Source organism: Nocardia jiangxiensis NBRC 101359 (genome assembly GCF_000308615.1).
In the GTDB taxonomy this organism is placed as follows: domain Bacteria; phylum Actinomycetota; class Actinomycetes; order Mycobacteriales; family Mycobacteriaceae; genus Nocardia; species Nocardia jiangxiensis.
In genome coordinates this window covers 1-57,671 of the sequence record NZ_BAGB01000168.1, presented here as the reverse complement: position 1 = coordinate 57,671, position 57,671 = coordinate 1, and the positions used below count along the sequence as shown (strand labels likewise).

Here is a 57,671-nt window from a genome sequence, read left to right as displayed (position 1 = left end):
AGTGCGGTACCCGCTCAGCTCCACGTTCGCGGCTTTGACCATCGCGTCGGCGGCTTCGATGGCCGCGACCAGTCCTCGTGTTTCGATCAATCCTATTGCGCCGGAACTCATTTCCTACCTCCTATGGTCTGATCCGGTGGGCGGTGCCCGCGCGGTCGCCGATGCGGCCCGTGCGCGGTCACGACAGGACCAGCCGCATCGCGGCAAGCAGCTCGGGGTCCGTCCCGGATCGCCGGGCAGCCACAGGCGCGGTACCGGGCGTGGTCGCCGACGGGACAGGTGCCTGCACAGGGGCGACCCCCGCGCGCGACGGGGCCGCCGGCGGCGCGCTCACCGGGCTGATCTCGCCACCGGACCCGGCGGCCATGAGCTGGTGCGCGCCGCTGATGCGACGCAACACACGTGGGATCGGTGCGGTTTCTGTCACGGGCCCGGCCACAGCCCCGGCGACCGTGCAGCCGCACGCTGCGGGTGCGTGCGGCACGCCGGTGAACAGGTGCGCGAGGATCTCCTGGGGCCAGATGGCGACGAACTCGGCGCCGGCGGCGGTGAGCTGTTCGGTGGTGTGCATACCCCAGGCCACACCCACCGCCCGGATGCCCGCGCGAACCGCGGCTTCCACGTCACCGACCGTGTCGGTGACGATCACGGTGGAGGCAGGGTCTACGACGCGGGGGTTGCCCGATTCGTCGAAGTTGGCCAGACACAAGCGCCCGGTGCCCTGCGCGGCGTCGGCGAGGAACCGTTCGATGCCCTTGGCCTTGTCGGGTTCGACATCGCCGCCGAAGACGTGCCCGAAGCAGTATTCGAGCTTGTTGGCCTGCAGGATCCGGCGGATCACGGTGGTGGAGTTGGACGAGAGCACCGCCAGGGTCGCGTGCGGTACCAGCGCCTTCACCACATCGGCCATACCCGGGATCATCATCGGGTCGTAGTCGGCGATCAGACCGTCCATGAATTCGCGTTCGACCTGTGCGGCGTGCTCGGCATCGCGGCACAGCCTGCCGATCGCGACGAACAGATTGTCGGTGAGCAGGTCGAAGTACTGTGCGGGTTCGGTCACTCCGAGGCCGTGGCGGGCGCTGATCTTCTCGAACACCCGCCACGACGCCTCGCGGGTCTGCACCAGCGTGCCGTCGAGGTCGAACAGCACCGCCTGCGGCGGTGTGGGTGCGCACATGGGCTCAGGCCTTACCCGCGGCGTGGTCACTGTAGATCCGGGTCAGCTGACGTGGGCCGATGAAGTCCTGGATCTCGCCCCAGCCGCGCTGGTCGCCGTATCGCCACTCGGCCAGCACGTTGTAGCCGACCGTGCCGGGGCCGGCCTGCCACGGGAAGCTGGTGCGCCCGATGCCTTGGAGTTCGTATTCGCGTCCGTCACCGTCTACTAGTTCGAGTTCGACTGCGGTGGCGAAGAATCCGTTCCGGATCGTGCGCCCGCGCCCACTGGCCAGACCGCGCAGGGTGCCCTTGTCCAGGACGTAGCCGTGCTCGAGGCGCAGCTCGGTCGGGGCGTCGGGCCCGCCGGTGGGGTCGAAGTCGAAGATGCCGTGGAAGGCCAGGTCCTTGGAGAAGTGCGCGTGCAGCCAGCTCATGGTGTGGCCCTGGTGCTCCGAGCGCAGCCCCCAGCTGTGGTCCATGGTGGAGACGCAGTCGATCGGATATGTCTTGCCGCGCAGGGTGATCTCACCTTCGAAATGACCTGTCTGGTCGAAGTGCCCGGCATAGGCCTCGCCCCAGGCGAACACGCCGTCCTCGGCGCGGGCGGCCACGACAGGGTCCTGCTTGGGGTCGTGAATGTCGAACGGCACCGACAGCGCGGTGTACCGGAATCCCAGCGACAGATCCTCGCCGTTATCGAATTCCACGTCCCAGATGCGGTTCGGCTCGGGCGAAGACACCCGCAGGCCGTTGGCGAGCTGATAGTCGCGCAGATTACGGGGGTCGGGAATCGGCAGGTGATGCTGGGCGTCCCAGTAGTCGGCCTGCCACGGCGCCTGCACGAATCGCGAATTCGCCGCGATGGTGGAGATCGCGACACCGACATTGGGCCGGAACAGGGCGTACACGCCGACGTTCAATGTCGCTTCGGGAACGTAGAAACCGAAGAAGTTGGTTTCGGTCCAGGTCGGGTCGTTACTGGTCGGGGTGTGGAAATCCGCATCGATGTCGTCGATCATCGGTCGTCGATCCTCCTGACGTGCAGTGCTCGCGGGGAGCGGGCCGCGCGGGGTTGTGCTGCGCAGGGCCGTATCGGGTGTCGAGGCATACATTGCCCGCCCGAACGGGACCCATGCCACATCCTCCGCAGATAACCAGAGGGGGCGGAATTATCCGAGATGGATAAAGCATGAAGCTGATCTACAGCCGTACGGTCCATTCCGACGGATCGGACACCGCATCCGTCGATCACCACACCCGTTACTCGACGCAGAAAAGACGGTACGCGACATGAGACTCGCCCGAGTCGTAGGTCAGGTGGTCTCCACCGCCAAAGTGTCCGAACTCGCAGGCACCACGATTCTGCTACTGGAACCCCTCGAGAACACCGGATCGGACGATTCGATCTGTGCCGCAGTCGATCTCATCGGCGCAGGCATCGACGAGGTGGTGCTGGTGACCACCGGAAGCGCCGCTCGTGTCAGCGACGAGGCCGCGGAGTTTCCCATCGACGCCGCCATCGTCGCGATCGCCGACACGGTGGTCGTACACGGCACGGTCACCTACTCGAAATAACCCCCCCTTTTTTGCCGGTCACCGGACCGGCGGCGCTACGGCGCATCCACACACACAACGGAGGAATCATGGCCACCACTGCAAGCACGCTGCCCGCCCGCGGCGCCGGCGCTCTCGGACTCATCGAGACCAAGGGCCTGGTCGGCGCCATCGAGGCGGCCGACGCGATGGTCAAGGCCGCCAACGTGCAGCTGCTGGGGCACCGCGAGATCGGCGGAGGACTGGTGACCGTGATGGTGCGTGGCGATGTCGGCGCGGTCAAGGCCGCCACCGACGCCGGTGCCGTCGCTGCGGGCAAGGCCGGTGAGGTCGTGTCGGTCCACGTGATCCCGCGCCCGCACGACGAGACCGAGACCATCCTGTCCGCCCTGACTCGTCCCAAGGGCGCCTGAGTGCTGATGCAGCGCAATCGGTTCCACAGCGACGCATCGTTGGGAGGTAGCAGACTGTGACCACGAGTTTGGATGCCGATATCGCGGCGTTGGTCGACGTGCGCGCGAAGGTGGACGCGACCAAGCGCGCCTTCGACGCCATCGAGGGCGCCGACCAAGCGTGGCTCGATGAGATCGTGCGAGCGATGGCCAAGGCCGGGTACGCGGCCTCGGAAGAACTCGCCCGGATGGCCGTGGACGAGACAGGCTACGGCGTCTACGAGAACAAGATCATCAAGAATCGGTTCAACACCGGGTTCGTCGCGGACTGGATGCTCGAGCGTCGCGCGGTCGGGGTGCTGTGGGCGGACGAGAAGAACAAGGTCACCGCCATCGGCTCGCCGATGGGGCTGATCGCGGCGATCATCCCGGTCACCAACCCAACCGCGACGGTGCTGTTCAAGAGCTTGGCCGCGGTCAAGGCCGGCAATGCCATCGTGCACGCCCCGCACCCGCGGGCCGCACGGTGCTCGCTCAAGGCCGCCGAGATCATGGCCGAGGCAGCCCTCGCGGCCGGGGCACCCGAACATCTGGTGTCGTGCCTGCAGTACCCGACCCTGGATGCCACCCGGGAACTGATGCGGCACAAGGATGTTCGCCTGGTACTGGCCACCGGTGGTCCCGGCATGGTGGCCGCGGCCTACTCGAGCGGGAAGCCGACGATCGCGGTCGGCGCGGGCAACGTGCCAGCCTATGTCGATCGCAGTGTGCCCGACCTCGCCGAGACCGCGGTGATGATCGTGACGTCCAAGGCGTTCGACAACGGCACCGCCTGTGTGGCCGAACAGTCGGTCGTCATCGACGCACCGATCGCCGACCGGTTCGTCAGCGAACTAACCACCGCCGGCGCGGCATGGCTGAACGAGTCGCAGCAGGCAGCGCTCACTGCCGTGCTGTTCGACGAGCGCGGCGGGTTGCGGCCCAATGCGGTCGGCCAGTCCGCGCAGCGGCTAGCCCAGCTGGCCGGGTTCGCGGTCCCGGACGGGACCAAGGTGCTGGCCGCCGAACTCACCGAGGTCGGTGATCATGTGCTGCTGTCGCGGGAGATCCTGGGGCCGGTCCTGACGATCTACCGCGAGCCCGATCATGCGGCCGGGTGGCGGCGCTGCCGCGAGGTCCTGGCCCTGGGCGGTGAAGGACACACCGTGGCTGTGCACGCGAGCGACCCGGCGGTGATCGCCCGGTTCGGGCAGCTGCCCGCGGGCCGGATCGTGGTCAACACCCCGGCGCTGTTCGGTGGGATGGGGTACTCGACCAACGTCGACCCCTCGTTCCAGATCGGGACCGGCACCTGGAGCGGGTCGATCTGCTCGGACAACGTGACCCCGCTGCATCTGGTGAACATCAAACGCGTTGCGCACCAGGCGCGGCCGTGGCGGGGAGTGTTCGGCTGATGACCACGTCCACCGTCGCGCAGGTCCTGCACGAGGCCCACGACCGGATCGGATCGGTGCGCGCTGAGCGCACCGGCCGACTTCGCACCGGTGTCGACCTGGGCACAGCCACCTGCGTCATCACCGTGGTCGACGACGCGGGCACCCCGGTGTGGCTCGATTTCCACCGCACAGCGGCCGTGCGCGACGGTGTCGTGGTCGATTTCGCGGCCGCGGTCACCGCGGTGCGCGAACTCAAAGCCCGCGCGGAAAACGAACTGGGCGTCACCCTGGATTCCGCGGCCACCGCCTTTCCACCATGCGTCGGTGAGGCCGACAGCCGGGCGTGCCGGTTCGTCGTCGAAGGCGCCGGGTTCGACGAGGTGACACTGGTGGACGAGGTTTCCGCGGCCAACGCCACCCTGGCCGTCACCGACGGCGTGGTCATCGATGTCGGCGGCGGCTCCACCGGTGTCGGAGTGTTCGAGCACGGGAACCTCGTCGCCCTGGACGACCGCCCCGGTGGCGGCCATCATCTGGACCTGATCCTGGCCGGGGCCCTAGGTGTCGACCTGGCCGACGCCGAACGTCGCAAACGCGCGGCCGACGAGGATTACCTGCCGATCCTGCGGCCCGGTATCGAACGGATCGCCGCGGCGATCGGTCAGCTCACTCGCGGCGCGGAACATCTGGATCTGCATCTGGCCGGTGGCGCCTTGATGGTGCCCGGCGCGGACGCGGTCATCGGTAAATACCTGAATCGAGCGGTGCGGTGCTATCCCCACGCCCTGCTCATCACTCCATTGGGGATCGCGAGGTACGCGTCATGACAGGCAATGCAACGCTCCGCACATACGCATTCATCGACCGGATGCAGCCACAGTGCGCAGCGCACATCGCAGCCACGAGCCCGGGTGACCCGCCGCTGGCGGGCATGGCCGAGCTGTTCGTGGAGATGGCCCCGGGCAACGAGGTGTTCCGCGCCGCGGACATCGCGCTCAAAGCCGCCGGCGTACGCCCGGCGCTGCAGATCATCGAACGCGAATTCGGGCTGCTGGAAATCCATTCCGAACATCAGGCCGAGGTCCTCGCCGCCGGGGAAGCACTGCTGGCCGAACTCGGCATGAAAGAAACCGACCGGATCAAACCGGTCATCGCCTCCACCCAGTTCATCACCAACGTGCACGGCTACCAGGCACAGCTGCTGAACAAATGGCGCAAGGGCAGCCTGCTGATGCCCGGGGCGAGCCTGTTCGTCATGGAAGTCGCACCGGCGGCGTATGTGTCGCTGGCCGCCAACGAGGCCGAGAAGGCCGCCGACATCGACGTGATCGAGATCCGCGCGGTCGGCCGCTTCGGGCGACTGTTCCTGGCCGGCAGCGAAAGCGAAGTCGCCACCGCCCGCGATGCCGCGGTCGCCGCGCTCGAAGCACTCGACGGGACACAGGAGGCACGCCGATGACGGTCTTCGGAGTCGACGACGTCAACGCAGCCGCCACGTCCACCCCGGCCACACTCGTCGTGGGCCCGCGCGACATCCTCACCCCCCTGGCCCGCGAACTCGCCCGCGAACTCGACGTCACCATCGAAGTCGCCGCCCGCACCCCCGCCGCGTCCGCCCAAGCCCACGCAGACTCAACCCGCACCGCACCGGCACCCATGACCGGTAGCAGGCATCCCGCGCCCTGGACACGAGCCGCAGCCCGCGCGAACGCCGCCGCGGCACCGACCGTGGCGCGTTCGGACTGGTCGCTGCAGGCACCACCGGGATATCTGGACCCGCCCTCCCCCGCACTACATCGGCGCGGCGCACCGCTGAACCCGGCTGTGGCGCCCGAACGCCTCACCGGCGCCGGGACCTCGATTACCGGTCCCACCGGCAAACTCGTGCACCGTGTCGTCGTCGTCGGTGCCGGACACGTCGGAATGATCACCGCGATGAAACTCGCCGAAGCCGACCTCATCGAGGAGGTCGTGCTGGTCGACATCGCCGACGGCCTGGCCGCGGGAATAGCGCTGGATCTGACGCATTCGGCCGCGCTGGCCGGGTTCAGCACCACCATCCGCGGCGTCACCTCGCTGGACGAGGCCGGGGTCGCCGACTATGTGGTCATCACCGCCGGGCGAGCCCGCCAGCCCGGAATGAGCCGCACCGACCTGGTCACGGTCAACGCCGGCATCGTCGGCCCGCTGGCCCGCCGCGCCGCACAGATCTCACCGCAAACGGTCCTGCTGATCGTGACCAACCCGCTCGACGAGATGACCCACCACGCCTGGCAGGCTTCCGGACTACCGCCCGAACGCGTCCTGGGCATGGCCGGTGTCCTGGACAGCGCACGCTTCCAGGCTCTGACCGCATTGACCGCGGGCACCGCCCCGGCGACGGTGGCCGCGATGGCACTGGGCAGCCACGGCGAGGAAATGGTGATCCCGCTCTCGCAAGCCACGATCGGTGCCACGCCGATGTCCGAGCAGGTCGAACCGGCCGCACTGGCGGCGTTGGTGGACCGTGCCCGCAACTCCGGCGCGGAGGTCGTGGGCCTGCTCAAGTCCGGAAGCGCGTTCTTCGCGCCGGGCGCCTCGGCCGCGCGCATGGTGCTCGCGATGGCCACCGATTCCCCCGACCTGATCACCGCGACGGTCCGGCCCTGGGGCCAGTACGGCATCGACGGCACCTACGTCGGATTGCCTGTTCGCTTGGGCCGCGGCGGCGTGCGTGAGGTCGTCGAACTCGCGCTCACCGACACCGAACTCGCCGCGCTACGCACAGCAGCGGCCCGGATCAGTGCCCGCGTCGCCGAGCTGGACACAGCGACGGTGAACGCATGAGAGCCGTCGTGTTCACCGATCGCAACAGCGTGCAGGTCACCGAAGTGCCCGACCCGCGGCTGATCGACCCGACCGACGCCCTGGTGCGCGTGCGGCGCGCCGCGATCTGCGGCACCGACCTGCACACCATCGCGCACCCCGATCACCTGCCACCCGGCACTGTCCTGGGCCACGAATACACCGGCGACATCGTGGCCCTCGGCTCCGCGGTGCAGCGCTTCGCAGTAGGTGAGCGCGTCAGCGGCGCAGACTTCACCGCGTGTGGCACCTGCTGGTGGTGCCGCTCGGCCCAGCACTGGCAGTGCACGGCCCGCAAATTCTTCGGCACCGGAACCACATTCGGTCCCGCACTGGCAGGAGCACAGGCCGAACTGGTCCGCGTGCCGTTCGCCGACACCGTGCTCGCCCCGATCCCGGACGACCTCACCTACGACGCAGCACTGTTCTTCGGAGACGTGCTCGCCACCGGCTTCGCCGCCTTCCAACGGGCCGCCACACGTCCCGGTGACACCGTCGTCGTCATCGGCGGCGGCCCCGTGGGCCAGCTGGCCAGCCTGTGCGCTCAAGCGTGCGGTGCCGGTCCGGTGGTGCTGGTCGAACCGGTCCAGCAGCGACGCGACATCGCCGAAGCACACGGCGCGGTCACCGCCACCCCGGACACCGCACGGTCGGTCGTGCACGCGCTGAGCGACGGCCACGGCGCAGACGCCGTCCTGGAAGCCGTCGGTGGCCCTGTCGGTCTGGACACCGCGTTCGGTCTGGTCCGGGCCGGCGGCACGATCGTCTCGGTCGGAGTCCACGCCCAGCCCAGCTATCCGCTTCCGGTCGCCCGTGCGTTCACCAACGAGCTCACGGTGCGGTTCGCGGTCGGTGACGCCATGCGTGACCGGGACCGGCTCACCGGCCTCGTGCGTTCCGGTGCGATCGATCCGACGGTCATCATCGATCGCCGTGCGCCCCTGGAGGATGCGCCCGCCGCCTACGCCGACATGCGGGAGCGACGTAGCCTGAAGGCCGTACTCGACATCGGTTGACAGATCATGAGCATGCGATAACCGAATAGTTCGCCGGTGAGCACCCCCGGGAAGGCACGACACAACCATGGCAACGACGCCGAACGCGGCAGCACGCATCCAAGCGGTACTGCAGCGTATCCCCGACAACCCGGTCGAGGGCGCGCACGCGTTGGTCGATGCCGCCGCCGGCGACTACGCGCTCACCGTGCTGCGGCTGGCGGATCTGGAATGGACGGCGATTGCCGGCGACCCCGCCCAAGCCGACCAGTCTCGCCTCGCGGCCCTGGAATGCGGCGCCGGCCCCCTCGTCGATCACGGCGTCACCTGCGGTCACACCGCAATCGTCTGTGCCCCAAGCACATCCGAAGCCCCGCTCGATGTGCTCCGCCAAGCCGCGGTATGGCTCGAACTGCTCACCCACACCTCCGCCACCAGCGACGACCTCCATGCCCTGTCCGACGAGGCCGACGTGCTGCGGATGGTCGCCAAACAGATCCTCACCGCCCAGCACCTGGACCAGGTGCTGCTCTCGATCAGCAATCAAACTCTGCGCATGCTCGAGTCGGACATCTGCGGAGTGTTCCTGCTCGAAGGTGACGAGTTGCGCATGCGCAGTTGCACCGGCCATCGCGTGGTGACCACCTCCCGGCTACGGATGCGCCGAGGCCAAGGCGTCGCCGGTCTGGTCCTGGAAACCGGCGAGGTCGCCAAAGTTGACAGCTACCTGCATGATTCGACCATCAGCAGCGACTTCATGTCACTGGCCAAACAGGAATCCACCCGCTCGGCACTGGCCGTCCCGCTGTTCGGGCACGGCACGATCATCGGCGTACTCGAGGTCTGGCGACGGCGGTACTCCCTGTTCAGCGACCGAGACGTCAGCCGACTGGTCGCCCTGGCCGACCTCGCGTCCATCGCCATCGAGAACGGCCGCCTCTACGACTCCCAACGCACCACCGTCGAGGAACTCGACGCCACCCGCGTCTCCCTGGAATGGCAACTCGGCCTGCTCAACCGCTCCGCCCAACTACAGCAGCAACTCCTGGACATCGTGCTGGCCAACTCCGCGGTCGCCGGCGCCGTCGCCCGGATCCTGGGCACCGAGCTGGGATGCGAGGTCGCCATCGCCGCCGCCGACGGCGACATCGAGGCCGCCTACCCCCGCACCCTCGACGCGACCTCCCTCATCGACCGCGCACTCGGCGAAGCCGGAAACCTCCCCCAGCGCGCCACCCGCATCCGCCTCGACACCGACCGCTCGATCTGGGCGCACCCCGTCATCGCCGCGGACAACCAATATGGCGCGGTATTCCTGCGCGGAGACGACAGCTCCGCCGAACTCATGAGCATCGCCTGCGGCCAAGCCGCGATGGTCTGCTCCCTGGGCCACATGCAGCAACGGGCCGCCAGCGCCGCCCGCGCCGAGGCCCTCGACCAACTCCTGTGGGACCTGCTCGACGGCACCAACGAACAACGCGCCGCCGCCCGCACCCGCTGCCACCAAATGGGTGTGCGCCTGCGCGGCGCCCACCGTGTCGTCTACGGCGTCCTGGACAACCTCGACGCCCTGGCCGCCCGCGAAGGCTGGAACACCTCCTCCATCGACGCCCTACGCCGACAGGTACTCGACGGCATCCGCAACTGCATCTCCCCCGCCACCCCCACACTGTCGGGGCTGCGCGGCAACTGGATCGTGGCCCTGGCCCCCATCAGCGACCGGGACCGCGCCCGCACCCTGCTGGACACCTTCGGCGACATCGTCCACAAGGCCCACCCCGACCTGTCCGCCTCCTGGGGAATCAGCACGCCGTGCACCGACCCCGCTACGTACACCACCGCATTCACCGAAGCCAAAACCGCCAACGCCGCCGCACGCCGCCTGGGAACCGTCTCCCTCTACGACGAACTCGGCATCGTGCGGCTCCTGCTCGGCAGTGGCAACAGCCCCGACTTCCAAGCGTTCATCAACGAAATCACCCGTCCCCTCAGCGATTACGACGCCACGCACGATGGTGCCCTCCTGCAAACCCTGCGCGCATTCTTCGACGCGAACTGCTCACAAAAAGACGCCGCACACCGCCTGTACGTCCACCCCAAAACCCTCGCCTACCGCCTGGACCTCATCCGTAAACTCACCGGCCTCGACCTGAGCCAGCACGCCGACCGCATGCGCGCAGACCTGGCCCTGCGCCTGCTCGAAGTCTCCGAAACCATCAGCCAGCCGCCGCGCCCCGGTCCGTGAAGCAGACGCCACGGCGGGCGATCGTGCGCCGAGTCACATTACGCTCGTCGTGATGACCTACGTCACGCCGTAATGTGTTGTGGCCCAAGGTTTCAGCGCATCGCTTCATCGCGGATTCACAGGTGCGGACCAACCCCGAAACAAAGACCGCCGACGCTGGAATACATGGGAAGAATCCGACAGAAGACCGCACCGGTCGAAGTACTGGCCTGCGACGTGTGCGGACGCCTCCCGCATCCGCGCCGTACTCGGCTCGCATTGGCGAAACTCGCTGCCGTATTCCCGGTCGAGTTGATGCTGCACGCCGGGGTGATGCATACCGACCTGCCGTATCCAGTGGCGTTATCGGTCTTGACTGTGACCACGACAGTGCTGGTGATCTGGATCGTGGAGCCATCGGCGATGCGACTGTTCGGGTCCTGGATGCACGGCCCGGACCTACGGCGGCGGGCCGCTGTGGATGATGCCGGGTTGCTGTGGCGGATCCGGGTCCGGATCAGCGACACCCCGGGCCAGCTGCAGGAGCTGACGAAGCATCTGGCGCGGCGCCAGGTGAACATCCTCGCCGTGCACGTACACCGGCTCGACGCCGACGTTCTCGACGAACTCGTCGTCTCGGCTCCTGCGGCCCGCACCATCGACGAACTGACCACCGCGGCAGCCGACGCGGGTGGCTACGGCATCCGGGTCTGGCAGGCCACCGCGTTGACACTCGTGGATGGCCAGACCAAAGCCCTCACCATGGCCGCCCGCGTGGCCGCCGACCCCGACGAGCTTCCACTCGCCGTCGCCGAACTACTCGGCGCCCACTACGTGAACCACACCGCAGCCACCGACCCCGGCGACGGCACCGTGCTCGAGCTGGCCTCGCCGACCGGCCGGACGTTACGGTTCCATCGTCCTGACGAGCCGTTCACACCGGCCGAGATCGCACGTGCGCACCGCCTGCACGATCTTGCGCGCACCACGACAGCAACACGCGAATTCTGACGGTCCGCCGCCGACACCCCACACCAGGCAAGTCTGCGGTGTGCCGAGCGATCGTCAACCCACCCGACGGCCGCGATGCGGCGCGCGCCACCCGATCACCGCTCCGGTCGGATCCGTAATCCTGCGGCGACGCACCAGCACCGTGTCATCAGTCCGCCGTGCCGAACCGCTTATCGCTGAACGGAATGCCAGCGACAGGCCCGCGTGGGCCCGCTCCTGGCAACCGTTACTCGGGCCGGACGCCTGTGCGCGGCGAATCCTATGCCGGAGCGGCTCGCCCGAGAGCGAGGATGGTGGTGCGGACTTCGTCGGCGTTCACCGCGACAACGTTGAATCCCCTGCGCGCCAACGCTTCCGCCAGTGGTGCGGGCACCGGCCCGGTGAGCCGGGCGCCGATTCGGCACCGCGGGCGACGCTCGGCGGCTGCTGCCACCATGTCGATGAGCTGTCCGGCTTGGGTGTCGATCTGCACGCGCGGATCGACACCGATCAGTCCGCGCCGAAGGTACGCGTCGAGCGGTTCGGCGGTGAGCAGATGCCGGGCAGGCACACCGATCATGGCGGCTTGAAGTTCGCGGACCTCGAGCCAGATGGTGTCTGCGTGTTCGGCGATGTCCAGCACGGCGTTCGCGCCACGCGGAGTGGCGATGTAGGCCCCGACCCCCAGTGGCACTTCGCCGATGAGCTTGCGCAGCAACGCGGTTTCGGCGGGATCGTTGATCTTGCGCACGGTGAAGTGGATGCGCGGAAGCTGTCCGCTGGCGGTGACCGCGGCGGTGATGCCACGGATCTGAGCCGCGAGGATGTCGGTGGAGCCCATCGGAAGCGCCAGTTCCGGATGGGTGATGAACAGTTCGGTCGACCCGAGCAGCTCACGGGATTCGTCGGCATCGAAATCGATTGCCCGGACACCGAATTCGATGTCGCCGGCGACCGCGAAGATCTTCTCGAACTCCTCGGCGACGGCGCGTTCGAGGGCAGGTGCTGCGACGGTGAGGTCGTTCTCGGCGATGGTATCGATCACCTCCTGCAGGCGGCCGCTGGCCGCGAGCACCGAGTCGACACCAGCGACGAGCCCGTCGGCCCCCGCGCCGAGTGCCGAGGTGACCTGTGCGGGCGTGGTGATGCGGGCGAACACCTGCGCGGAGGTGCGTTGGCGAGCCAATGCCAGCAGACCCGCGAGGTGTTCGTCCTCGGCGGCGGGCTGGCTGAGTTGGACTGCGCCACACAGCACTTCGCCGGTGGTGCCGTCGAGCGAGACCAGATCACCCGTGTGCAGGGTGGTGCCATCGATCGACAGAGTGCCGGGGCCAGGGTCGATGTCCAGTGCACCGCATCCGACCACGCAGGTGGTTCCCAGCGCGCGGGCCACGACTGCCGCATGGCTGGTGGAACCGCCTGTGGCGGTGAGGATTCCAGCCGCAGCGATCATGCCGTGCAGGTCGGTGGGGCTGGTGACGGGCCGGGCGAGGATGACCGTCTTCCCGGCCTTGGCGGCCTGTTGGGCAGCATCGGAGGTGAAGTACAGTTCGCCGACGACGTGCCCCGGGGCTGCCCCGACGCCGGTGGCCAGCACGCGGCCCTGAGTACGAGCGAGTTCGTAGTCGGCGGGGTCGAATCCGGGGCGTTGGAGCTGTCGGACCTGGTCCAGCGATATCGCGTCCAGGGCGTCCTCGGTGGACAGGACGCCTTCGGCGAGCAGGTCCGCGGCGATGCGGATCGCGGCCTGGGCGGTGCGTTTGGCGCTGCGGACCTGCAGCATGTACAGGATGCCGCGTTCGATGGTGAATTCGATGTCCAGGACGTCGCCGCGGACGCGTTCGAGCTCGCCGCAGGTGCGTTCGAGTTCGGAGTAGACCTCGGGGAGGTGATCGGCCAGTCCTGCGACCGGGTCGGGGGTGCGGATGCCGGCGACCACGTCTTCGCCCTGGGCGGCGGTGAGGAACTCGCCGAACAGTCCGGGTTCGCCGGTCACAGGGTTGCGGGTGAAGACCACGCCGGAGCCGGATCGTTCGTCGAGATTGCCGAACACCATCGACTGCACCACGACCGCGGTGCCCAGATCATCGGAAATCTTGTGCAGTTCACGGTATTTCACTGCACGGCGGGTGTTCCAGGATCGGAACACCGCCTCGACCGCACCCAGCAGTTGCGCGCGGGGGTCCGCGGGAACCTCGTCGTCGAGTTCGTCGCGGATCCGGGCCTGGCAGTATTCCCACACCTCGTCGTAGACCGCGCCGGGGTCGCCTGGCACGGGGACCGCGTCCAGGATCAGCGGCAGCTGGGACCGGTCGGGGGTTTCCAGGGCGCCCAGCACGGTTTCGGCGTACATCCCGTGGAAGCGGAACAGCACATCGGCCATGAACCGGACGTCGCCGGTGGCCTCGGCCAGGGCGATGGCCGCATCCCGGTTCAGGCCGAGGTTCAAGATGGTGTCCATCATGCCGGGCATGGAGATAGGTGCGCCCGAGCGCACCGACAGCAGCAACGGGTGATCACCGCCGCCGAAGGTCTTGCCCGAGGCCTGTTCCAGGTCCGCGAGCCTAGCGTGGATCTCCTGGGTCAGTTCCTCGGTGAGGCGGCCGTTGCGCAGGTAGTCGTGGCAGGCGGGGGTAGCGATGACGTAGCCGGGCGGGACGTTCAGGCCGCTGTGGGTCATCTCGATCAGGCCGAAGCCTTTGCCGCCGACGATATCTCGGTCGATGGGTCCGGGTTCGTCGAAAGAACGGGTCAGGCCGGAGGTCATGGTCGACAAGCTCACTTTCCTCACTCCTTGCGTGCGCGGCCGAGGGTGCGCAGCAGGTCTTCGTGGAACTCGAACCACACGTTGTGGACCGAGTCCTTGGTCGGGTCGGAGACGAACGCGATCTCGCCGTCGTCGACCCGGTTCAGCGCGCGTTCGAATCGTGCGATGTAGGTCGCGAAGTGGGGGTCCTTCTCGGCCAGCGCCTGCAGCAGTCCGGACAAGCGCTGCACGAGCCGCTCGATCGTGGAGATGATCTTGGCGTCGTAGCTCTCGTCGGTGTGGTCGTTGACGACCTTCTTGCCGGCGATCTCGATCTGCTGCCAGGCCGACATCGTCTGCAGGAACCGGGAATTGACGTCCTCGAACTTGTCGGCGACCGCCAGCATCGTCGCGTCCTCGCGCAGGGTGCGGTAGATCTGGGCGGCGGAGTCGACCAGGGCGGGGGCGGCGTCATCGGTCGGCATGGCGGTCTCGCCCACCATCGCCACCAGACCTCGCTCGGCGAGCGCTTCGACGGAATTCTTGGTGGTCTCGGTGTCCTCACCGATGAGCTCCGATACCGCCGCGATGGTGGCGAATTTCTTCAGGGCGATGGCGTTGAGAACATCGTAGAGATCTTTGGTCAGCAGCAATGTGGTCACTGGTCAGTCTTTCGATCGTCGAGAGAAACGATGGGCGGGGGATCGACAATGGCTGCAAGCGACCCCCCGCCCGATCCGATGCCCGGTTCAGGAGTAGGAACAACCGCCGCCCGGGCACCAGGTAGGGGTGAGCGTGGTCTTAGAGCCAGCGCCCCTTCGAGTTACGCAGGTCCGCGCCCGCGCCGAACGGCAGGTACCCCTCGCCGGAGAAGATCTTCTGCGGCACCACTTCCTGGGCGAATCCGCGCTTGCCGATGTCGTAGTAGTAGTTCGACACCCGCTGATCGACCTCCCACAACTTGAACTCGTCGCAGGCCCGCTCGTAGGTGCCGGCCTTGCGCAGGTAGGGCAGGATCATGTCGACGTAGTACACGTACTGCCCGGCCCAGATCAGGTCGCGCCGGCACATACGCGAGACCTTGCTGTACATGCGCAGGGTCGCCTGCTGGACCTTGGGCAGCTCGGTGTCGAGCTGGTCGATCGCGATCGTGCGGATGTCCGACATCGGGGTGTCGAACTTCTCGCGGGCGAACACCGCGCCGCCGACGATGGCCTGGATGTAGTTCTTCGGGCGGGTGAAGGTGGTGGAGATGTCGTTGACGCGGATCTCCTGCAGCCCGAGCAGTTCGGGATCGAGCACGATCGCCATGGTGTAGGCGTGGGGCAGGCCGGCGTCGTCGCAAACATCGCTCCAGTGGAAGACCGGCTCGTTGACGAACAGATCCCGCAGGATCAGCAGGTTGCCGTTGGGCAGCTCGTACGGGCCAGTGTCCCCCAGGCCGAGGCGACAGTCCATGTGGTCCAGGAACGACAGCAGCTCGGCGGCGGCGTTGAACCGGGTGAAGGACTGCTGCTTGGGCGAGCCGGGCTCGAGCTCCTCGACCTGGTCGATGATGGTCTGCAGGAAGTCCGGTTCGTGGATCTGGCAGCGGTAGCGATCCTGGGAGTTGAGGATGTAGCCGTCCTGGCGCTTGCCCCATTCGATGCGCTGCATGAACTTGAGCAGGGTGTTGCTCTCGGCAACATAGTCGTCCGGGCCGATCGCTTCCAGGGCCAGCAGCCCGCAGCGGCCCATACCGAACCCGACGGCGCCGATCGACCAGTCGTGCACGGCGTTGATCTTGGTGCCGATCTCCCGGCGCGCGGTCGCGCCGATGTCCAGGATGCCCTGGGCGCCGACCTCGTCGGTGGTCATCCGCAGGATCTCGGGCCACCGGTAGAACTCGTGCATGAACGCGAGGATCTCGTACTCCTGGCGCGGGATCATGCCGGACACGCCTTCGGTCGCGCGCATGACCAGCACATCCCAGATATTCCAGGCCAGATAGTTGTTCAGGTCGTTGAGCTCGTCGATGGTGAACTCGTCCGCCAGGACGTCGTCCTTGCCGACTTTCTCGAGGACCTTGCTCTTGGCGCGCTGCTTCTGCACTTTGTCGCCGAGGATGCCGTCGCGCATCGGCTCGAGATCGACGAAGTTGCCGGTGAAGGTGAGTTCCTGGAAGCGCAGGCCGTCGTCGTCGGCCTCGTAACGCTGCTTGTAGGTCGCGCGGGCGGATTTGGTGGCGTCGCTCATGGTCGTTGTGCCTCTCGATGCTGCGTGGTCGGGGTCAGTTCGCGATGCTGATGCGGCCGACTTCGGGGTCGTCGCAGTGCAGCTGCACCGTCTTGCCGACCAGGGCCTCGGCGATCGCGTCGAAGTGCGAGTCGTCGGTGTTGCCGACCTCGTAGCGCGAGTCACTCGCGGTGAGGTAGGCGGTCATCACGCACGGAATCTGGAATTCGCGCGAGAGGATGCCCAGGTGAGATTCGGGAGCACCGGACATGGTGATCACTCCGACCGCGCCCATGCTCAGCGCTGGGGTCAGGAAGGTGGTGGTGCCGCCGCGGACCAGCAGGATGTAGTCCTGCAGCTTGCCCGACTGCACCACCTCGATGACGTCCTGGGGGGACCGCAGGTACTTGACCTCGCCCGTGGGGGATTTGGTGGTTTCGAATGCGTTGTAGCCCTCAGCGAGAACCTGCATCGTTGCTCCTGTCCTGCTCCACAGTCATGTCCTCTTCGACATAACTGGCTGTTGATGTTGCCACCGTCACATTGCCGGACGGTGTGTGGCGTACGCTGCCGGTCGGCAGATAGTCTTCCGCGCTCGCGTTATCCCCCGCGTACAGTCCGCTCGGGCAGCGGATACGTCTCGGCGAGCAGCCGACGCATGAGCTTGCCCGACGAGGTCGTCGGCAGGGAGTCGACGAACACCACCTCCCGCGGCCGCTTGTACGCGGCGAGCTGGTCGCGGCAGTACTCGATCACTTCACTCGCAGTGGGTCGAGCACCGTCGACCGGCACCACGTAGGCGACGGCGATCTCCCCCTTGACCGGATCCGCGACAGCTCCCACGGCCACCATCGCGACGGCGGGGTGGGTGGCCACCACGCGTTCGATCTCGGCGGGATACACGTTGTAGCCACCGGTCAGGATCATGTCCTTGAGGCGGTCCACGATGAACACGTGCCCGGTGTCGTCACGGTAGGCGATATCGCCGGTGCGCAGCCACCCGTCCGGGGAAAGCGCCTCCGCGGTCGCCTCGGGGCGGCCGAGGTATCCGAGCATGACCAGTGGGCCCCGGACCAGTAACTCACCGTGCTCCCCCGGCACAGCCTCGGCGCCTGTGTCGTCCAGAGCGGCGATCCGCAGATCGAGTCCGGGCAGGCAGACACCGATCGAGCCCGGGACCGGCGGGGCGTGCACGGCGTGGGTGGTGCCGAGCCCCGACAGCTCGGTCATCCCCCACAGCTCGAGAACCGGCCCGGGTGCGCGGGTGTTCCACCGATCGATCAATTCCGGTGCGAAGGTCTGCCCGCCGATGCTCGACATACGCAACGACGACAGGTCCGCATGCGCGAAGTCGGCGTGCGCGGTCATCATCGAATACATCGCGGGCACACCTTCGAACATCGTGGCGTGCTCACTGGCGATCAGCTCCAGCGTTCGTGCGGGATCGAAGCGATCCATCAGCACCACGGTCCCGCCGACCAGAAAAGTGCTGTTGATCGCGACATTGCCGTACACGTGCGCGGCAGGCAGTGCGGTGACCACGACGTCCTCGGCCGTGCGACCGTGCATGGTCGCGGTCAGTGCGCAGTTGAGCAGGATCGACCGATGCGATTGCATCGCACCTTTGGGATGGCCGGTGGTGCCCGAGGTATACCCGATGCTGCACAACGCCTGCGGGACCAGCGGTGACAGCGGAACCTGCTGCCCCTCACCGGCGGCCAGCAGGTGGGTGAGAGGCACCGCCTCGGCACCCGGGTCGCCCTCCCCCAAGACACACACCAGATCCAGCGCGGGCGCATCGGCAGCGGCAGCGAGGGCGGTGGGCAACTGCCCAGGGCCGACGAACAGCACCTTCGCCCGGCAGTCGGTGAGCACGAAGGTCAGTTCCGGTCCGGTGAGCATCACGTTGACCGGATTCACCACCGCCCCGGCTTTGAGGATGCCGTGGTAGGCCACGATCCATTCCCAGCAGTTCTGCCCATAGACCGAGCACACATCCCCCGGCACGACGCCGCGGGCGGCCAGGGAGGCCGCCACGGCGTCGGAGAGCCGGTCCAGCTCGCGGTAGGACATCCACGACGTGCTGGTGATCAGGGCGGTCTTGTCCGGATAGCGGGCCGCCGCAAAGGGCAGGATCTGCCCCGGTCCACCCCAGGGCCGCTCGGGTGCGGCACTCATCTGTCTGCTCCGCTCGGGTCTGCGCAGGTCAGGACCGCCTTGATGACCGACCCCGCGTGCACGGCCTCGATCGCTGCGTTGATGTCGGCGAAGTCGAAGGTGTCGATGATCCGGTCGAACGGGAATCGCCCGGCCTGGTACAGCTCGATCATCCGCGGAATGAACTGCGCCGGGATCGCATCGCCTTCGATCACCCCGACCAGGCTGCGCCCGAACAACAGATGCCCCTGATCGATGGTGATCTCATTGCTGGCGCCCTGGAATCCGACCGAGGCACACACCCCAGGGGACTGCAGGCATTCCAGGGCGCTGCGCACCACCGACCCGTGCCCGATGCAGTCGACCGAGTACTGCGCCCCCGCCCCGCCGGTGATCGCCCGGATCGTGTCCGCGGCATCGGTTTCGGCGGGATTGACGATGTGGGTGGCACCGAGCTCGGCTGCCTTGATCAGCCGATCACCGTTGATATCGACCGCGATGATCGCGCCACAGTCCGCGACCACCGCGGCGAGGATCGCGGCCATACCGACCGACCCGCAGCCGAAGACCGCGATGCTCGACCCCCGCGGCGGCGCCAGGGTGTTCAATACCGCACCCGCACCGGTCTGGATTCCGCAGCCCAGCGGGCCCAGCAGCTCGAGCGGAACATCGTCTTCGACCCGCACACAGTTCGCAGCGGTGGTGACCGCCAGCCGCGACCATGAGGATTGGCCGAAGAAATGGCCCAGGATCGCTTCACCGCCCGGACCGGCCAGCGGGCTCGACCCGTCCAGGCGATGTCCGGCCAGGTTCAACCCGACGAAATCGCGGCAGTGCATCGGCAGCCCACCAACGCAGTTGTCACAGTGACGACAGTGGTTGTAGGACAACACCACTCGGTCACCCACAGCCAATCCGCCGGCGTCGACGCCCACCGCTTCGATGACGCCCGAGCCTTCGTGGCCCAGCACGATCGGGGGTGCGCCGTTCGTAGCGGTCGCGATGACACCCAGGTCGGTGTGGCAGATCCCGGTCCCGACGATGCGGACCAGTACCTCCCCCGCTCGCAGGTCGCCGATCTCGACTGTTTCCACGCGGATGGGTTCGGTCGCACCACGGACGACCACCGCCTCGGTCAGCATGAGGGGTCCTTTCGTTCGTACGGCGATCAAGCCACCGCGTCGGGGGCCTTGTTGAGCGTGATCGTCTGATGGTTGGTGTATTCGGCCAGCCCGTGCAGTGAGTTCTCCGCACCGATTCCGGACTGCTTGTGGCCACCGAACACCTGGTGCGGGGAATACTCGTGTACCTCGTTCAGCCACACCGTGCCCGCCTCCAACTGGCGACCGATCCGTTCGACCGCGGCCAGATCCGCACCCCACACCGTGGCTCCCAACCCCCACTGAGTGTCGTTGGCGCGCCGGACGACATCGTCCTCGTCGGTCCACCGCAGCAGCGGCAGGATCGGACCGAACGGCTCCTCGACGACCAGCCGGGAATCCTCCGGCGGGTTGTCCACGATCGTCACCGGCACGAACCACCCCGGCGCATCGGTATCGATGGCGCCGCCCAGTGCGAAGGTGTAGTCGTTGGCGGCACAGTCGTCGAAGTACTCCTGGACCTTGGCGAACTGCGGGGCATTCTGAATCGGGCCCAGCTGCGTGTCCGCGTGCGCGCCGTTGCCGACCACGACCGTGCGCGCATACGCGACCAGCGCGTCGCGGACCGCGTCGTACACCTCGTCGTGGATGTACACCCGCTTGGCCGCGTTGCAGAACTGGGCATTGTTCTGGAAAGCGGCCCAGAAGATCTGCGGTGCAACCTTTCCCGGATCGACATCGGACAACACGATCGCCGGATCGTTCCCACCCAACTCAAGGGTGATCCGCTTCAACGTGCCCGCCGCCGAAGCCATCACATGCTTGCCGGTATCGGTGCTGCCGGTGAACGCGATCTTGGCGATACCAGGATGCGCGGTCATCCACTTGCCCAGATCGTCATCGCCACTGACCGCACTCAGCACCCCCGCCGGCACCAGATCCTGCACCAGCTCGACAAACGCCAGATCACACAGCGGAGTGAACGGCGAGGGCTTGACGATCACCGTATCACCGGCGACCAGACCGGGCGCGATCTTCCACACTGCCAGCAACAACGGGAAATTCCACGGCACGATCGCACCCACCACCCCCAGCGGAGTGTGTCGGCTGATCACCCGGCGATCCGGGCCGTCCTCGAGCACCTCCTCGGGAAGAGCCTGCTTGGCGATCTCCCGCAGCCAGGCCACCGAACCGTAGATCTCCCATTCGGCCATCGCCCGCGGCTTACCCTGTTCCGCGGTCAGCAGCGCGATGAACGACTCCGCGTGCTCCTCGAGACGATCCCCCATCGCCGATACCACCGCCTGGCGCTCCTCCACCGCCAGCCGTGACCACACTCCGAACGCCCGGTGCGCCGCCCCGACCGCAGCATCCAGGTCCTCGCGGGCAGCGACCGGAACGCGGGCGATCACCCCACCGGTTGCCGGATTATACACCGGCGCAGTCGATTCCGTCGTCACCGTGCGACCGTCGATCGTCATCGCGAACTCGCGAAGGAGCAGATCCTCCGCGCCCACCTGCGTACCCATACGTCGTTCCTCCTGAAGAATTGGATCCGCATACCGCTCGGCGCAGTCCTACGTCCCGACGGACGACCCGGAATCAGCCCGGCGATATCTACGGCTACTTGTCTACGGCCAGCACAGTGACTCGGCCATCATCCACGGGAGATAAAACATCCCCAGGTCGTTATCCCCGCACGCATGGCATCGCCCCCGGCGCAGTCGAACAATCGAGTCCAGAGCCATCGAACCGCCACAAGCGAAAACGGATGGCATCCAGAGCCGATGCTCGACACAAAGACGTGCGAGTGGACACCAATGACGCTGTCTCGCAGCATCGGCACCCACATCAACGAAACGAACACAGACAGAACGCGAAGCCCATGCCTGCGCCACACAGCTCATCCGCAGCCGCCGCCGGTCCCACGCCGACGCTACCCCGCATATTCGATCTGTTCCTGCAGACCACCGACTCGGCGAAGAAGACAGCCGCCGAAATCGACGACGACCTCATGGTGGAGTTCTTCATCCGCTGGAACCGCTACGGCGGCGGCCCCGAAGAACACATCATGACCACATTCGGCATCACCAAATCGATATACCTCGAACGCCTGCGCACTCTCGCGCGCAGCGACCGCATCAACCGGTACCCGTTGGACATCGCGCGAGCACTGAACACACTCGCCATAAAAGAAGTCCGAAAAAAGTAAGACAGTCGGTTGCCAGGGGGGAAGGCTTCTGTGCGATTCCCCTCTTATCGTGGAGGCCGGACCATAGAGGAAAGGCCTGATGGCGGAGAAGAGACGTAAGTTCGATGCGGAGTTCCGTGAGGGGGCTGTGCGGATCGTGCGGGAGACCGGGCGTCCGGTCGCGCAGGTCGCCCGCGAGTTCGGGATCAACGAGGGCACGCTGACGACCTGGATGGCCCGTGATCGGCAAGCCCGCGACGAGGGCGCTGGTGACCGGTTGAGCGAGTCCGAACGTCAGGAGTTGCTGCGGCTGCGCCGTGAGAATGCCGAGCTGGCCATGGAGCGCGATGTTTTAAAGCGATCGGTGGTTCTGTGGGTGAAGGAGGCGGAGCGCCGTGAGGCGCTGTTCTACCGAGTGGAGGTGAAAGACCTGCACCGCCTGGCCGTCGCAGCGGCTGGGTGAAGCTGGGGGCAGTCGTGCGACGTGAGGTCGCACGTTGTGAGTGATCGCGTTTGATAGGAGGTCGTTCGACGAGGACGTGATCCGGTCCAGTGTCTATGGGACCGTCCCCGCCCTGGCGTGCGTCGTGGGTGACCGCGGGGTGCGAAGCCTGGGGTGAAAGCCGAAGCGTCCCTGTTCCACCCAGGGATGACGGGCGAGGGGAAGGCCGGACGGGTGAACGGAAGTGAATCTTTGTATGCCCCGTTATCAGCAGCTCCGCAGGTGGGTCGTTCCAGCGGGGTATAGGGCTGGCCGTTGAGAAGCGGCAGGCGCCGACCAGAGAGGCTGTGCTGGTCGGGAAGACACCGCCGCCCCGGGGTAAAGAAGGCACCCAACCCGGCCGTATCTCATGCGTGCGGAACACGGAAACCCCGACAGAGTCCGGAACATCGATGTGATGTACCGGTAGGCCGACTGTGAGGAGAGCGGAATCCTCTGGCGGGAACAGGATGTCCAAGAAGCGAAGGCCGGCGGGCGAAAGCCAGCAGGAAACCAGCGCGTCATGGCGGCACCCCCGGCCGTCGTCGCTGGATAACTGGCCGGATACCGGACCGAGTGTCCGGGCCTCGAAAGAGGCGCTGACGTGGACAGGTGAGCTGGTGAAACGAAGCGGTCACGAACCGCCGGAACCGAAGGGCAAGTTGGACACCGAATGGTGAACGGACCTGAGGGCGTTGCCCTTTCGTGGGATGCCGTCGATTGGCGGCAGCACGAGGACAATGTACGGCGTTTGCGGCAGCGGATCTTCACGGCGACTCGGAGCGGGAACCTGGCCACGGTCAGGAACCTGCAGAAAATGATGCTGCTTAGCTGGAGCAACACGCTGGTCAGTGTGAGGCAGGCGACGCAGCGCAATGCGGGACGTAAGACCGCCGGGGTCGACGGTGAGGTCGCGCTGACCTCGCAGGCCCGGATGCAGCTGGCGGTGCAGGTGCACCGCGACGCGGCGTCCTGGCGGCCTCGGCCGGTCAAGCGGGTGTATATCCCGAAGGCGGGTAACCGTGCGAAGTTGCGGCCACTCGGGATTCCGGTGATCGCGGATCGTTGTCATCAGGGCAGGGTCCGCAACGCGCTGGAGCCCGAGTGGGAGGCCCGGTTCGAGCCCAAGTCCTATGGGTTCCGGCCGGGCCGCAGCTGCCACGATGCGATCCAGGCGATCTACACCGTTTGTCGCGGCCCTCGGGCCAAGCGGGTGTGGGCGCTGGACGCGGACCTGGCGGCGGCGTTCGACAGAATCGATCATTCCCGGTTGCTCGAAGCCATCGGGTCCTTCCCCGCCAGGGACATGATCCGGGATTGGCTGAAAGTGGGAATCATCGAGGCGGGCAAGGGATTTGCTCCGACTGACGAGGGCACGCCCCAAGGGTCGTTATGCGCAGCTGCGCATAACGATCCTTATGAGCAGCGCTGGGTTATGCGCAGTGTGGCTGGATGTGGGCTGGTGACAGTGGATTTCGGGGTCGAACGCTGCGCATAACGCGGATCATCTGATCTGGAGGTCCTGGCGAGGGGCCGGGCCCGGGTGATCGGAGGTCGACTGTCATGACGAGGTTGTCTGTGCTGGTGTCGGGCCTGGAAGCGGAGCTACGGCGTCTGGGATACAAGGACTCGACTCTCGTGTGGTATCAGGGTTGTTGGCGGCGGATGCAGAGACACTTCGACGCCCGCGGTGTCGAGGAGTTCTCCCTGGACGCGGCGATGGCGTGGGTCGATGATGCGTGCGGCTTCTTCGCCAAGGAACAGGCTGGCACTCTGAAACAAACAGATGTCTATCTGTTCAGGGTCGCCCAAATGCTGCAGGACTACGCCGTTCATGGCGCGGTCCTGCGCCGCTACAGCCGGTCGGTCAGCAAGCTCGACGCCGCCGGCACCGCGACGATCGCCTTGTTCCGGGCGCACCTGCGCTCGACCGGTCGTTCGGTCTCGACGGTGCGGACATATGGAACGCTGGCCGCGGAGTTCCTCGCGTTCACCGACACTCGCGCAGGGCTGGGCTGCTGCGACGCCGCCGTGATCGGCGCGTTCGTCGCTACCCTGACCGGTTACCAGGTCAAGACCGTCGAGCAGAAACTGTGCGCGGTGCGGTCGTTCCTGCGGTTCGCCGACGCGGCGGGTCTGGTCGACGGCGCCTGCCTGGACGCGGTGCCGGCGGCGCGTTCGACCAGAGGGGCGCGTATCCCGTCGGTCTGGGATCCCGGTGAGGTGGCCAGGATCGTGGCAGCGATCGACCGCGACAACCCTTGTGGGAAACGCGATTACGCGATCATTCTGCTGATCACCCGACTCGGTCTGCGCGGAATCGACGTCAAGCGGCTGGAGTTCGCCGACTTCGACTGGCCGGGCAACCGGCTGCTGGTGACCCAAGCCAAGACCGGTCACGAGGTTCGGCTACCGCTACTGAAGGATGTCGGCTGGGCGGTCATCGATTACTTGCGTCACGGCCGCCCGGATTGTGACTGCCCGCAGGTGTTCGTGCGGCACACCGCGCCGATCGGCGCGTTCTCCGACCAGGATCATCTGCATCAGATCCTGGTCAAACACGCTCGGGCAGCGCACGTTCCGGTGAGTGAGAAACGCCGTCACGGCATGCACTCGCTGCGGCACACCCTGGCGACCCGGCTGATGGAGAACGGCACTCCGGTCGAGCAGATCGCTGACATCCTGGGTCATCAATCGGCCGAATCGGCCGGCGTCTACCTGAAATCCTCGCTGAGTCTGCTGGCGCAGTGCGCGCTGGATCCCGACGCACCGGCGGACGGGGCGTCGCGATGAACACCGCCGCTATGCCGATGACCGACGCGATCACCGCGCTGATCACCGAGAAACGCGCCACCGGTTACAAATACGACGCCGAACAGCGGGTGCTGAACCAGTTCGCGGCGTTCACCGCGGACCGGTTTCCCGGACAGCAGGCACCCACCCAAGCCTCGGTCGAGGCGTGGATCGACGCCGCCCGCAGGCGCGGCGTCGCCCCAGCGACCCTGCACGGTTTGGTCGCGCCGGTGCGCGAACTGGCCCGCTGGCTGGGCCGCCGGGGCGCCACGGCCTACGTCTTGCCCGCCGGGGCGTTGCCCCGCCCTCCCCGCTACGTCCCGCACATCTACACCGATTCTGAACTGGCGGCTCTGTTCGGTCGAACCGACCTCTGCCACTACGACTGTCAGGTCCCTTTTCGGCACCTGGTAATGCCGGTACTGTTCCGCACGATCTACGCCTGCGGGCTGCGCGCTTCCGAAGCGCGGCTGCTGCGTTTCGGCGATGTCGACCTCGACGCCGGGGTGCTGACCATCCGCGAGGGCAAAGGCGGCAAGGACCGTCAGGTCCCGGTCAGCGCCGGGCTGCGCGACAGGCTGGCCGGCTACGACGCCCGCGTCGCCGGGCGAACTGGCGGCGACTGGTTCTTCCCCGGCAGGGCCGGCGCTGCGTTGACGATCGGCAACATCGACAAGAACTTCCGCCGGTTCCTCTGGCAGGCTCGCATCCCACACGGCGGCCGAGGTCACGGTCCCCGGGTCCATGATCTGCGACACACGATGGCGGTCAACAATCTTCGGTCGTGGTTCGCTCGCGGGATGGACGTCGGCGCGTTGCTGCCGGTCCTGCAGGCTTACATGGGTCACGCCAGCATCGCCGACACCGACTATTACCTGCGGTTGACCGCCGAGTCCTACCCGCACATCACCGCTGCGGTCCAGCGAGCCTATGGCGACATCATCGCGCCGGTCACGGCAGGAGCGGGTCATGGCAACTGATTTCGCGGTGCTGCTGCACCGCTTCCTCACTGCGCATCTGGCCGGGCTGCGGGGCTGTTCACCCAACACCATCGCCTCCTACCGCGACACCTTCAAACTGCTGATCGCCTGGTTCCGCGACAACAGATCCGTCCCGCCCGACAGACTCACCCTCGACTACTTCGACGCCGCCGCGGTCACCGGGTTCCTCGACTGGCTCGAAACCGAACGGCACAACAGCATCTCGACCCGCAACCAGCGCCTCGCTGCGGTCAGCTCGTTCTTCCGGTGGTTGCAATCCCAAGAGCCGGCCCGAATGGCCTGCTGCCAGATCATTCTCGCCGTCCCCGCCAAACGCGACGCCCAGCCGCGGGTGAATCACCTGACCGTCGCCCAGACCCGCTGCCTCCTCGCCGCACCCGACCGATCCACCCGGCGAGGCCGCCGCGACGCGACTCTGCTGGCCACGCTCTACGACACCGCCGCGAGGGTTTCCGAATTCTCCGACCTCACCGTCGGCGACATCCGGCTACGACCCCCGGCGCTCGTGGTGCTGACCGGCAAGGGCTGCAAGACCCGCCACGTCCCGCTCGGCGACAACACCGTGGCACTGCTGAACGCCTACCTGACCGAACACGGCCTCGACCGGCCCGGACACGACGACCACCCGGTGTTCACCAATCAGCATCACCGCAAGCTCAGCCGCGGCGGCGTCGCCTGGATCCTCGCCAAATATCAAGCCCGCACCGCAGATCCAGCGCTCACTGGCGCGGATCTCAGCCCGCATATCCTGCGCCACAGCAAGGCGATGCATCTCTACGAGGCAGGCGTGGCGTTACCGTTCATCCGTGACATCCTCGGGCACGTCGATCTGACGACCACCGAGATCTACGCCCGCGCCTCCACCGAGGCCAAACGCAAAGCCCTCGAAGCCGCTTACACCGATATCGTCACCGACGAACTGCCCGAATGGAACCGCGACACCGGACTCCTCGACTGGCTCTCCAGTCTGTGAGCCAACACCCACCGCGAAGGGTTATGCGCAGCGTTCGACCCCGAAATCCACTGTCACCAGCCCACATCCAGCCACACTGCGCATAACCCAGCGCTGCTCATAAGGCGGAATCCTATCGCCGCTGCTCAGTAATATCGCCTTGGCCGTTCTCGATGAGCATTTCGCTGCCAAATGGGAAGCGCTCGGTTCGAGACATATGCGCACACGGCATCGCTCGGCCGGTGGCCCCACGATGAAAATTATCCGTTACGCGGACGATTTCGTCGTGATGGTCCACGGCAGCCGGGCCGACGCCGAGGCGCTGTGGGACGAGGTCGCGGCGGTCCTCGCGCCGATGGGTCTACGCCTGTCGGTCGAGAAGAGCAGGGTCTGCCATGTCGATGACGGGCTGGATTTCCTGGGCTTCCGCATCCAGCGGAAAGTCAAACCGGGAACGACGAAGAAATACGTCTACACCTGGCCGTCGAAGAAGGCGCTCGCGTCGATCGTCGGTAAGGTCAGAATGTTGACGCGTCGTCGCAGACATCGAACACTCGCCGATTTGTTGCACCATCTCACCCCTGTTCTTCGGGGTTGGTGTGACTATTTCCGGCACGGGGTGTCCAAACGCACCTTCAGCTACCTCGGCTACTACACGTGGTGGAAAGTGGTGACATGGATGCGTAAACGGCACCACGGGCTGGGCTGGGGTGTATTCCACCGCCGATTCCTGCCTGACTGGCAGGTCAACGACGGCACAGCAACGCTGTTCCGGCCGGACACAGTGGAGGTCACGCGTTATCGTTACCGGGGCGCGAAGATCGATACCCCTTGGGCGTGGCGGAAACCGGAATCAGTAACTGCGGCAATGGCATAACCCGTGGAGAGCCCGTTGCGTCGTAAGGCGCACGGCGGGTTCGGAGGGCGGATCGGGGAGACGGGCCGGTGGACAACACCGGCACCGCGCCCCGGTCCGACCCCTACACCCGGTGAGCGTGGCCGGGTTCATCGCCTCCCAGAGGACCGAACACGGTGTGCCGCATGCTGTTTCCTGCCGGGCCCTGAAGGTGTCGGAGTCCTGGTTCTACAAGTGGAACGACCGGCCCGTGACACCGCGCCAGCAGCGCTGTGACCGGCTGGCCGGTGAGATCGAGCGGATCTTCGTGGATTCGGGCCGCACCTATGGCAGCCCGCGTATCGGCGATGAGTTGCGCGCGGCCGGCTGGCGCGTGTCGGACAACACCGTCGCGAAGTTCATGGCCGGAAACGGTTGGACGGCAAGGAAACCACCCAAGCGCAGGAGCCTGACCCGGCAAGGGAAACGGCCCGTGGCACGCGATCTGGTGCGGCGGCAGTTCACCTCGGTCGCCCCGGATGTGTTGTGGGTCGGCGACGTCACCGAAATTCCCACGATCGAGGGGAAACTGTATTTGGCAAGCGGTGAAGGACGTGTGGTCCAACCGGATCGTCGGCTACTCGATCGACGACCGGATGACCGCCGAATTGGCGTGCTCGGCACTGCGCAACGCGATCGGCCTGCGTTCACCGGCCGGCACGATCGTCCATTCCGACAGGGGCAGCCAATTTCGCTCCCGAAAGTACGTCAATCTGTTGTCCCGCAACGGATTGCATGGCTCGATGGGTCGGATCGCCGCATGCGCTGACAACTCGGCCATGGAATCGTGGTTCGCGTTGCTGCAGCGCAACGTGCTCGACCGGAAGCGCTGGGACACAACCGGAGAACTCCGGCTGGCCATGGTTCAGTGGATCGAACGCACCTACCACCGGCGGCGGCGTCAGCGCGGCCTGTCTCGGCTGACTCCGGTCGAGTATGAAACTCTGAACAAGGCATCACTCGCGGCCTCAAACCACCACAACCCGCGAGTCAATCAAATCCGGGACAGTCCCAACCGACGACGATGGATCACCCCGGGTTTGTTGGAGACCGTTGGATCTGGAGAGGATCAACGGCATGGTGGCGCAACGAAAGTACCCGGTGGAGCTGCGTGAACGCGCGGTGAGGATGGTTCAGGATCTGCAGCGCGCGCCTGGTGGCGGGCGTGGCGCGATCAGCCAGGTCGCACGAGACTTGGGGATTCACAAGGAAGCCCTGCGGACGTGGATGCGTCTGGATGAGCAAGGCAAGCGGCCCGCGGGCGAGGTGGGCGAGGGCACGCCGGCGGACAAGGACGCCACGATCACGCAATTGCAGCAGCGTGTCCGGGAATTGGAGCGGGCGAACTCGATTCTGCGGGCCGCGTCGGCTTTTTTCGCCCGGGAAATGGACCCGCCACCGCCGAAATGGTGAGGTTCGTCGACGAGCATCGCGCCCCGGAAGGCGATCCCGCGCCTAGCTTAAGGTGCCGTTAAGGAAGTTCGAATCCCTTGCCGCGGTCGGATGGGCCGACGGCAGCTGAACCAACCGCGGCAGCCCCGGATGTGCGCTGTGGCTGCCTGGCGTTCCCGGGAGTCCGATCCGGCGCCGATCCCGGTAACCCAGATCCCGCTGCCGACGGCGTCGATGCGGGCTGTACATGACCGGCGATCGGAACCCATGATCAGTTGTCCCCCACGTAAGGCTCGAGGGTCGTAGCGATGTCGACGATATGGTCACAAGGTTGGAGCCCCTTGACGCGGCCGGCGGTCTCGACGATCACACCGATCTCGAAATAGCCTGCCTTGGTTCGCATGTCGAGGTCACACTCGTCGGCGTTGGTCTTCTGGGTTGTGATCGCCTCGCGGCCATCGACCGTGGCGAGTTGTGTCTTCCCGGCGTATCGCTGCTTGTCCTCGACCAGAGTGATATTGCCCGAATCGAGTTGCAATGTCCGTGCCTGATCGGCCGTCTCGACCTGGCAGCTGAGGAACGTATACTCCGCGACCAGATCCTGGGCCCGCTCACGTGTCGTGGGATCGAAGCCAATCTCGGCGAGTGCGTCGTCAGGGATCCAGGTGCACGGGTCGAAAACAACTTTCGGCCGCCCGCCCGCTCTCGTATATCTGGTGTTCTGCAACGGTGGTTGAAGGTTGGCAGCGGTCAGCGTTGCCGGAATAGACGTCGTCGGTGCGGAGGCGGACGACGAGACAGCGGAGGGCCCTGCCGAGTCACCGCCTGCACTGCACGCTGCAACGGACGCGGCGAGCACCGCGAGAACGCACGCGCCAGCAGATGTCTTAATTCGTAGCATCAGTGATCTTCCTGAGTCAGATCGGCAACTCGCGGGATCGCGCCAACCCTGCCGATTGTGTTCCTCGCGGCAGTGGCCGTCCTTTTCATCGCATTCCTGTTGTCGCCGTTCATGTTCGGCGGTGCTGTGGGTTGATGCGGTACATTCGAGCCTGAAATTTCCGTTGCATAACCGGGTCGCGTTGAACTGGGACATGACAGCCGGTGGCCAAATCCAAATGCCCCCACGCTCCCTCGGTGGCTTTGCCGCGACCGACCAACCGCCTGAGCCGCCGAACTCCGTGACCCGTCGACCGCAAATCATCACCGACACAGTCCGGCCTGGTGCCTCGATAAAGGTGACCTCGTGGTAATTACGCGCGAAAAGCCGGTTTACCATCCCGGGCCGATGGACCATACTGCCGCGGTGCATGAGCAGCCCGGAAGCCGAACGGTGCCAGTTCTCGTCTTCGTACGCGCCGAGCACTGGATATGCCTCGAATACCTCCCACGGGTGGGTATGCGGCCGCGAGCTTTCCCGATCGCGCAGGTCAGGCAGAAACCAGACGTTGATTTTGATCGTGAGATCCAACGTCTCAAGAAGGATGAACTCCGCCTTGTAGGCGAGCGGAACACCAGCACTATCGTCGTACAAGCGTGGGATCAGCCACCACCGGGTCGCATCGGCAAATATTTCCCACATCAGCGGAGGCCGGTCTGGAGCATGAGTAGCCAAGGCTGCCGCGGCTGCGGCGAATATTTCGTCCTCGACGATGAGTCCGGGAATGATTTCCACTCGGGACATGAGATGTCAGCTTTCCGGTACGGCGCGGGTTACTCGAAAGGCCCAGTCAGTGGGCTGGTCAGTCAGGGGCTGGGGTTGTCATTTCCGCGCGAATCGTGGATCGCGATCGACATCCCGCGCCTTGCTGACCCATTTACGGATCGTGGACTCGCCGGGCGTATCGGCACGATAAGCGATCGCATCGACTACCCCGTGCTGCGACTTCCCGGCCGCAATAAGATCCGCCACGGCTTTCAACACCTGTGCACGAGCTGTGTCACTGTATTGGATACGCTTGTGCGCTCGTGTGAGAATTCCAGCGTCCATGCCCCAACGTCGCAATATCCACACAGTCGGAGTGTGGTCACCCAGCTCGGCTGCGACGCCTCGGCACGCCTCGCATACCCCGGCAGCGGTGCGGCGCGTCAGACTGGCCAACGCTGCCTTTTTGATTTCCGGGTCATACGAAACCATCATATAAATCCCCTTAACTGCAAGAACGCATTACTCGTGAACCGCAAAAATCAGATGTCGGTCGCATCGCTCGCGTGCACGGTGTACACCGCAGCGGCAAGCACCCCGGCCGTGTACAACAGCGGCCCGCAGAGCAGTACCCACACCGCCCTCCATACCGAGGTCCGGTCGATCAGCGGAGGCACCAACACCGAGGCGACCCACCCCGAAACCCAAATCCCCAGGGGCGCAGCGCTCCGCGTCAGAGCCGTGCACATCGGACACGGAGATTCCCGGCAGTGCGCGGGCTCCTGGAACGCGGTAACAACCGCCGGGCCGAACCGCCACACCGCCCACAGAGACAGCACCACCCAGCACAGCCACAGCGCCACCAGCACAGCGCGCGCCCATGGGGAAGACCAGATCTCGCCGCGCCGCACATGCCCAGACGTGTCCATCACCGCGCCTACCGTCCTGTACCCGCAGCATGGGTTTTTCGGCCGATCGCGCCCCACAGCGAGACCTGCTTGTCGCGGCTGGGTGGGTGTTCGATGCCGTCGTTGCGCCACCGGTGGATCACCTCGACACCGGGCTCGAGCAGTTCCAGTCCGTCGAAGAATCGCGCTACCTCGGCGCGGCTGCGCGGGTGCACCGCGATGCTGCGGTCGATGTACACCTGTACCAGCCGCATCATCCCGTCCGGATCCTGCGGGCCTTCGTCGAAATCCGTTGTCACGTGCGATATCGCGAGGTACGAGCCGGGTGCGAGGGGTTCCATCAGTGCCTTGACCATCTCGTAGACGTCGCCGGGCACGAAGTGCAGCAACGCGAACAGTGACACCGCGACCGGCTGAGTCAGGTCCAACGTTCTGAGCAGTTCGGGGGCGGCCAGGATCGCGGCCGGGTCCGTGGCGTCGGCCTGGACGTAGGCGGTGCGGCCCTCGCGGCTGCTCACCAGCAGTGCGCGGGCGTGCGCGAGCACGATCGGATCGTTGTCGACGTACACCACCCGTGCCTCCGGTGCGCCTGCCTGGGCGACCTGGTGCAGGTTCGGCGATTGTTCGGTGGGGATGCCGGTGCCGATGTCCAGGAACTGCCGCACGCCCTGTCCGACCAGGAAACGCGTGGCGTGCGCCATGAAGTCTCGGTTGGTGCGCGCGGCCACGCGGACCGCCGGAAATTCTTGTAGCGCCTGCTCTGCTGCGGCCCGGTCGGCGGCGTAATGATCCTTGCCGCCGAGAAAATAGGCGTACATGCGGGCTGGATGTGCCACGTCGGTGCGCAGGTCGATCGGGCCGTCGGCCACGACGAACTCCTTGTCAGATCGGGTGGTGTGCGGGATGAGGCAGACGCCTCGTGCTCACGTGGCGGCGGGATCGCAGAGACGAGCAACGGCATTGGTGACGAGGTGGAGTTGCCGGTGCTGCGGGTCGGTGAGCTGGGGCACCGGAAGGTACGGCATGCCGACTTCGACTGCGGCGCCGTCACGTGTCGCGTTGTCGCCGACCATCAGGGTGTGTTCGGGAGGGGTGCCGAGCCGATTCAATGCCAGCTGGAAGAATGCGGGATCGGGTTTCTGCACTCCCTCCTCGTTGGACAATACGAAGGTATCGATCGCATCGAGCAGTCCGACCGCCTCGAACATGGGCCGGATGTCGAAATGAATATTGCTTGCCACCGCGACCCGGCAACCCTTCCTCTTCACAGCAGCGATGGTCTCGGCGGCATCGACCGCGAAAATGTTGTACGACGGATCAGAATCCACCGCGAACAACTCATGTGCGAGGTCCTCAGGCAACCCGGCATCGGCAAACACCGAATAGTAGGTGTCGCGATGCCGCTCGAAACTAGTATTTCCCAACGGATCTCTCAGCCGGTTGGGTTCGCCCGCTGCTTCACCAATTATTCGCAGCAGATCTTTTATAGCGGTGTCGCTGTGATCGCGCCCGGACCTGCGTAGCGCTTCGCGCGCCCACCCTTCCTGGGTCAGCTCCGACACGAGCGTGCCAGGCCAATCGAAGACGATCGCTTGCACCGGGTGAATACTCTGTGTGCCCAAAGACTTTGCCTTTCAATGCATCTCACCTGCAGGTATCGGTGAGGAGTCGTGTGTTGTCGCCGATGTCCGGCCGCCCGCGATGATGAATTTGCTTGACGGGGGAAGGCCGCCGCGATGACTACTGCGGCGATACCCGGCACACGCCGCCCAACATGACCAACGTCGTCGGCGGTAGGTTGTGGCCGATCCACTCCTGGATCGGCACGACTCCTGGATCGAGCACCTCGAAGCCGTTGACCAGCTGTTCCACGTCGGATCTGGAGCGGTAGGCGCATTGCGCGGTCGTGCCGTCAGTGGCATACGCGGTCCGGTCGACGAATTCCTCACGTGTGTCGGTACAGGCGTGCGTGAAGACCAGATAGCTGCCCGGGGCCATGACCTCGCGGAACCGTGCGATCACCTCGGCCGGGCGTTCGTCGTCCATCACGAAATGCAGGACACCGACCAGCAGCAGGCCGATCGGTTGGCCGAAATCTATTCCCGCCTCGGTGCGTAGCCGTTCGATCAGGTCGTCGGGGTGGCGGAAGTCGCCCAGCATCGCGGTCACTGCGGGCAGGCTGGCAGCGAAGGCGTCGGTGTGCCGGTGGACGACCGGGTCGAAATCCACCGACGCGACCCGAACATCCGGGGCCACCGCGGACACCGTGTCGTAGACACTCGGCGAGGTCGGGATACCCACGCCGATGTCGAGGAACTGCCGCACACCCGCGTGGGCAGCCAGTTCCGCTGCGCCGGTGAGGAATTGGCGGCTGAACCAGGCCAGGGTCCTGGTGTCCGGGGCGATCTCGAGGAGTTGCATGGCGGCTTCACGGTCGGCCCGGAAGTTGTCCTTCCCACCGAGAAGGAAGTCGTATATGCGGGCACTGGTCGGTGTGGTCGGGTCGATCCCCTCCGGCGCCGATCGGCTCATGAGAGTCCTCGTGTCCCCTCCCACCAGCGGCATAGTCATCGGTCATGCATCGGGGGTGTGGTCATCGCATCCCCGCTCGCGTGAGCTCACTCAGCTGGGTGCGGGTCTGGTCTTGCGGGCTCGCGCGATACCAGCGGTCGGTCGATCTCGAGGTTTCGCTGGACCGTTCCGCGACGATCCACTGTTGGGCCGCGAATCCGTCCAGGATCTCATCCACCGTTCGCCGGCGAATTCCGCTGGCGTGCCGTAACTCTCGCGCGCAGAATCGGCGGCCGGACAACGCAAGGACCAACGCCGCGATCCGCGCCATCTGCCGACGGCGCCGCGCAATCGCCCTCCCACTGCGGGGATAGCGGACACCGAACCTGAAGTCGAAGTTCAGCCGGTCACCGTTGGACACCGACACCTCCCAGCATCAGCGCTTCCTCGAAGCGGCCCACACTCGGGCCGGTTCGCGACTGCCGCACCGTTGCTTCACCGGTCATGTTGCATCTCCTACGCATTTCTCAGTTTCCTAGACGTGCCGCCCCGGCGGCGCGCACTCGGTCAGGTGCCTGTTCTGCCGAGCGAATGTGGTTGCAGCCGAAACGGATTCGCTCGGTCAGGCCGGTCGGCCTCGGAGGGTGGTCCGGCCAGCAGCACGGCGACGGGCTCTCCCCGGCCGGGGCGGTAACAGCGGCGTGGCTCCTGGCACGTAGTCATCAACGCCGCCAGCGGCAGCGCACCCTCCTCGGTGACTATTCGTCCGCGCCACCGCAGCATCTCCGCCGCGGTCCTCAGTTCGGCGACCGTCACCGTCACCAACTCCAGTCGCACCCTCGGGCGGTCTCTGGGGATGCCCGGAAACCACCCCCCGGACAGCACCTCACGCACAGCATCGGGAATCGGCGCCCCCGCCATCGCGACGAGCACCACCTTGATGCCATGCTCGTACGCGGCGATGATCGTGCCCAGCAACAGTCCATCCTCGTCGACGAGCGGAACCGGGATCAGCACCGTCGCGACATCCCCTGTCCGGGCGTGCAGATCCAACACCCACGTGCACGCCCCCGCCGCCAGCTCACCACCATCGGGCCGCAGCGCCCCGGTAGCGAGCGCATACGCCTCGCAGCGTTCGACGCGATCACCGTCGCGCACCACCACGCCCTTGCCCAGTCTCTCCAGCGCGGGCGGCGGTAGTGGCGGCACGAACACCGTGGCAGGCACATCCTCGATCGATGCCGCCCACGCCCAGGCCGCAGCCGACGCCTCCGTCTCGGCCGCGACCGCAATCCCCGCCGAGGTCAACGCCCCCTCGTACCGCAAGACCCGCACAGCCGACAGCGCACCCCGAGCCCGGAACGAACCACCGCCCTGCTTGTGCTCCCGCGCCAGCACCACCCGACCCCCACCCCAACCCGGTAGCGCGGCCACGTCGAGATCCTCGGTCGCCAACGGCCTCACCCCATAACAGACCCGGCCCCACGCCATCAGCACACGCGCATACAGATCCTCCACGCCGGTCATGCGACGTACACGGTGCCGTGCAGCCAGGCCATAACGGCCGGACAAGCAATGTAGGTGCTGACCCGCATCTCGCGCCCGCCCGAGTCACGGCGAGTGCGGGCGTCGCGAAGGACGTGGACAATCTGGATCGCGAATTCCGCGACGCTCTCCCCCACTGCCGCACCGAGAGTGGCCACGTCGTGCTTCCGGGTCAGCGCCACAGCGCCGCACCCACGCTGCCACGCCCACCACGCGGTCAGGTTCGCACCGAGCATCTGCGCCGACGGCAGCGACCCCAGTGGCGCCCACTCCGGAATCTCCATAGGCGACTCCGTGTCACTGGCTGGGCTCGAATGATCGTGCGGCGTGCCGTATTCCGGCGATCCGTTCACCGGATTCACCGCGGATGGCTCGTGGAGGGCACCAGGCGGCGGGCCTCGGTGAGCACCTGCAGCGCGGCGGCCTTGCGGGGGCAGCGGATCGCCCGGCAGGCAATGTGGAACTGCACGATGGTGTGAGCACGCTCAACGCTGAACGGCGTCTTGGGTGCGGCGTGGGTTTCCTGTTCGGATAGCGCGATCGTCTGGTGGATAGCGAGGCTGGCGTAGGACATCGGGGAGCACCTTCTCTTTCCGGCGAGGTAAACGAGTCGGGATGTAAAGGCACCCGGCACCAAGGGCTTTCGCCACCCGCCACGGCACTGAGGCGGGCGCGCCGCACACCCGATAGCGAAAGGGGTACGGCGTCGGCTTGGTACCGGGTACCAGGGACGACCGTACGGCAGGGTTTCGCCCTTTTACGGGCGCATATATCCGAAACCTCTGAAATATGCGGAAAACCGTATAAAGTGCCGTAAAGGGCCGAATCCTTTGCCTGGCAACGTGTCCCGAGCAGCCAGGCGATCTTGCAAATGCACGTTCACTTGAAGAGCAGGGACAACAGCATGCACGTGACAACTGGCGAGGTCATCCGCCGGATTCGCAAATCGCTCGGGATGACACAAGCCGAATTGGGCGCGATCCTCGGCTATACACAACCCGTCATTTCACAGCTCGAACACGACGGAGCCGCCATCCACGATGTGCGGGTGCTGCGCCGTATCGCCAAGGCACTGCACGTTCCGCTTGCCATACTGGTGGTGGAGTCGGACGAGGAGGCAGACGTGAATCGTCGCAATTTCCTACGAGCCAGCGCACTCGGTGCCGGAACTGCCGTGGCAGCCGGAGCCACCGGACAAGCTGCTACTGCGTCATCAACCGCAAGCGTCCATGTCGGAACCGCCGAGGTTGCCGAGATAACCGCCAGTACCAATGAAATCCACGAGCTTGACCTGCTCGCGGGTGGCGACCGCCTGTGTCGCCTCGCCGCCAACGAAGTCCGCTACGTGAAGCAGCTGCTCGACAACGGCACCTATACCGACGCGGTCGGGCAAACTCTCACCAGCGCAGCGGCCGAGATGATGACCGCAGCTGGCTGGGTGAATTTCGATGCGGGCCGCCTGGATCAAGCACGGCGCTACTACGCCGAGGCAGCACAGACGGCGACTGCCGCGAACGATGGAATCGCGGCGTCACATGCTCTGCTCAACGCGAGCATGCAAAGTTTCCAGGGAGGCTTCGGCCCGTCGAAGCCTTCGAAGAAAGCACGTCCAGTAGACGGTGTCAACCTCGCTGACGCTGCGCAGCATGCGGCCCGCCGCGATGGCGGTCCGAGACTGCGTGCTGTAGGCGCGATCTACGAGGCGGGTGCCCACAGCGCGATGGGTAACAGCAGCGCGATGATGAACGCCATCAGCCGAGCGCACCGCGCGTACGAATCGGGCCGGGGCCACGATCCGAACTGGGTGTATCTGCCACCGGCGGCCTTGGCAGGGATGACCGGATGGTCGTATATGCGGATCGGGGACCACCACACGGCAGCGGTGTATCTACAAGAAGCTATAGACGGCACCGCTTCATGGCCACGGGAGAATGCCGGGTGGCGTATCAAGTTGGCGGAGAACCACATTCAAGGTGGGGATATCGCTGACGGCTGCCAGCTCCTGATCGACGACTTCGAGCAGATCAGCGGTATGACGTCGACGCGGCTCCGGGCGACTATTAGGAGCATCACGCAGGAGGTCCAACCGCACCGGGCGGTTCCGGAGGTTCGTGAGTTTCTCGGGCTGGTGGGTAGTAACTCACCTCCGACGACGATCACGGTCCCTCTTTGAATCGTGATCGTCGTTGTCCGATGGCCCCAATGATCAGGGCGCGGGCGGCGTCGCCGACGGCCGCCAGCTCGGCCAACACGCCGAAGACCTGACCGTACTGGGCGATCTCCCGTGGCTGCGTGATCGTCAGCTCGGCGGTTATGGTCTCCACCAGAATCATCCGACTGTCGTACATGACGAAGTTAGTTGTCTGCATGGGGATTTCTGCTTCGTCGGGAACGATGCCCAGCCTGACACGGGGCAGGCCGATCACGGCCAGCAGCCGGTCCAATTGGCCGGCCATCACGTCATCGCCGCCGACCGTTGTCCGCAGCGCCTGCTCCGCGATAAGGATAGAGAACCGGTGGGCGCCGCGATACAGGACCTGTTGGCGCTCCATACGTTTGGCGATTCCGGCCTCGATATCGTCAGGCACCCGGTGGCGGGCGATCGAGCGCTCGAGAATGGCGCGGGCGTACTCGGCCGTTTGCAGAATGCCGGGGATGAGAACGTTCTGGTAGATCCGAGTTTGGGCGGTTCGGTCGGCCAGCTTGACCAGATCGTCTTGCGCGCGGCCGGTGCCGGTGCTGAGTAGGCGCCGCATCTCCATGTACGCGGCGTCGATGTGATACAGGCTGGCAAGAAGATCCGGCAGCTGATCATCCGCGCCCGCGTATGTGCAGTAGGCGCGGATGTCAGCGTCGGACGGCTTGAGCTTGCCGTATTCCAGTTTGGATACCTTAGACTCGTGCCAGCCCGCCAAGGCCGCCAGCTTGCGTCCGGTCAGGCCCGCACGGCGACGGATCTCCCGAAGCCGTTGCCCGAGTGCCTCCTTCGCGTCGTAAACCTCGTTGGTCACCGCCGTGCGTCAGCACCCACGTAGGCGGCGAATGGAATTGCCAGCTCCCACAGGCGTTGACGTACCGACAGGCAATAGCCGACGATGCCCGGGTCTGTGGTGACAGCCATGCCCGCAGGCCGACCGTCCTGATCGACCAGATTGAAGGCCACCTCCTGTTCGTCGAACAGCCACCAATCGTCGGGCGGGACATCTCCGGCCTGATGGCGCGGGACGTAGCGGATGTCTTCACCAGCCGCAACATTGCCCTCGGTGATCGACAGCAGCCACCGCTGGTAGTCCGAATGCGGCTCCGTCACCACCCGCACCCGGCTGACGATGACACCGCGGGTGACTGTTTCACGCATGAACTGCACCCAGGGACGTTCGGCGTAGTCGGCGGGTGTCGGTTCGCCGTTCAGGAACCGGCGCAGTGGCTCGGATTCCGAAGCTGTGGCATAGGAATCGCGAACCTCGAGATGAAAGGCATTACGCTGACATGCGCGAAACGGATCGTCCGCGGAGTCGCCTTGGAGTAGCTGCACCGTAGTACGTCCTCTCTTGCTTCGGCACCTCGATGGCGGTCTCGTCGACCGCCAGGGTCAGTTGCTTCAGCGTGTCATCATCGGTCACCGGACGTCCAGCGAGGGTGAAGGTCCCGCGGCCAGTGTCGGTCAAGACCGTGTCGATGAAAGTGTCCGGTTCCAGGAAACCGAGAAGCAGATGCGGGATTTCGATCACCCCAGGAGCATCGGTCATCCAGCCCTGCACCAGATAGCTGTTGCGGTCGGTGGCATACAGCGTCGGGCAGTCGCGGTCGCCGGAACCGCCTTTGCCGAGAAACGCAAGACGCATGGTAGAGCCCCCTTCTAGCCGTGGACGCGGATTGTCCGCGCCGCCTTCATCATCCATGCACTTGGCACACTTTTGGTCGATCGTCGGCGAAGTCTTCCAAGTTTTTGCAAACTCATGGCGCAGCCGTGAGCTGGCACTTTAACGTCAGCAGTCAAGCGCTCGGCATCGGTGAAAGTCTGCTCGGGACAGCATAATTGGCTTGTTTCTGGTGCTGAGCGCTCACCAACCACTTGCGGTGAGGGGAGTGAACGGCTGTGCGTCGATACCTGGTGTGGGTCCACTGCTGCGGCATCCGGTGGGTGGTTCATGTGCCGGCGGTGAACCGATGGGTTCTGGTCGAGCACAAGAAGGCGATCGAAGCCACAGCGCACGCCCTGATCGCCGAGATCACCGGCGTGGCCGTGGCGTCGTTCGGCCTTGATCTCCACGAAGGCCGTGTCGTGAACAGTGTTGAGGAATTCGCTGCTACCACCAGAGATGCCGCACGGTGGGGCCTGGCGAGCGTGACCGGCCCACCCGATGCCCTGTAGCCGACCACCGAAATAGCGTACGCAGCATGGCAACTCCCGTTGGCCTCGCGGCGGGAGCGGATGCGTGCTGCCTGCACGCTGAGAAGTCCATCGTGTCCGCCTGGCCGAATTAGCCCTATGCCAGTTGTCGAGGCGGTTCCTCGCTGCGTGAATATGTCTTTCTGAAAAGGATTAGTACTATGAGTATCTTCTCGGGGCGGCGTTCGCAGGGGGCGCTGCACTATTCGACTCCGACGCCGGGGATGCGGGAGGCGCTGGCTGAGGAGATATCGAAGGATCGGCAGTCGGCGAGGTTCCTCACCGCTGAGGCGAACAGTTACGTTTATGCGTGTTGCCTGCGCGTGGTGGCGCAGTTGGGAGTGGCGGATCTGCTGTCGGACGGGCCCATGCGGGTCAATCATCTGGCTGAGCGGGTCAGCGCCGATGAACACGCGCTGTATCGGGTACTGCGACTGCTGGCCACCCGAGGAATTTTCCGGGAAACAGAAGCCGGAGTTTTTGTGCTGATGGAATTGGGGGCGTCGCTCCGCTCGGATGCGAGGTTCTCAGTGCGCGAGGGGATCTCGGCGGCCACGACTCCGGCAATCTATCGGGCGGGTGGCGAACTGCTGTACTCGGTGATGACCGGCGAGCCCGCGGTGAATCATGTGTTCGGTGAGTCGTTGTTCGACTACTTCGGTTCACACCCCTCTGACGGCGCGGAATTCCACAGCGGGATGGGACAGTACTCGGTGATCGAGAGCGCGAATTTCGTCCGCGAATGCCGGCTACCCGAGACCGGCACGGTGGTGGATGTGGGCGGCGGACAGGGTTCACTGCTCCTGATGATCTTGCAGCGCCACCGGGGCCTGCACGGGGTTCTGTTCGATCTTCCCCCCGTCATCGCCAATCACCGGATGGGCGAGCTCGAAGATGCGAACCGCTGTCAGGTGGTCGGCGGGAGTTTCTTCGACTCGGTGCCTGCCGGGGACGTGTATGTGATCCAGTACGTCCTGCACAACTGGGACGACGAGAGCTGCCTCGAGATTCTGCGGAACTGTCGGCGAGGCCTGGCTCCTGGTGGGCGAGTGATCATCCACGACATGATCGTCCCGCCCGGCCACGAACCCGATCAGTCCAAGGTACTGGACATCGTCATGTTGTCGATCGTCACCGGCCGCGAACGCACCCGGCAAGAATTCGAACACCTCCTACACGCGGCAGGGCTGCGGATCGTCCATATCACTCCGGCCACTCTCGGTGCGTTGTCGATCATCGAGGCCGAAGCAGCCTAAAAACACCATTTTCCCTAAAGGAACCCTTTTCCCGATTCTCGTCCGTTTTGGAGAATTCATGACGGCATTCACCTTCGGCGGTGATGTCCCCAGAATAAAGCTGTACACAGACGAATTCGCGGCCGACCCGCACCGCTACTACCAGGAGATGTATAGCTCTGGGGAGTCGTTGGTGCCGGTGGAGCTCGCACCGGGCATCGATGCCACGATGGCAGTTCGGTATTCGGCAGCGCTAAAAATTCTGCATGATCCCGAGCATTTCCCGGCGGACCCCCGGCGGTGGCAGAGGACGATCCCTCCCGCGGAGCCGATCCTGGCGATGCTCGGCTACTACCCGTCGACCCGGTTCTGTGACGGCCCGGAACACCAGCGGGTCCGTCAACCGATCAAGGCCGCGATCGAGAGTGTCGATCCGAATCGTCTGCATGCCGAGGTGGAAGACGCGGCGCTGTTGCTGATCGAATCATTCAGCGAGACCGGCGAAGCCGATCTCTTGTATGACTATTCGTTCCCGCTCGTCTTCACCGTCCTGAACCGGTTGATGGGGTGTCCGGACGGTCTGGCCAGGGACATCGCCGACGGCATGACCTTGCGGTTCAACGCGAAGGGCGAGGAATCCGTGCGTGGTGCGAACCAGGCCAAGACTGCGTTCGAGCAGTTCGCCGCAGCCAAACGCCGTCGCCTCGGCAACGACATCGCCTCGAAAATCATTCTCCACCACCACAATCTGAACGATCCTGAACTCGTCGGCGCGTTCATGTCCTGCTACGGCGCCGGGATTCAACCGCTGGTGAACCTGGTCACCAACACGCTCTACCGCACGATGCTCGACGACCGGTTCGGCGGCGGGGTGTTGAGCGGGAGCATGCTGGTCCGGGACGCCCTGGACGAGGAACTGTTCTATGACCCGTCGATGCGAGCCTTCTGCGTCCGCTATCCGACCACGCCGACGTTGTTCGAAGATGTGTGGCTGCCGGTGAACGAGCCGGTCCTGATCGGCATCACCGCCTGCAACAACGACCCAGCCATTCACGGAGATCGGACGGGGAATCGTGCACACCTGGCCTGGGGAACGGGCCCGCACATGTGCCCGGCCACCCCGATCGCCTACCTGATCGCACAAGGCGCGGTCGAGCAGTTCCTCGACGCGCTGCCCGACATTCAGCCCGAGGGCGAACCCCAGTGGCGGTCGGGATCGTTCCAACGAGCCCTGGAAGGGCTGCGAGTCACCTTCCCGGCGTACACGATGCCGCCCCGAACCCTACCGCCTCCTATCCTCTCGGCGGTGCACACAACAACATGACCGAACGCCGAAAGTCACTGTCGCAGAAGACAATCAGAGTGCAAGTTCGCCATCCACTGATGATGGCCGGATCGTGCACGAGATAGCGCTCGTGTCATCGAAATGAGCTGACCATGTCTCGCTTTCACCCATCCGCTCCGGCTGAACATGTGCTTCGAATCGGCAGGATCATCAGCCCCGACGAATCGCCAGCGGCTATGGTCGAGCGCGTCACGCGCTGCCTGGCAGAGCAAGACGCCAAGTTCTCCGGCCGGCGTCAGGCCGAGACGTTTGCCGCCGAGTTCGAATCCGCCTGTGATGGTGAGGAAATCGTCATGAGCACGCCGGTCATGACCAACGCGGGCCGCTACCCGGACCGGCCGCTCACCGCGTGCGCAGTCCCGAGCGCCGATGTCACCGCGTCCGAAACGCTGCGGTTGCGTCACGAGGTCCTCGAACTGCACGAGCAAGGCATGGGAACCGGGTTCGCTCTCGACGAGACCGAGGATCCCGTGGCCACCCTGCGGTTCCTCAACCAGGTCGCGGTCGACAGCGCGGCCTCCGAGCGCGAGGACCGCCCAGTCGGCAACATGGCGATCCTCAGCGTCCGGCACCCGAAGATCCACGAATTCATCACCGCCAAAACCGACGCCGCCTCCGGCGCCACCGACTGGAAGTTCAACATCTCGGTCAACCTCGACAACGCATTCATGACAGCAGTCCGCGAAGGCGAACGCGTACAGCTCGATGACGGCCGCCACGTCGACGCCGGTCACCTGTTCGATGACCTCTGCCATGCCGCAGCGATCTCCGCTGATCCTGGCGTGGTGTTCCTGCACCGGATGAACGCCCGCAACCCACTTCCCGGCATGGGCGCCTACACGACCACCGCCCCCTGCGCCGAGGTCGGCCTGATCGCGGGCGAGACGTGTTAGTTCGGCTACCTCAACATCGCCGCATTCGTCACAACCGACAGCACGGGCCAGCCCGTCACCGACTTCACGAAGCTCGAACAGACCACTACGCTGCTGACCCGAGCACTGGACAACTGCCTTCAGGTCAGCGAACAGAACCTCAACGGGCCACGAGCGCAATATATCTCGCACCAGAAACGCAAGATCGGCATCGGCCTCTGCGGTGTCGCCGACGCGCTCAGCATCGCAGGCCTGCCCTACGATTGCGCCGCAGCCCGCGACCTGATGACCGATATCCTGTCGTTCATCAACTTCACATCCAAACAGGCCTCGGTCCGACTGGCCCACACGCGCGGCCCCTGCGGGGCGATGCGGACAATGATCATCGGCAACCGTCACCGCGAGTGCCCGGGGCACATCGAGAACCTCTACACAGAACCGACTTCCCGCACTGTAGGGGCCGATGACTGGCGTGCACTCTCCCGACACATCGCCGCATCCGGCATGCTGCGCAACATCTCCACCATCGCACTACCGCCCGCCGGGCGCAGCGCACTGGTCATCGACGCATCCACGGGCGTGGAGCCACATTTCGACACCTTCGCCGCGAACAACACCGTCCTGGACCAACTCGAGAAAATCGTGTGGGCCAAGTACGGCGAGTCCATCCACGCTGACCACACCGCACAATCAGCGCCGGTCCGGCAGATTCTCGCCTCCGCATCGAGCATCGGCACGAACGGTCACGTCGCCATGGCCGCCGCGCTGCAGCGCTACACCGACGAGGCCATCGCCAAAACGATCAACCTCCCGGCCGGGTCCACTGCCCACGACGTCAAAGACGCCTACCTCACCGGCTACCAGGCAAACTTGAGCGGGATCACGGTATACGTAGACCGCAGCCGCACCGAACAACCCAAAACGCTACGGTAAGAAAGGAATTGGATACCCCATGAGCGACACCACCCACTTCCAATACTGTCAGAAACTTGTCGTGATCGATCCCAGGACCGACAGTGTCCTGCTGGCCCGACGCAAGGGAGAAGCCGATTACGACGGCGTCTACTCCCTCATCGGCGGGAAGATGGAGACCACCGACGGCTCGATCCTGGATGCGATCCGCCGCGAGAAGGACGAAGAGATCGGCACGGCGGCCATCATCTCAATCGCGGAGGACGTGTCGTACAACGCCTTCTACCGGAAGGAGGACGGCAACAGCATGATCCTGCCGCACTTCTACGCCGAATACGACGGCGGCGACATCGAACTCAACGACGAGTACTCCGACTACACCTGGGTCCCCACAGCCGAACTCGATACATTCGAGCCGAAGATCGACACCATCCCGACAGCCGTCCGGTGGGCAGCACAGATCGGCGGATTGGTGAAAGATGGTCGCGGGCTGACGAAGCTGTAGCACGCTGGCAGGTACAGCGGACCGCAACGGCACCGGGACGAGCCGGATGCCGACCGAGCTGCTCCATACACGAATCCCCGTCTCCGTGCGCGGTATAAGGCTCGTTTCGATTTGCGAAAGCACTGACATTCAGGGGGATCTTGATGGTAGATCACGCTCATTGCCCACAAGGGGGACTGTCTGAGATCCGACACTCCCGGCCGCACCATCAGGTCGCCGGGTAGCGGACGGCTATTTCGGGGCAGGTGTGGTTCGTACCTCGTCGTCGTGTGCGGCGAGGTGCATGCGGGTTTTGCGGAGTCCTGCGAGGTTGGCGCGTGCTCGTGTGGTGAGGGGGTGGCCTGGGCTCAGGAGGTGTTCGCAGTCCGCGAGTACGGCTTGGTAGAGGCGGATTGCTTGTTTGTGTTGGTGGGCTGATTCGTAGATGGTGGCGAGGTTGTTGCGTGTGGCGAGTGTGTCGGGGTGGTCCGAGCCCAGTACGCGCAGGCTCTCGTTGACGATGGCTTGGTACAACTGGATCGTCGTGTCGAAGTGCCCGGTCGATTCGTGGACGAGGTTGGTGCCGGGGGGCGGGTAGAGCTGGATGGCGTCGGGGAGTCGTCCTGCGGCGCGGTAGGTGTAGGCGAGGTCGCGGCGGGAGGTGAGGATGGCGGGGTGGTCGGCGCTGAGGACTTGTTGGCGGCGGGTGAGGACGTCTTGGTAGAGATCGATGGCGTCGTCTAGTTGTCCGGTGACGCGGTGGGCGTGGGCGAGGTAGTGGCGGGTGCTGAGTGTGTCGGGGTGGTCGGGGCCGAGGATGCGGGTGCGGTCGGTGATGACCTGGTGGTAAAGGTCGATGGCTTGGTCGAGGCGTCCTGCGGCTTCGAGGGTGCGGGCGAGTCCGTTGCGGGCACTGAGGGCGCCGGGGTGGTCGGGTCCGAGCAGGCGGGCGTAGTCGAGGGCGACGTCGCTGTAGAGGGTGAGGGCTCGGTCGAATTGTTGTGCGGCTCGCAGAGTTCGGGCGAGTTTGGTGCGGGTGATGAGGGTGCCGGGGTGATCCGGGCCCAGGACTTGTGTGCGTTCGTGGAGGACTTCCCGGTACAGCTGGAGCGCGATGTCCAGTCTCCCGGCCGAGCGGTAGGAGCCCGCGAGGTTGTGCCGAGACCGCAGCGTCCAGGGGTGGTCCGAGCCGAGTACTCGGATGCGGTCGGTGAGCACGTTGCGGTACAGCTGTATCGCTTCGGTGAGCTGTCCGGCCCAGCGGTAGGCACCGGCGAGGTTGTGTCGGGTGGTGAGGGTGTCGGGGTGATCGGGACCCAGGATCTCGAGCCGGTCGGCGAGCACTTCGTGGTACAGCTGGATCGCTTCGGGGAGTCGCCCGGCGGTGGTGTAGGCGTAGGCCAGGCCGTTGTGTGAGGTCAGGGTGCTGGGGTGGCGGGCCCCGAGGGTGAGTGTGCGGCCTTGCAGAACTCTGTGAAACAGTGCGGTGGCTTTGGTCAGGTCTCCTGCCAGCTGGTAGGCGTAGGCCAGGCCGTTGAGGGAAGCGAGTGTGCCGGGGTCCTCAGGGCCCAAAGCCTTTTCCCGGTCGGTGTGTACGTCGCGGTAGTGCTGGACGGCATCGTCCAGGCGGCCGATTGCGCGGTGGGTGTAGGCGAGGTTGTGGCGGGCACCGAGGGTGCCAGGGTGCCGCGGGCCCAGGATCCGTTGATAGTCCCCGACGGTGGCGGTGGCCAGGTCTACCGATCGGGTGGTGTAGGCGGACTCGACCAACTGGTGCACGGCCCAGTCACGCGCGGCGAGTGCTTGTTCGACGACAGGCGTACTTGCTCTGGCGGGGAGCCCGGTCTGCCAGAGGGCGTCGATCTGGGTGACGATGTGTGCGCCGACTTCTCGGTGGGCCCATGCGTGGGCGCGGTCGAACAGGAGAGGTTGCAGCACGGCGAGGGTGTCGGTGACGAGTTCGTCTACGCGGCCGGCGTTTTGGGCGCGTTCGCGCAGGATCCTGGCGACAAGTTTGTGCATGATGACCGCGTCACCGGCAGTCGACCAAGACAGCAGCGACGCTGAGACGCAGCGGTCGAGTGCTTCCTCGAGAGCCCAGTCGTGAGTGGGTGAGAGGATACGGGCCATCCCGGTAGGGGGCAGCAGGATTCGTTGCACACCGGCCGGAGACAGCATGGACATGATCCGCAGCAGCAATCGGATCTTGGCCTCGATCGCGGGGTTGTCCTCATCGGTCTCCACGGTCTGGATGGACAGCAGAATCGCCTGCACGAGCGGCAGGGCGTAGTCGTGGCCGGTTTGGCGTTTGAGGACATGTGCGAGTGGCTGTTCAGCCAGGAGTTGATGGTAGCGGGGGTAGTCCAGGCGGCGCTTTGTGATCGTCGCCGCGGCCACCGACAGCGCCAGCGGGAGGTCGCCCAGGAGTTCAGTCAACTCATCGGCCTCGCTCTGATTCGTCAGTCCGGTGGCCGCAGCGAGGTAGGTGACCGATTCGGCGCGGGTGTAGACACCCAATTCCACCGGTTCGCCCAGGGAAGTGAACGCGTGATTGGTGGTGGTGATGATGACCCGGGTTGGTCCGGCGACGGGGAGCAGTCGGCGGATTTCGTCCGGGTCGGTGGCATTGTCGAATACCAGCAGTCCCGGTTCCTTGCGGCTGGACAAGTAATCGCGCAGGTGCTGAGCGGATTTCGCGGTGTCGCCGCCGGGGTCGGCCACTGCGAGACGTGCGGCGATCTCGGCCATACCAGCGTGCGCGGTGTCGATGGTCGCGGCATTGATCCATCCGACCAAACCGTCACCGCCCTGGATCGTGTCGCGGGCCACCGCGGCGGCCAGGTGCGTCTTGCCGACCCCGCGCATCCCGGTCACCACCACGACCAGCCGGGCACTGTCGAACATCGCCCAGATGCTCTGCAACTCCGTACGGATGATGAAATGCTTTGGCTCCTGCGGGATTTCACCAGCAACCACCGGAGAGACACGTATGTGGGTCGCAGGAGGGTCCGCGTTCTCGGCGTCTTCTCGGGGTGAATCAACCGGAGCGAACAGCCCTGATGGAGACTCGGCGAAAGGGGAGCCGACGAACCGGCCCCGCCGGGGCATCCGATGTTCCGGCACACCAGTAAGAGCGACCAGCAACTCGGTGATGCCGTCGAGGGTGAAATCGCTGACGACGTAGCGAGTGGTGGAGTACGCGGCCAGGAAGGCGGGGATGTCGTCGATCGAGCAGCCCGGCAGCACCACCGGCAGCACGCGCCGTACTTCGTCGCGAAGGTTGCGCGTGAGTCTGTCGCGGATGATCGTGGCCTCGAACTGCGCGCCGCGCCCTTCCTCGGGTGGTGCGGTGCCGTCGGCTCGCCGCTTGTAGTCGGGCGAAGCGATGATGACGACGAAGTCCGCGTGGGTGAGCTGTTCGGTAGCCCACAATGACCAGTCCAGGCGTTCGTGGTCGTACCACGTGTCGAGATGGACATCGATACCCGCCTCCATCCGCAGAAACGTCGCGAAACGACGCACCAGGTCCTTGTGCTCGGGTGTGTCGTGCGAGTAGCTGACAAACACGCGCGGCGAGGAACCGCCGTCGGTGGCGGGCACCACTCTAATTTCATCTGCGTACATTTTTCATCCCCATTGTGTTCATCCCCCTGGGAACATGGGTCGAGACCGCACCCCATCCGGATGGCACGGTCTCGAGACCTCAACTCAATCGAATCAGCCTGAAGATTCCGAATGGTCATATACCCGGGCGTACACACACCCAAAACCAGAAACCCGTCAAGGTGGCTTACATATAGCCGTCCCCTTATGTTGATCTCAACCTTAGAAACGCACGGCCGGTACTGAACGGGAAAATGAAAAAGACAGATGCAATAACACGCCGGACACTGTATCGAAAATGTGTTCGATCAACGTTGAGCTCGGGACGTCGCGGTTGGACATCCGTTGCGTCCTGGTTGTCGGCGGTTTCATGGTTTTCGAAACCGTTGGAAACAGGAAACCTCTATCGCTCGATCCTGTGGCGAGTGGATGATATTTCATAGTTGACACAACCGGTCAACCCAGATTCTTTAATGAATGTGAAGGATTTCCATGAAGACAACAGTGCAGCTCATCACTCGAATCTTGATCTGGTTGTCGATTATTGTTTTCCTGTTCCGTTTCGCCGCAATGGAGTCCATCGCCACCACGGCAGCCAACTGTCTCTTCACGATTATTGTGACACGCATTCTCATGGCCGGTCGAACTCCCAGAATCGAACAAGCCGAGACCGCCAGCTGACCGCAGCATTGTCGGTATCTCATCGGATGTCGCGCTCCTATTACAGTTCCTATTCGCGATGAAGTAGCTGGATGCGGGCCTCACCTACCATTTTCGGATCGAGGGCGGAATGGGTTGCCGAGGCTCGCGTCCACAGGTCCTCAGCCACTTGCCGACTCCCGGTCGCGGCATGAGTATTTCCCAGGCCGGTCATCGCACGGGCGATCTCGTAGGACGTTTCGCATTGCTCGCCTTGTTCGACCGCCTGGGCGTAGTACGAGGCCGCTTCGGCGAGGCGGCCTGCGCAGTAACATACCCATGCAATGCAGTTGATCGACATGACCGCATCCAGTTCCAGATCGAGCTCGCGGGCCTCGGTCAACGCCTGCGTGGCATGGGCGAGTGCGTCGTCGTAGGAACCCAGTTCTGTCTCGGTGAGAGCGATGCCGCGTAACGTGATGGCAGCATTTCGCCGCGAGCCGCTGCGTCGATAGGAATCGAACGCATCGCGCAGACTGCTCAAGGCGGTGCTGTGATTGCCGAGATACAAATCCACCCAGCCGAGATTGCACCCTGCATTCGTCAGGCCATGGTCATCATCTGTTTGGCTCAGTACCGCGTATGCCTGTTTGTAGTGGGCTGCTGCGGTCGATAGTTCACCTCGGTCGGCGTATGCGATGCCGAGGTTGTTGAGAGTTGTGCCCCAGGCGCGGTCATCGTTCGCCGCCCGCGCGGCGTCTGCCGCGATTGTGTGCGTTCGGATCCACGGATCCCACAGTTTGTCCAGGAAGAAGAAGTCCCGCATGCTGAAGGCGAGCTGCCAGCACCGGCGGTGCATGCCGCGATCGGCCGCTACCTTGCACAATTCGACCAGACAGGGCCACTCGTGGCGGATCCACGCCAACGCCTGGTGTCGATCGCTGAATCCGGTCGTGACCTCGGGCAACTGGTCCAATACCAGCGCAAGGCGCCGGCGGTGCGGAGCGATGAGTTCGCTGCTCGCTTCTGCCTGGAAGGTGCTGTAGTCCAGCAGTCGCCTCAGGGCATCATCTCGATCCTCAACCGATACGTCGGTGAGTGCCTGGTCGACGGCGAACAGTCGCAGTAAGTCATGGAATCCGTAATATTGACCTGCTGTCCGCACGATCATGTGCGAATCGTGTAGTTCAGCCAGCATACGTTTGGTCGGACGCAGCGAAAGACCGGCCACTGCGGCAGCTGTGCGTGGATCGATCTCGTTGCCGGGTATCAGGGCCAAAACTCCGAAAAATTGGCGAAGATCGGTGGACAAGACACCATAGGACAACCGAAACGCAGTCATCACACTGCGCTCACCATCCTCGAGCGCGTCGATGAGTTCGGATTCATCGGCCAGGCGCTGAGTGATGTCGTCGAAACCCTCGTCCTGCGTGTTTCGTATTCGCGCTGCGATGATCCTCATCGCCAGCGGCAGGCTCCCGCACCGCTCCACAAGACGGACCACGGGCTCGTCATCGAGCGGCAACGCTTCTCCACAGACTAATCTGAATAATCGGATCCCCTCACTCTGCGGCAGAACTTCCACGGAAACATGGGTCGCCTCGTCCATCGCGATCATCCGGCTGCGGCTGGTGACAAGGACTCGGCACTGCGATGCACCAGGTAACAATGGAAGCAACTGGTCAACACTTGCGACATTATCGAAAACGATTAATAGACGCAGCTCCCGGAGCCTGTGACGATAGAGATTGGCGCGGCCATCCAGGTCTGCCGGAATCTCCTCACCCGGCACACCGAGCGTCCGTAGCACATTATCCAGCGCATCCACGCTGGACATCGGCGGCAACACCGGAGAATGGCTCCGAAGATCGAAAAACACACACCCATCAGGAAAGCGCCCCTCAACACTCCAGGCAGCCCGCAAAGCCAATGCTGTCTTACCTACCCCAGCCATGCCAGTCAGCACGCACACGTCGGTATCGCCATCCAGCAGCGCGGCGCGAACCTCCTCCAGCTCCGCCTGCCGGTCGGCGAATCGTCGAGTAACCGACGGCAGGCCCGAAAATTTGAGAGCTACACCTTTACCGCCGCCTCGGTCCGAAGAAACCAACGCAGTCAAAGTACCGTCAGCACCCAACGCCTCATCACATATCTCCGCGAGTCTCCTGTTGGCCCTTACGCGACCGTTCTCGACCCTGCTCAAATAGCCCTTGCTGTAATGAATACGCGCAGCGAACACAGGGATAGACAGCCCCGCCGTGAGACGCAAACGTCGAAGCTCCGCACCGAATTCTGATTCCACCATATGAACTATGATGCTCCAACCGGAAACATCAAACCTGTCATCCTGATCGCGGCCGCCACGTTACCCATACGCTCGACAGTTTCAGCAAATGCTCGGCGAGCCATCCGGCGTGCCACACCGATACCGGATAATCCCGACAGCGATCACACAGCGACCGGCACAGATGGATGGGCGTAGTCGTTCCGCCTGGACCGCAGTTGCTTGAGGTCGGCCTCGATTTCGAAGCCGCAAGCCAACGGCGTCCCGCGTCGCATCCGGTCGGATCTCGAGGAAACATTCCGAAGTCCAGCCGGAAACAGCCGATGCCGGATGAATGTTCAGCTCGGCCAGTCGATCTCGGCGACATCCACGTCGCTGCGGACTCCCTTGAACGAAGGCTGCCGCAGCACACCGTCGCCAGTTACCTCCCTGTAGGCCACGTCCACAGCGACGATCGGGTCGCACCAATGAGTCGACCGCGCAATCTCACGCGGCGCTTTCACATCCAGCGGCGAGTCCGGCCGGGCGATACAGTCGAGCGCGTCTCGGATGGCACGACGTCCAGCGATCGTGAGGCCGCTCCCCACGCAGCCCGCGAACCGGAGCTGCCCGTCGAGTCGGCCGGCGAGTACGAGGGATTCGAGGCCGCGCTGACTGGTGCCGCTGCCCTTCAGCCAGCCCGTGAGCATGGCAATCTCGAGACCGCCGTCCGCGCGCTGCATTCGAAGCACAAATCCTTCTGTACTGCAGTGCCATTCACTGATCCGAGATCGCGGTACCGTCGGCTCATCTGCCGACTGTTGGCAGGGCGCGGAAGTCCGGTCCGAAGCCCAGTTCCTCGGTGGGAATGGCAGCGCCACGTAGGCCGAACCAGTTGGGTGGGACATTCGTGGAGGGCAGACCGGGGTGGGGGATGTGCTGGTCGGGTGTGCAGCGGTGCAGGGGGCCGTTCGCGGCTTCGAGGATGTGGCGCATGTGTGGGTCGATGTGGTTCACGAACAGAGTGGACATCGCGGTTTTGTCGTCTGCGGTGCGGGCTGCTTCGAATACTGCATGTAGGGCGGCGAAACGCAGTGCGACTCCGTGATGGGCCCACCATTGGCGGCACCACGTGTATTGGCCTTCGCGGTTGTTGCCCGAGATCCGCACGGCGGTCACCGGTAGCAGCCAGTGTTCGACGAAGTCCGCGTAGTGCGCGTACCGCGGTGGATGCTTCTTCTGGGCACTCGGTTTGAAGGTCGTCCCGAACCAGTCTTGAGGCACCGGATCGCGCGGAAGTGGGGGCAGTGCAACGTGTTTGGTGCGTGTGCAGCGGTGCAGTGGCCCGTTCGCGGCGTCCAGGATGATGCGGAAGTGGGCATCGATGTGGGAGAGCAGATAGGTCGATACGGCGCTGCCGCTGTGGCTGCGACGGACTTGCTCGAAGGCATTGTGCAAGTGTGCGATTCGTACCGCGACGGGGCGGTGTTGCCACCATTGGGTGCACCAGGTCATGGTTTGTTCGCGGTTGGCTTCAGCCAACCGTGTTGTGACAAAGGGGAATAGCCATTTTTCGGCGAAGGTGACGAAGTCGCGGTATTTGGGTGGGATCGGTGTCTGCTTCGGCGCTCTTGTATCGACTGCAGGCGGGGAGCCGGGGTTGGTCGGCGGTGTGGTCATAGTTCGGTTCCTTTTGTGCCGCTGGGGCTTTCGTCCTGTGGCGGTGATCCGATGGTTGTGCCGGCGGGGTCGTTGTTGAATCGCTTCAGGGAGTCGGTGATGATCGGGGCGAGGTCGGGGTTGTCCCACCAGAAGTGCTTTTTGATGAGGATGGGTTCGTGACCGGGCAGGCGGATCAGGGCTCGGTCGCGAGGGAGTTTGTTGAGTTTGGCGATGTTGAGGACGGGTTCGGCCCGCCATGAGGTGGTGCGGTTGACCCCGCCGGGGCCGACGGAGCGGGAGTAGTCGGCGACGTCGTGGTCGTCGATGAGGCGGGCCCATTGTTCGAGGTAGGAGTCGTTGGCGATGTTGCCGCCGAAGATTTCGATGGATTGTGCGCGCATGGTGCGTAATCCGTTGACGCTCCACAGGTCTTCGCCTTGCTCGATCACCTGCAGGATCGTCACCAGGATCACCCCGGAACCCGCAGCGTAGGTGTAGTAGGACGGGAGTTCATCGATGCGGGCGCAGTTCGCGGCCTCTTCCAGCACGGCGAGCAGCGGGACCGCGAGGCGTCCGCCGCGGCGCGATCGCGCGATCTTCAACGCGGCTTCCAAGATCTGCCCGACCAGCGCCGCGGTCAGGGCCCCGGCGGAGTCAGGCCCGGCGATAGACAGTGCGTAGAGGGTGTCGGTGCTGGTCACGAACTGCGCCGGTTGGAATTCGGGCAGCCGATGGGTGGTCGGGTCTGCGGCGGTGTCGATGACGATCCCGTCGGCACCCTCGTACACGGTGAACCGTGTGCGCGAGGGCGGGGTCACCATCTGCGCGTACCCTTCGTCGGACAAGGTGTTCAGGAATCGCCTGGCCATGTCGTACAAGCCATCTCGCTGTCTGGCGTAGAGGGATTGCGCGTCCAGGATCCGGCGCGCGGGCACCAGGTGGCCCTTGGCGCGCAGGATCAGCGCCGGAGTCTGATCCTGGTCCGCCGAGAGCCATTCGGACACGTGCAACAGGTCCCCGCCGATGCAAGCAGCAGCGAACATGTGCAATCCGAGGAGCTCCTGAGCGCCGCCGTCGAAGTAGGAGTCGACCTTGGCGCCCGATCTCTCGGTCGCCGATCCCGAGGCCGCGGAGACGAAGAACGCCGCGAGCTTGCGCGCGGCGGGCAGATTGTGCACTTGGGCCAGCAGGTTCACCCAGAACCCGCACTGCGGTGTGCCGGTGACTGCTTGCAGGTCACACATCCACACCGTGCCGCGCTCCTCTGCTCCGGCGACGGTGTGCTGGTAGAGGTCTGGTCTGTTGCTCGTGGCCAGGACCGGCCCCCACGCGGACAGGACCGCGGGGATTGCCCACGCCATGGTCTTGCCGGTGCGCTGCCCGGCGGCGATGACCAGGGACTGCTCGGCCGGTAGAAACAGTTCGATCCCGCCTATGACGGTGCTGCCCAGTGGTGGCCCGGCCATGGTCCGGACCTTTTTGGGTGCGTCCTTCAGGAGGCGTTTCGCGGCGATGGCGTTGTCTTGGCGGCGAGCCAGGGTGATCGCGGCAGGTGGATCCATCGTGCGTGCGGCGGCGTCGATGCCGCTGCGCCGCGGCCACCGGTGCCGGGCATAGAGTGTGAATACTGTTGCTGCCGTGGCGATCACGGCACCGATCGCGGATGCTTGCCATGGCCATCGATGCCTGCCGAGGATCACTTCGAGCACAGCGATGAGCGGATTGGCGACAACAGGCAGTCCGGCGCACCAGCTTCCCAGGCTCAACGCGATCCACGCCAGCACCACCAGGCCCGCCACGGCCAGAGATGCCAGCAGCAGCCAGGTTTCCTCGCCCAGGGCGCCGGTGGTGCGGCGTCGGGTCTGTCTGGCCATCACAACATCGCCTCAGGAAGTATCGACGCCCCTGTGAACAGTTGTGGACAGCGCTGTGCAGCAAGAGTTTTCACGACCCGACCTCCGCACCGAGTTCGGCTTGCTCGGCCGGTTGCTGCTCATGCTGTGTGGGTGAGGTCCAGTCGGTGCCGCGATTACCGGTCAGTGCCGCATCGACTGCTTCATCGATCACCGTGCCCGGCGAGGCGGCCGGCTCGCCGACGCTGCTGGTGGAAGCGGTTGCCTGCCCGCTTCGTTCCGGGCTCGTTTCTACGGTGGTATGTCGTTGTGGCGGGTCGAGGTTCCCGGGCGGTCGGTCCGCAGGCTGGTTCTCCGAGCTGGGGTTGTCGCGTCCACGCTGGTAGGCGCGGTAGGTGATGTCGTGGGGCACACCGGCATCGATCGCATCGGCGCGGGCGGAGCGCAGCGCGGTCTGGAGTCGGTCGAGTCGTTCGATGGTGGCTTGGTCCGCGACTGGGTCGCCGGTGAATGTCTCGGCGGTGCGGGTGTGTTCTGCGGCCAGGTCTTGGATCTGCCACAGCAGCCGCGTCTGAACCTCGGGTCCCAGGGCAGTCCGGGTGTCGGGGTCCAGGAGGGTTGTCTCGCGTAACTGCGGTGGTAGCAGTAGTGCTCGCTGCTCGGCGCGGCTGAGGTATTCCTCGGCCAGCAGCAGTTCGTCGGTCGCTGTGATTGCCGCATCCACCGACGCCAAGCTGATCGCACTGCTTGGGGTACGTGCGACGCCGAGCGTCTTGTCCACCGCAGTGCGGTGGTCGGGGCCTTCCTCGCGGGCGCTGTCGCGCAAGGCCGCGCGGTGCGCGATCGGCTGTGGCCGGGATCGAGCCGCGTCCTGGTCGGATCGGGTCGGCAGTTCGTGCGCGTGGCCGGTGAGTTGGCGGGCGTGCCGCCCGGTCAGCCACAGCTCCGAGTCGGGAGCAAGGTCTCCCCGCATGTGGGCGCGACCGAGTTGTTCAGCTATCCCCCGGGCATGCTCGGGATCTGTTTCCCAGAGGTCGACCGAGTCTTTGAGGTCAGCCCACATGCGGCGTAACCGAGGATCTCGGTGCTGGGCCCATTCGGTGTCGAGCTGCTCGGCCGTCTGCTCGAATTGATCTGTCTGCCTGCCATTTTCGCCGTACGGGGCGACTTCCCTGAGCAGGTGCTGGTGGGCGAACGCGGCGAACAGCTCGCGCACAGCCGGGTCGTCGATATCGGTGTAGTGGTCCGGGTCGGTGATCCCGGCCCGTGTGTCCGGCCAGCTCACGGCTGCACCTCCTGCCCCGTCGATCGCACCCCGGCAGAGGTGTCCGTACCGATGGGGTTGACGCCCGGCTCCCCGGCTGTGGACCTGCCCCCGAGGGCTGTTGCCGCGACGGCATCCTGGATCCCCGCTCCCTCGAGGCGAACATCGCTGTCCGATACGGGCTGCTGCTGCGGGGACGGCACGGCCCGGAGCCGAGGCGCACCAGCCTCGACCGAACCGGGTGCGTGGGTCGGGTGGCTGGCGGTGTGGGCGAGTTGCTCACGTAGTGCGGTGATCTCGGTGCGCGCCTGGTGTTCTCGCTGGAGTGACTGCGCGGCAACCATGGCCAGGACGGTTGAGCCGGTGTGTGCGTCGGCGAGCTCGGTGGTGAGTTGTTCGATCCGTCCGAGGTAGCGGTGCGCGGGAGCGTGCGCCCACGGCACACCCGACTCCCCCAGTTCCTGGGCGGCCTGGATGTGGTCCTGGGTGATTCCGGCTGCCGTGGCAGCGTGGCAGGCGTGCGCCAGCGCTGCGGCCAGTAGCTGCTGTTGGGTGGTGGGATCGTCGTCCAGGACGATGCCCTCGATGTGGCCCGCGGTGATCGCGGCCAAGTTCTGGACCTGCCACAACCGAGCAGCCGCCACGGCATCGTCGGCGGCGCGGCGCCCGTATGCCTGGGTGACCGGTCCCTCGTAGAGAGCTGGCGGGACCGCCATTCTGAGGTACAGGCTCGCCAATTTGTGTTCGACTGCGGCCTCGGGTTTGGCCTGTGTGGACGGAAACAGCGGCGGCGGAGAAGTTTCCGATGCGGGGATGGGGTTGGTGTTGGTGTTGGACATCGCGTCCTCGCTGATGAGCGGACCGCACCGGTGTTTCCACGCGGTGTGCGCGGATTCGGCGGCGGTGTGGATGTCCCTCGCGGAGAAGTGAACTGCGTCGCAGGGGGCTGTGATGAGTGGCGTCAACAACCACCACAGCCAGAAACTCGAGGGGTATCGCGTACGGCTGCTGATGCACCG

General features: G+C 65.1%; 53 protein-coding genes and 3 pseudogenes (1 of these 56 running past the window's edge). 26 read left to right on the top strand and 30 right to left on the bottom strand.

The window, feature by feature from the left end; all coding sequences use genetic code 11:
• From ON40_RS41825 to ON40_RS41815, 3 genes and pseudogenes are all read right to left on the bottom strand, one after another.
• Window positions 1-111 (bottom strand): annotated as a pseudogene (locus ON40_RS41825) (BMC domain-containing protein); its annotated part reaches 129 nt to the left of the window's first position; the annotation flags it as partial.
• A 67-nt stretch (window positions 112-178) separates the two neighbouring features.
• On the bottom strand, window positions 179-1,180 hold the full coding sequence (locus ON40_RS41820; RefSeq protein ID WP_051194434.1) for an HAD family hydrolase: 1,002 nt from the start codon (window positions 1,178-1,180) through the stop codon (window positions 179-181).
• A gap of 4 nt (window positions 1,181-1,184) precedes the next feature.
• On the bottom strand, window positions 1,185-2,180 hold the full coding sequence (locus ON40_RS41815) for a DUF7064 domain-containing protein (RefSeq protein ID WP_040831220.1): 996 nt from the start codon (window positions 2,178-2,180) through the stop codon (window positions 1,185-1,187).
• A gap of 271 nt (window positions 2,181-2,451) precedes the next feature.
• Here ON40_RS41815 and ON40_RS41810 point away from each other — a divergent pair, with 271 nt between their 5' ends.
• The 9 genes from ON40_RS41810 to ON40_RS41770 all read left to right on the top strand — a co-directional run bounded on the left by ON40_RS41810 (window position 2,452) and on the right by ON40_RS41770 (window position 11,617).
• Window positions 2,452-2,736, top strand: a complete 285-nt coding sequence (locus ON40_RS41810; protein WP_040831218.1) for a EutN/CcmL family microcompartment protein — start codon at window positions 2,452-2,454, stop codon at window positions 2,734-2,736.
• 68 nt (window positions 2,737-2,804) lie between these two features.
• Window positions 2,805-3,128 carry a BMC domain-containing protein gene (locus ON40_RS41805; protein ID WP_051194451.1) on the top strand — a complete coding sequence of 108 codons (324 nt, stop codon included), beginning with the start codon at window positions 2,805-2,807 and terminating at the stop codon, window positions 3,126-3,128.
• Between the two features lie 56 nt (window positions 3,129-3,184).
• On the top strand, window positions 3,185-4,561 hold the full coding sequence (locus ON40_RS41800; protein WP_040831217.1) for an aldehyde dehydrogenase family protein: 1,377 nt from the start codon (window positions 3,185-3,187) through the stop codon (window positions 4,559-4,561).
• Complete coding sequence (eutJ, locus tag ON40_RS41795; RefSeq protein ID WP_051194433.1) at window positions 4,561-5,370, top strand: ethanolamine utilization protein EutJ; 810 nt, start codon at window positions 4,561-4,563, stop codon at window positions 5,368-5,370. The genes ON40_RS41800 and eutJ overlap by 1 nt, the downstream gene beginning before the upstream one ends.
• The gene (locus tag ON40_RS41790) at window positions 5,367-6,002 is read left to right on the top strand and encodes a hypothetical protein (RefSeq protein WP_040831216.1); all 636 of its coding nucleotides are present in this window, start codon (window positions 5,367-5,369) and stop codon (window positions 6,000-6,002) included. Before eutJ ends, ON40_RS41790 begins: the two co-directional genes overlap by 4 nt.
• Window positions 5,999-7,369, top strand: coding sequence for a malate dehydrogenase (locus ON40_RS41785; protein WP_051194432.1), 1,371 nt, complete (start codon window positions 5,999-6,001; stop codon window positions 7,367-7,369). Before ON40_RS41790 ends, ON40_RS41785 begins: the two co-directional genes overlap by 4 nt.
• Window positions 7,366-8,403: an alcohol dehydrogenase catalytic domain-containing protein gene (locus ON40_RS41780; protein WP_040831214.1), complete on the top strand. Its 1,038-nt coding sequence runs from the start codon at window positions 7,366-7,368 to the stop codon at window positions 8,401-8,403. The genes ON40_RS41785 and ON40_RS41780 overlap by 4 nt, the downstream gene beginning before the upstream one ends.
• 67 nt (window positions 8,404-8,470) lie before the next feature.
• A complete protein-coding gene (locus ON40_RS41775) occupies window positions 8,471-10,627 on the top strand; it encodes a helix-turn-helix domain-containing protein (protein WP_051194431.1) in 2,157 nt (718 codons plus the stop codon).
• 165 nt (window positions 10,628-10,792) lie between these two features.
• A complete protein-coding gene (locus tag ON40_RS41770; RefSeq protein WP_040831213.1) occupies window positions 10,793-11,617 on the top strand; it encodes an ACT domain-containing protein in 825 nt (274 codons plus the stop codon).
• A gap of 259 nt (window positions 11,618-11,876) precedes the next feature.
• Here ON40_RS41770 and ON40_RS41765 read toward each other — a convergent pair whose 3' ends face one another.
• The 7 genes from ON40_RS41765 to ON40_RS41735 all read right to left on the bottom strand — a co-directional run bounded on the left by ON40_RS41765 (window position 11,877) and on the right by ON40_RS41735 (window position 21,342).
• On the bottom strand, window positions 11,877-14,378 hold the full coding sequence (locus ON40_RS41765) for a pyruvate, phosphate dikinase (RefSeq protein WP_218008965.1): 2,502 nt from the start codon (window positions 14,376-14,378) through the stop codon (window positions 11,877-11,879).
• Window positions 14,379-14,383: 5 nt separating this feature from the next.
• The gene (locus ON40_RS41760; RefSeq protein WP_040831211.1) at window positions 14,384-15,004 is read right to left on the bottom strand and encodes a hypothetical protein; all 621 of its coding nucleotides are present in this window, start codon (window positions 15,002-15,004) and stop codon (window positions 14,384-14,386) included.
• A gap of 139 nt (window positions 15,005-15,143) precedes the next feature.
• Window positions 15,144-16,577 (bottom strand): hypothetical protein, encoded by a 1,434-nt coding sequence (locus ON40_RS41755; RefSeq protein WP_040831209.1) that lies wholly within the window; start codon window positions 16,575-16,577, stop codon window positions 15,144-15,146.
• 34 nt (window positions 16,578-16,611) lie between these two features.
• Entirely contained in the window at window positions 16,612-17,028 is a 417-nt protein-coding gene (locus tag ON40_RS41750) for a PEP-utilizing enzyme (RefSeq protein WP_040831208.1), read from the bottom strand.
• Between the two features lie 128 nt (window positions 17,029-17,156).
• Window positions 17,157-18,734 (bottom strand): class I adenylate-forming enzyme family protein, encoded by a 1,578-nt coding sequence (locus ON40_RS41745; protein WP_051194430.1) that lies wholly within the window; start codon window positions 18,732-18,734, stop codon window positions 17,157-17,159.
• Window positions 18,731-19,855 (bottom strand): NAD(P)-dependent alcohol dehydrogenase, encoded by a 1,125-nt coding sequence (locus tag ON40_RS41740; protein WP_040831206.1) that lies wholly within the window; start codon window positions 19,853-19,855, stop codon window positions 18,731-18,733. Before ON40_RS41740 ends, ON40_RS41745 begins: the two co-directional genes overlap by 4 nt.
• A 26-nt stretch (window positions 19,856-19,881) precedes the next feature.
• Window positions 19,882-21,342, bottom strand: a complete 1,461-nt coding sequence (locus ON40_RS41735) for an aldehyde dehydrogenase family protein (protein WP_051194429.1) — start codon at window positions 21,340-21,342, stop codon at window positions 19,882-19,884.
• Window positions 21,343-21,617: 275 nt separating this feature from the next.
• On the opposite strand from ON40_RS41735, the gene ON40_RS41730 reads away from it, so the two are divergent.
• From ON40_RS41730 to ON40_RS41690, 10 genes and pseudogenes are all read left to right on the top strand, one after another.
• The gene (locus ON40_RS41730) at window positions 21,618-22,025 is read left to right on the top strand and encodes a hypothetical protein (RefSeq protein WP_218008964.1); all 408 of its coding nucleotides are present in this window, start codon (window positions 21,618-21,620) and stop codon (window positions 22,023-22,025) included.
• 79 nt (window positions 22,026-22,104) lie between these two features.
• Entirely contained in the window at window positions 22,105-22,467 is a 363-nt protein-coding gene (locus tag ON40_RS41725; RefSeq protein ID WP_218008963.1) for a transposase, read from the top strand.
• Between the two features lie 694 nt (window positions 22,468-23,161).
• Window positions 23,162-23,983 (top strand): reverse transcriptase N-terminal domain-containing protein, encoded by an 822-nt coding sequence (locus ON40_RS41720; protein WP_245568226.1) that lies wholly within the window; start codon window positions 23,162-23,164, stop codon window positions 23,981-23,983.
• Window positions 23,984-24,048: 65 nt separating this feature from the next.
• On the top strand, window positions 24,049-25,278 hold the full coding sequence (locus ON40_RS41715; protein ID WP_040831203.1) for a site-specific integrase: 1,230 nt from the start codon (window positions 24,049-24,051) through the stop codon (window positions 25,276-25,278).
• Complete coding sequence (locus tag ON40_RS41710) at window positions 25,275-26,258, top strand: tyrosine-type recombinase/integrase (protein ID WP_063713214.1); 984 nt, start codon at window positions 25,275-25,277, stop codon at window positions 26,256-26,258. Before ON40_RS41715 ends, ON40_RS41710 begins: the two co-directional genes overlap by 4 nt.
• Window positions 26,248-27,252: a tyrosine-type recombinase/integrase gene (locus ON40_RS41705; RefSeq protein ID WP_040831202.1), complete on the top strand. Its 1,005-nt coding sequence runs from the start codon at window positions 26,248-26,250 to the stop codon at window positions 27,250-27,252. The genes ON40_RS41710 and ON40_RS41705 overlap by 11 nt, the downstream gene beginning before the upstream one ends.
• Window positions 27,253-27,361: 109 nt before the next feature.
• On the top strand, window positions 27,362-28,108 hold the full coding sequence (locus ON40_RS41700; protein WP_305082394.1) for a group II intron maturase-specific domain-containing protein: 747 nt from the start codon (window positions 27,362-27,364) through the stop codon (window positions 28,106-28,108).
• A gap of 112 nt (window positions 28,109-28,220) precedes the next feature.
• A pseudogene (locus tag ON40_RS56420) lies at window positions 28,221-28,517 on the top strand (IS3 family transposase); the annotation flags it as partial.
• A gap of 88 nt (window positions 28,518-28,605) precedes the next feature.
• Entirely contained in the window at window positions 28,606-29,241 is a 636-nt protein-coding gene (locus tag ON40_RS56415) for a DDE-type integrase/transposase/recombinase (RefSeq protein ID WP_083896354.1), read from the top strand.
• Entirely contained in the window at window positions 29,180-29,539 is a 360-nt protein-coding gene (locus tag ON40_RS41690; protein ID WP_083896341.1) for a transposase, read from the top strand. The genes ON40_RS56415 and ON40_RS41690 overlap by 62 nt, the downstream gene beginning before the upstream one ends.
• Before the next feature lie 250 nt (window positions 29,540-29,789).
• Here ON40_RS41690 and ON40_RS50860 read toward each other — a convergent pair whose 3' ends face one another.
• From ON40_RS50860 to ON40_RS41640, 10 genes are all read right to left on the bottom strand, one after another.
• On the bottom strand, window positions 29,790-31,193 hold the full coding sequence (locus ON40_RS50860) for a DUF3558 domain-containing protein (RefSeq protein ID WP_169542001.1): 1,404 nt from the start codon (window positions 31,191-31,193) through the stop codon (window positions 29,790-29,792).
• Between the two features lie 87 nt (window positions 31,194-31,280).
• Window positions 31,281-31,658 carry a hypothetical protein gene (locus ON40_RS52835; RefSeq protein ID WP_157186774.1) on the bottom strand — a complete coding sequence of 126 codons (378 nt, stop codon included), beginning with the start codon at window positions 31,656-31,658 and terminating at the stop codon, window positions 31,281-31,283.
• A gap of 47 nt (window positions 31,659-31,705) precedes the next feature.
• On the bottom strand, window positions 31,706-32,095 hold the full coding sequence (locus tag ON40_RS41675; protein ID WP_040831198.1) for a hypothetical protein: 390 nt from the start codon (window positions 32,093-32,095) through the stop codon (window positions 31,706-31,708).
• Between the two features lie 5 nt (window positions 32,096-32,100).
• Entirely contained in the window at window positions 32,101-32,940 is an 840-nt protein-coding gene (locus ON40_RS41670) for an SAM-dependent methyltransferase (RefSeq protein WP_245568224.1), read from the bottom strand.
• Window positions 32,941-32,994: 54 nt separating this feature from the next.
• The gene (locus tag ON40_RS41665; RefSeq protein WP_040831297.1) at window positions 32,995-33,669 is read right to left on the bottom strand and encodes an HAD family hydrolase; all 675 of its coding nucleotides are present in this window, start codon (window positions 33,667-33,669) and stop codon (window positions 32,995-32,997) included.
• A gap of 142 nt (window positions 33,670-33,811) precedes the next feature.
• Window positions 33,812-34,603, bottom strand: coding sequence for an SAM-dependent methyltransferase (locus ON40_RS41660; protein WP_040831197.1), 792 nt, complete (start codon window positions 34,601-34,603; stop codon window positions 33,812-33,814).
• Window positions 34,604-34,664: 61 nt separating this feature from the next.
• Window positions 34,665-35,003: a hypothetical protein gene (locus ON40_RS41655; RefSeq protein WP_157186772.1), complete on the bottom strand. Its 339-nt coding sequence runs from the start codon at window positions 35,001-35,003 to the stop codon at window positions 34,665-34,667.
• A 146-nt stretch (window positions 35,004-35,149) separates the two neighbouring features.
• Window positions 35,150-36,109 carry a PALP domain-containing protein gene (locus ON40_RS48940; RefSeq protein WP_051194424.1) on the bottom strand — a complete coding sequence of 320 codons (960 nt, stop codon included), beginning with the start codon at window positions 36,107-36,109 and terminating at the stop codon, window positions 35,150-35,152.
• The gene (locus tag ON40_RS41645; RefSeq protein ID WP_040831195.1) at window positions 36,106-36,411 is read right to left on the bottom strand and encodes a hypothetical protein; all 306 of its coding nucleotides are present in this window, start codon (window positions 36,409-36,411) and stop codon (window positions 36,106-36,108) included. The genes ON40_RS48940 and ON40_RS41645 overlap by 4 nt, the downstream gene beginning before the upstream one ends.
• A 74-nt stretch (window positions 36,412-36,485) precedes the next feature.
• Window positions 36,486-36,701, bottom strand: a complete 216-nt coding sequence (locus tag ON40_RS41640) for a hypothetical protein (RefSeq protein ID WP_040831194.1) — start codon at window positions 36,699-36,701, stop codon at window positions 36,486-36,488.
• 309 nt (window positions 36,702-37,010) lie between these two features.
• Between ON40_RS41640 and ON40_RS41635 the strand changes: the two genes are divergently transcribed.
• Window positions 37,011-38,300, top strand: coding sequence for a helix-turn-helix domain-containing protein (locus ON40_RS41635; protein ID WP_169542000.1), 1,290 nt, complete (start codon window positions 37,011-37,013; stop codon window positions 38,298-38,300).
• Here ON40_RS41635 and ON40_RS41630 read toward each other — a convergent pair.
• The 3 genes from ON40_RS41630 to ON40_RS41620 are packed head-to-tail and all read right to left on the bottom strand — an operon-like array spanning window position 38,284 to window position 40,029.
• Entirely contained in the window at window positions 38,284-39,138 is an 855-nt protein-coding gene (locus tag ON40_RS41630; RefSeq protein ID WP_040831192.1) for a helix-turn-helix domain-containing protein, read from the bottom strand. The genes ON40_RS41635 and ON40_RS41630 overlap by 17 nt on opposite strands.
• Window positions 39,135-39,662, bottom strand: a complete 528-nt coding sequence (locus ON40_RS41625; protein WP_040831190.1) for a DUF6879 family protein — start codon at window positions 39,660-39,662, stop codon at window positions 39,135-39,137. Before ON40_RS41625 ends, ON40_RS41630 begins: the two co-directional genes overlap by 4 nt.
• On the bottom strand, window positions 39,607-40,029 hold the full coding sequence (locus ON40_RS41620) for a hypothetical protein (protein ID WP_245568223.1): 423 nt from the start codon (window positions 40,027-40,029) through the stop codon (window positions 39,607-39,609). Before ON40_RS41620 ends, ON40_RS41625 begins: the two co-directional genes overlap by 56 nt.
• Before the next feature lie 251 nt (window positions 40,030-40,280).
• On the opposite strand from ON40_RS41620, the gene ON40_RS41615 reads away from it, so the two are divergent.
• The 5 genes and pseudogenes from ON40_RS41615 to ON40_RS41590 all read left to right on the top strand — a co-directional run bounded on the left by ON40_RS41615 (window position 40,281) and on the right by ON40_RS41590 (window position 45,389).
• Entirely contained in the window at window positions 40,281-40,502 is a 222-nt protein-coding gene (locus tag ON40_RS41615) for a hypothetical protein (protein WP_157186770.1), read from the top strand.
• Window positions 40,503-40,681: 179 nt separating this feature from the next.
• Window positions 40,682-41,776, top strand: a complete 1,095-nt coding sequence (locus ON40_RS41610) for a methyltransferase (RefSeq protein ID WP_083896339.1) — start codon at window positions 40,682-40,684, stop codon at window positions 41,774-41,776.
• Window positions 41,777-41,834: 58 nt separating this feature from the next.
• Window positions 41,835-43,079, top strand: coding sequence for a cytochrome P450 family protein (locus ON40_RS41605; RefSeq protein WP_051194423.1), 1,245 nt, complete (start codon window positions 41,835-41,837; stop codon window positions 43,077-43,079).
• Between the two features lie 113 nt (window positions 43,080-43,192).
• Window positions 43,193-44,905, top strand: a pseudogene (locus ON40_RS41595) (ribonucleotide reductase barrel domain-containing protein).
• 19 nt (window positions 44,906-44,924) lie between these two features.
• Window positions 44,925-45,389, top strand: coding sequence for an NUDIX hydrolase (locus ON40_RS41590; RefSeq protein WP_040831182.1), 465 nt, complete (start codon window positions 44,925-44,927; stop codon window positions 45,387-45,389).
• Window positions 45,390-45,620: 231 nt separating this feature from the next.
• Here ON40_RS41590 and ON40_RS41585 read toward each other — a convergent pair whose 3' ends face one another.
• Complete coding sequence (locus tag ON40_RS41585; RefSeq protein ID WP_083896336.1) at window positions 45,621-48,992, bottom strand: tetratricopeptide repeat protein; 3,372 nt, start codon at window positions 48,990-48,992, stop codon at window positions 45,621-45,623.
• Window positions 48,993-49,463: 471 nt separating this feature from the next.
• Here ON40_RS41585 and ON40_RS52830 point away from each other — a divergent pair, with 471 nt between their 5' ends.
• Window positions 49,464-49,652, top strand: coding sequence for a hypothetical protein (locus tag ON40_RS52830; RefSeq protein ID WP_157186769.1), 189 nt, complete (start codon window positions 49,464-49,466; stop codon window positions 49,650-49,652).
• Between the two features lie 49 nt (window positions 49,653-49,701).
• On the opposite strand, the gene ON40_RS49405 is transcribed toward ON40_RS52830, so the two are convergent.
• The 6 genes from ON40_RS49405 to ON40_RS41555 form a co-directional block, all read right to left on the bottom strand.
• Complete coding sequence (locus tag ON40_RS49405; protein WP_040831180.1) at window positions 49,702-51,915, bottom strand: ATP-binding protein; 2,214 nt, start codon at window positions 51,913-51,915, stop codon at window positions 49,702-49,704.
• Between the two features lie 317 nt (window positions 51,916-52,232).
• Window positions 52,233-52,616 carry an ATP dependent DNA ligase gene (locus ON40_RS50855; protein ID WP_157186768.1) on the bottom strand — a complete coding sequence of 128 codons (384 nt, stop codon included), beginning with the start codon at window positions 52,614-52,616 and terminating at the stop codon, window positions 52,233-52,235.
• A 64-nt stretch (window positions 52,617-52,680) separates the two neighbouring features.
• Complete coding sequence (locus ON40_RS48930; RefSeq protein ID WP_169541999.1) at window positions 52,681-53,553, bottom strand: DUF4913 domain-containing protein; 873 nt, start codon at window positions 53,551-53,553, stop codon at window positions 52,681-52,683.
• The gene (locus tag ON40_RS41565) at window positions 53,550-55,409 is read right to left on the bottom strand and encodes a type IV secretory system conjugative DNA transfer family protein (protein ID WP_051194419.1); all 1,860 of its coding nucleotides are present in this window, start codon (window positions 55,407-55,409) and stop codon (window positions 53,550-53,552) included. Before ON40_RS41565 ends, ON40_RS48930 begins: the two co-directional genes overlap by 4 nt.
• A gap of 70 nt (window positions 55,410-55,479) precedes the next feature.
• Window positions 55,480-56,673, bottom strand: a complete 1,194-nt coding sequence (locus ON40_RS41560) for a hypothetical protein (RefSeq protein ID WP_040831179.1) — start codon at window positions 56,671-56,673, stop codon at window positions 55,480-55,482.
• Window positions 56,670-57,671: hypothetical protein (locus ON40_RS41555; protein WP_040831178.1), on the bottom strand; the 1,002-nt coding region annotated here is incomplete at its 5' end. The genes ON40_RS41555 and ON40_RS41560, both read right to left, overlap by 4 nt.

Bases quoted from the DNA above. Each gene is read 5' to 3' on its own strand.
- ON40_RS41820 (WP_051194434.1), bottom strand. From the start codon at position 1,180: ATGTGCGCACCCACACCGCCGCAGGCGGTGCTGTTCGACCTCGACGGC.
- ON40_RS41815 (WP_040831220.1), bottom strand. From the start codon at position 2,180: ATGATCGACGACATCGATGCGGATTTCCACACCCCGACCAGTAACGAC.
- ON40_RS41810 (WP_040831218.1), top strand. From the start codon at position 2,452: ATGAGACTCGCCCGAGTCGTAGGTCAGGTGGTCTCCACCGCCAAAGTG.
- ON40_RS41805 (WP_051194451.1), top strand. From the start codon at position 2,805: ATGGCCACCACTGCAAGCACGCTGCCCGCCCGCGGCGCCGGCGCTCTC.
- eutJ (WP_051194433.1), top strand. From the start codon at position 4,561: ATGACCACGTCCACCGTCGCGCAGGTCCTGCACGAGGCCCACGACCGG.
- ON40_RS41790 (WP_040831216.1), top strand. From the start codon at position 5,367: ATGACAGGCAATGCAACGCTCCGCACATACGCATTCATCGACCGGATG.
- ON40_RS41785 (WP_051194432.1), top strand. From the start codon at position 5,999: ATGACGGTCTTCGGAGTCGACGACGTCAACGCAGCCGCCACGTCCACC.
- ON40_RS41780 (WP_040831214.1), top strand. From the start codon at position 7,366: ATGAGAGCCGTCGTGTTCACCGATCGCAACAGCGTGCAGGTCACCGAA.
- ON40_RS41775 (WP_051194431.1), top strand. From the start codon at position 8,471: ATGGCAACGACGCCGAACGCGGCAGCACGCATCCAAGCGGTACTGCAG.
- ON40_RS41770 (WP_040831213.1), top strand. From the start codon at position 10,793: ATGGGAAGAATCCGACAGAAGACCGCACCGGTCGAAGTACTGGCCTGC.
- ON40_RS41755 (WP_040831209.1), bottom strand. From the start codon at position 16,577: ATGAGCGACGCCACCAAATCCGCCCGCGCGACCTACAAGCAGCGTTAC.
- ON40_RS41750 (WP_040831208.1), bottom strand. From the start codon at position 17,028: ATGCAGGTTCTCGCTGAGGGCTACAACGCATTCGAAACCACCAAATCC.
- ON40_RS41745 (WP_051194430.1), bottom strand. From the start codon at position 18,734: ATGAGTGCCGCACCCGAGCGGCCCTGGGGTGGACCGGGGCAGATCCTG.
- ON40_RS41740 (WP_040831206.1), bottom strand. From the start codon at position 19,855: ATGCTGACCGAGGCGGTGGTCGTCCGTGGTGCGACCGAACCCATCCGC.
- ON40_RS41735 (WP_051194429.1), bottom strand. From the start codon at position 21,342: ATGGGTACGCAGGTGGGCGCGGAGGATCTGCTCCTTCGCGAGTTCGCG.
- ON40_RS41725 (WP_218008963.1), top strand. From the start codon at position 22,105: ATGGCGGAGAAGAGACGTAAGTTCGATGCGGAGTTCCGTGAGGGGGCT.
- ON40_RS41715 (WP_040831203.1), top strand. From the start codon at position 24,049: ATGACGAGGTTGTCTGTGCTGGTGTCGGGCCTGGAAGCGGAGCTACGG.
- ON40_RS41710 (WP_063713214.1), top strand. From the start codon at position 25,275: ATGAACACCGCCGCTATGCCGATGACCGACGCGATCACCGCGCTGATC.
- ON40_RS41705 (WP_040831202.1), top strand. From the start codon at position 26,248: ATGGCAACTGATTTCGCGGTGCTGCTGCACCGCTTCCTCACTGCGCAT.
- ON40_RS56415 (WP_083896354.1), top strand. From the start codon at position 28,606: ATGTGTTGTGGGTCGGCGACGTCACCGAAATTCCCACGATCGAGGGGA.
- ON40_RS52835 (WP_157186774.1), bottom strand. From the start codon at position 31,658: ATGATGGTTTCGTATGACCCGGAAATCAAAAAGGCAGCGTTGGCCAGT.
- ON40_RS41660 (WP_040831197.1), bottom strand. From the start codon at position 34,603: ATGAGCCGATCGGCGCCGGAGGGGATCGACCCGACCACACCGACCAGT.
- ON40_RS48940 (WP_051194424.1), bottom strand. From the start codon at position 36,109: ATGACCGGCGTGGAGGATCTGTATGCGCGTGTGCTGATGGCGTGGGGC.
- ON40_RS41645 (WP_040831195.1), bottom strand. From the start codon at position 36,411: ATGGAGATTCCGGAGTGGGCGCCACTGGGGTCGCTGCCGTCGGCGCAG.
- ON40_RS41640 (WP_040831194.1), bottom strand. From the start codon at position 36,701: ATGTCCTACGCCAGCCTCGCTATCCACCAGACGATCGCGCTATCCGAA.
- ON40_RS41620 (WP_245568223.1), bottom strand. From the start codon at position 40,029: ATGGATGATGAAGGCGGCGCGGACAATCCGCGTCCACGGCTAGAAGGG.
- ON40_RS41610 (WP_083896339.1), top strand. From the start codon at position 40,682: ATGAGTATCTTCTCGGGGCGGCGTTCGCAGGGGGCGCTGCACTATTCG.
- ON40_RS41605 (WP_051194423.1), top strand. From the start codon at position 41,835: ATGACGGCATTCACCTTCGGCGGTGATGTCCCCAGAATAAAGCTGTAC.
- ON40_RS41590 (WP_040831182.1), top strand. From the start codon at position 44,925: ATGAGCGACACCACCCACTTCCAATACTGTCAGAAACTTGTCGTGATC.
- ON40_RS41585 (WP_083896336.1), bottom strand. From the start codon at position 48,992: ATGTACGCAGATGAAATTAGAGTGGTGCCCGCCACCGACGGCGGTTCC.
- ON40_RS52830 (WP_157186769.1), top strand. From the start codon at position 49,464: ATGAAGACAACAGTGCAGCTCATCACTCGAATCTTGATCTGGTTGTCG.
- ON40_RS49405 (WP_040831180.1), bottom strand. From the start codon at position 51,915: ATGGTGGAATCAGAATTCGGTGCGGAGCTTCGACGTTTGCGTCTCACG.
- ON40_RS50855 (WP_157186768.1), bottom strand. From the start codon at position 52,616: ATGCAGCGCGCGGACGGCGGTCTCGAGATTGCCATGCTCACGGGCTGG.
- ON40_RS48930 (WP_169541999.1), bottom strand. From the start codon at position 53,553: ATGACCACACCGCCGACCAACCCCGGCTCCCCGCCTGCAGTCGATACA.
- ON40_RS41565 (WP_051194419.1), bottom strand. From the start codon at position 55,409: ATGGCCAGACAGACCCGACGCCGCACCACCGGCGCCCTGGGCGAGGAA.